The 46,221-nt window shown below is 52.7% G+C and carries 52 protein-coding genes and 2 pseudogenes (1 of these 54 only partly in view); 27 read left to right on the top strand and 27 right to left on the bottom strand.

The window, feature by feature from the left end:
- Nucleotides 1-1,392: 1,392 nt before the first annotated feature.
- Nucleotides 1,393-2,802, bottom strand: a complete 1,410-nt coding sequence (gene glnA, locus FLS37_RS08055; protein ID WP_157669355.1) for a type I glutamate--ammonia ligase — start codon at nt 2,800-2,802, stop codon at nt 1,393-1,395.
- Between the two features lie 386 nt (nt 2,803-3,188).
- Between glnA and FLS37_RS08050 the strand changes: the two genes are divergently transcribed.
- The 9 genes from FLS37_RS08050 (at nt 3,189) to FLS37_RS08010 (ending at nt 14,249) form a co-directional block, all read left to right on the top strand.
- A complete protein-coding gene (locus FLS37_RS08050; RefSeq protein ID WP_157669353.1) occupies nt 3,189-3,641 on the top strand; it encodes a rhodanese-like domain-containing protein in 453 nt (150 codons plus the stop codon).
- A gap of 80 nt (nt 3,642-3,721) precedes the next feature.
- Nucleotides 3,722-4,558, top strand: coding sequence for a shikimate dehydrogenase (gene aroE / locus FLS37_RS08045; RefSeq protein ID WP_157669351.1), 837 nt, complete (start codon nt 3,722-3,724; stop codon nt 4,556-4,558).
- A 77-nt stretch (nt 4,559-4,635) separates the two neighbouring features.
- On the top strand, nt 4,636-5,337 hold the full coding sequence (gene mtgA, locus FLS37_RS08040; protein WP_374756835.1) for a monofunctional biosynthetic peptidoglycan transglycosylase: 702 nt from the start codon (nt 4,636-4,638) through the stop codon (nt 5,335-5,337).
- A 74-nt stretch (nt 5,338-5,411) separates the two neighbouring features.
- The gene (locus FLS37_RS08035; RefSeq protein ID WP_198314538.1) at nt 5,412-7,940 is read left to right on the top strand and encodes a CHASE2 domain-containing serine/threonine-protein kinase; all 2,529 of its coding nucleotides are present in this window, start codon (nt 5,412-5,414) and stop codon (nt 7,938-7,940) included.
- A complete protein-coding gene (locus tag FLS37_RS08030; RefSeq protein WP_157669347.1) occupies nt 7,915-8,751 on the top strand; it encodes a Stp1/IreP family PP2C-type Ser/Thr phosphatase in 837 nt (278 codons plus the stop codon). Before FLS37_RS08035 ends, FLS37_RS08030 begins: the two co-directional genes overlap by 26 nt.
- 115 nt (nt 8,752-8,866) lie before the next feature.
- Entirely contained in the window at nt 8,867-9,535 is a 669-nt protein-coding gene (locus tag FLS37_RS08025) for an FHA domain-containing protein (protein ID WP_157669345.1), read from the top strand.
- A 3-nt stretch (nt 9,536-9,538) separates the two neighbouring features.
- Nucleotides 9,539-10,309, top strand: coding sequence for an MBL fold metallo-hydrolase (locus tag FLS37_RS08020; RefSeq protein ID WP_157669344.1), 771 nt, complete (start codon nt 9,539-9,541; stop codon nt 10,307-10,309).
- 2 nt (nt 10,310-10,311) lie between these two features.
- Nucleotides 10,312-12,648, top strand: coding sequence for a GspE/PulE family protein (locus FLS37_RS08015; protein ID WP_157669343.1), 2,337 nt, complete (start codon nt 10,312-10,314; stop codon nt 12,646-12,648).
- Nucleotides 12,649-12,665: 17 nt separating this feature from the next.
- Complete coding sequence (locus FLS37_RS08010) at nt 12,666-14,249, top strand: HD domain-containing phosphohydrolase (RefSeq protein WP_157669341.1); 1,584 nt, start codon at nt 12,666-12,668, stop codon at nt 14,247-14,249.
- A 32-nt stretch (nt 14,250-14,281) separates the two neighbouring features.
- Here the strand turns inward: FLS37_RS08010 and FLS37_RS08005 are convergent, their stop codons facing one another.
- From FLS37_RS08005 to hrcA, 3 genes and pseudogenes are all read right to left on the bottom strand, one after another.
- Nucleotides 14,282-14,617 carry a hypothetical protein gene (locus tag FLS37_RS08005; RefSeq protein ID WP_157669339.1) on the bottom strand — a complete coding sequence of 112 codons (336 nt, stop codon included), beginning with the start codon at nt 14,615-14,617 and terminating at the stop codon, nt 14,282-14,284.
- A 172-nt stretch (nt 14,618-14,789) separates the two neighbouring features.
- The gene (mltB, locus tag FLS37_RS08000) at nt 14,790-15,839 is read right to left on the bottom strand and encodes a lytic murein transglycosylase B (RefSeq protein ID WP_157669338.1); all 1,050 of its coding nucleotides are present in this window, start codon (nt 15,837-15,839) and stop codon (nt 14,790-14,792) included.
- A 95-nt stretch (nt 15,840-15,934) separates the two neighbouring features.
- Nucleotides 15,935-16,941: pseudogene (gene hrcA, locus FLS37_RS07995) on the bottom strand (heat-inducible transcriptional repressor HrcA).
- A 217-nt stretch (nt 16,942-17,158) separates the two neighbouring features.
- Between hrcA and FLS37_RS07990 the strand changes: the two are divergent.
- The 4 genes from FLS37_RS07990 (at nt 17,159) to FLS37_RS07975 (ending at nt 22,091) form a co-directional block, all read left to right on the top strand.
- The gene (locus FLS37_RS07990) at nt 17,159-18,034 is read left to right on the top strand and encodes an NAD kinase (RefSeq protein ID WP_157669373.1); all 876 of its coding nucleotides are present in this window, start codon (nt 17,159-17,161) and stop codon (nt 18,032-18,034) included.
- 269 nt (nt 18,035-18,303) lie between these two features.
- Complete coding sequence (gene recN / locus FLS37_RS07985; protein ID WP_157669337.1) at nt 18,304-19,956, top strand: DNA repair protein RecN; 1,653 nt, start codon at nt 18,304-18,306, stop codon at nt 19,954-19,956.
- A 50-nt stretch (nt 19,957-20,006) separates the two neighbouring features.
- Nucleotides 20,007-21,254 carry a tRNA adenosine(34) deaminase TadA gene (gene tadA, locus FLS37_RS07980; RefSeq protein ID WP_157669336.1) on the top strand — a complete coding sequence of 416 codons (1,248 nt, stop codon included), beginning with the start codon at nt 20,007-20,009 and terminating at the stop codon, nt 21,252-21,254.
- A 96-nt stretch (nt 21,255-21,350) separates the two neighbouring features.
- On the top strand, nt 21,351-22,091 hold the full coding sequence (locus FLS37_RS07975) for a hypothetical protein (protein WP_157669335.1): 741 nt from the start codon (nt 21,351-21,353) through the stop codon (nt 22,089-22,091).
- A 31-nt stretch (nt 22,092-22,122) separates the two neighbouring features.
- On the opposite strand, the gene FLS37_RS07970 is transcribed toward FLS37_RS07975, so the two are convergent.
- The 16 genes from FLS37_RS07970 to FLS37_RS07895 form a co-directional block, all read right to left on the bottom strand.
- The gene (locus FLS37_RS07970; protein WP_157669334.1) at nt 22,123-23,421 is read right to left on the bottom strand and encodes an EAL and HDOD domain-containing protein; all 1,299 of its coding nucleotides are present in this window, start codon (nt 23,419-23,421) and stop codon (nt 22,123-22,125) included.
- A gap of 139 nt (nt 23,422-23,560) precedes the next feature.
- Nucleotides 23,561-24,364 carry an indole-3-glycerol phosphate synthase TrpC gene (gene trpC, locus FLS37_RS07965; RefSeq protein ID WP_157669333.1) on the bottom strand — a complete coding sequence of 268 codons (804 nt, stop codon included), beginning with the start codon at nt 24,362-24,364 and terminating at the stop codon, nt 23,561-23,563.
- Nucleotides 24,365-24,374: 10 nt separating this feature from the next.
- Nucleotides 24,375-25,088 (bottom strand): PIN domain-containing protein, encoded by a 714-nt coding sequence (locus FLS37_RS07960; RefSeq protein WP_157669332.1) that lies wholly within the window; start codon nt 25,086-25,088, stop codon nt 24,375-24,377.
- 21 nt (nt 25,089-25,109) lie between these two features.
- Nucleotides 25,110-25,472 (bottom strand): GFA family protein, encoded by a 363-nt coding sequence (locus tag FLS37_RS07955; protein WP_157669331.1) that lies wholly within the window; start codon nt 25,470-25,472, stop codon nt 25,110-25,112.
- Nucleotides 25,472-26,503 (bottom strand): anthranilate phosphoribosyltransferase, encoded by a 1,032-nt coding sequence (trpD, locus tag FLS37_RS07950; RefSeq protein ID WP_157669330.1) that lies wholly within the window; start codon nt 26,501-26,503, stop codon nt 25,472-25,474. The genes FLS37_RS07955 and trpD overlap by 1 nt, the downstream gene beginning before the upstream one ends.
- 175 nt (nt 26,504-26,678) lie before the next feature.
- On the bottom strand, nt 26,679-27,248 hold the full coding sequence (locus tag FLS37_RS07945; protein WP_157669329.1) for an aminodeoxychorismate/anthranilate synthase component II: 570 nt from the start codon (nt 27,246-27,248) through the stop codon (nt 26,679-26,681).
- 193 nt (nt 27,249-27,441) lie between these two features.
- A complete protein-coding gene (locus FLS37_RS07940; RefSeq protein WP_157669328.1) occupies nt 27,442-27,621 on the bottom strand; it encodes an AlpA family transcriptional regulator in 180 nt (59 codons plus the stop codon).
- Between the two features lie 122 nt (nt 27,622-27,743).
- A complete protein-coding gene (locus tag FLS37_RS07935; protein WP_157669327.1) occupies nt 27,744-28,004 on the bottom strand; it encodes a hypothetical protein in 261 nt (86 codons plus the stop codon).
- The gene (locus FLS37_RS07930) at nt 28,001-28,777 is read right to left on the bottom strand and encodes a hypothetical protein (protein WP_157669326.1); all 777 of its coding nucleotides are present in this window, start codon (nt 28,775-28,777) and stop codon (nt 28,001-28,003) included. Before FLS37_RS07930 ends, FLS37_RS07935 begins: the two co-directional genes overlap by 4 nt.
- Nucleotides 28,778-28,780: 3 nt before the next feature.
- Nucleotides 28,781-29,479 carry a hypothetical protein gene (locus FLS37_RS07925; RefSeq protein ID WP_157669325.1) on the bottom strand — a complete coding sequence of 233 codons (699 nt, stop codon included), beginning with the start codon at nt 29,477-29,479 and terminating at the stop codon, nt 28,781-28,783.
- Entirely contained in the window at nt 29,476-29,745 is a 270-nt protein-coding gene (locus tag FLS37_RS07920) for a hypothetical protein (RefSeq protein WP_157669324.1), read from the bottom strand. The genes FLS37_RS07925 and FLS37_RS07920 overlap by 4 nt, the downstream gene beginning before the upstream one ends.
- Before the next feature lie 170 nt (nt 29,746-29,915).
- Nucleotides 29,916-30,572: a hypothetical protein gene (locus FLS37_RS07915; RefSeq protein ID WP_157669323.1), complete on the bottom strand. Its 657-nt coding sequence runs from the start codon at nt 30,570-30,572 to the stop codon at nt 29,916-29,918.
- 4 nt (nt 30,573-30,576) lie between these two features.
- On the bottom strand, nt 30,577-30,864 hold the full coding sequence (locus FLS37_RS07910; RefSeq protein ID WP_157669322.1) for a hypothetical protein: 288 nt from the start codon (nt 30,862-30,864) through the stop codon (nt 30,577-30,579).
- Nucleotides 30,865-30,964: 100 nt separating this feature from the next.
- Nucleotides 30,965-31,108, bottom strand: coding sequence for a hypothetical protein (locus FLS37_RS07905; RefSeq protein WP_157669321.1), 144 nt, complete (start codon nt 31,106-31,108; stop codon nt 30,965-30,967).
- Between the two features lie 68 nt (nt 31,109-31,176).
- Nucleotides 31,177-32,073, bottom strand: a complete 897-nt coding sequence (locus FLS37_RS07900) for a DUF2303 family protein (protein WP_157669320.1) — start codon at nt 32,071-32,073, stop codon at nt 31,177-31,179.
- Between the two features lie 9 nt (nt 32,074-32,082).
- The gene (locus FLS37_RS07895; RefSeq protein WP_157669319.1) at nt 32,083-32,451 is read right to left on the bottom strand and encodes a hypothetical protein; all 369 of its coding nucleotides are present in this window, start codon (nt 32,449-32,451) and stop codon (nt 32,083-32,085) included.
- A gap of 107 nt (nt 32,452-32,558) precedes the next feature.
- On the opposite strand from FLS37_RS07895, the gene FLS37_RS07890 reads away from it, so the two are divergent.
- Nucleotides 32,559-32,783, top strand: a complete 225-nt coding sequence (locus FLS37_RS07890; RefSeq protein ID WP_157669318.1) for a hypothetical protein — start codon at nt 32,559-32,561, stop codon at nt 32,781-32,783.
- Between the two features lie 398 nt (nt 32,784-33,181).
- Here the strand turns inward: FLS37_RS07890 and FLS37_RS07885 are convergent, their stop codons facing one another.
- The 7 genes and pseudogenes from FLS37_RS07885 to FLS37_RS17150 form a co-directional block, all read right to left on the bottom strand.
- Nucleotides 33,182-34,339, bottom strand: coding sequence for a type I restriction endonuclease (locus FLS37_RS07885; protein WP_157669317.1), 1,158 nt, complete (start codon nt 34,337-34,339; stop codon nt 33,182-33,184).
- A 404-nt stretch (nt 34,340-34,743) separates the two neighbouring features.
- Nucleotides 34,744-35,250, bottom strand: coding sequence for an ImmA/IrrE family metallo-endopeptidase (locus FLS37_RS07880; protein WP_157669316.1), 507 nt, complete (start codon nt 35,248-35,250; stop codon nt 34,744-34,746).
- Nucleotides 35,251-35,255: 5 nt separating this feature from the next.
- On the bottom strand, nt 35,256-35,615 hold the full coding sequence (locus tag FLS37_RS07875) for an XRE family transcriptional regulator (RefSeq protein WP_157669315.1): 360 nt from the start codon (nt 35,613-35,615) through the stop codon (nt 35,256-35,258).
- Between the two features lie 154 nt (nt 35,616-35,769).
- Nucleotides 35,770-36,561 carry a hypothetical protein gene (locus FLS37_RS07870; RefSeq protein ID WP_157669314.1) on the bottom strand — a complete coding sequence of 264 codons (792 nt, stop codon included), beginning with the start codon at nt 36,559-36,561 and terminating at the stop codon, nt 35,770-35,772.
- Between the two features lie 106 nt (nt 36,562-36,667).
- Complete coding sequence (locus FLS37_RS07865; RefSeq protein ID WP_157669313.1) at nt 36,668-37,513, bottom strand: hypothetical protein; 846 nt, start codon at nt 37,511-37,513, stop codon at nt 36,668-36,670.
- Between the two features lie 335 nt (nt 37,514-37,848).
- Nucleotides 37,849-38,322 carry a S24 family peptidase gene (locus tag FLS37_RS07860; protein WP_232522540.1) on the bottom strand — a complete coding sequence of 158 codons (474 nt, stop codon included), beginning with the start codon at nt 38,320-38,322 and terminating at the stop codon, nt 37,849-37,851.
- A 12-nt stretch (nt 38,323-38,334) separates the two neighbouring features.
- Nucleotides 38,335-38,529, bottom strand: a pseudogene (locus FLS37_RS17150) (helix-turn-helix domain-containing protein); the annotation flags it as partial.
- Between the two features lie 31 nt (nt 38,530-38,560).
- Between FLS37_RS17150 and FLS37_RS17145 the strand changes: the two are divergent.
- The 13 genes from FLS37_RS17145 to FLS37_RS07795 form a co-directional block, all read left to right on the top strand.
- Entirely contained in the window at nt 38,561-38,818 is a 258-nt protein-coding gene (locus FLS37_RS17145; protein ID WP_198314535.1) for a Cro/CI family transcriptional regulator, read from the top strand.
- 128 nt (nt 38,819-38,946) lie between these two features.
- Complete coding sequence (locus FLS37_RS07850) at nt 38,947-39,405, top strand: phage regulatory CII family protein (RefSeq protein ID WP_157669310.1); 459 nt, start codon at nt 38,947-38,949, stop codon at nt 39,403-39,405.
- A complete protein-coding gene (locus tag FLS37_RS07845; RefSeq protein ID WP_157669309.1) occupies nt 39,405-39,578 on the top strand; it encodes a hypothetical protein in 174 nt (57 codons plus the stop codon). Before FLS37_RS07850 ends, FLS37_RS07845 begins: the two co-directional genes overlap by 1 nt.
- A complete protein-coding gene (locus FLS37_RS07840; RefSeq protein ID WP_157669308.1) occupies nt 39,568-39,771 on the top strand; it encodes a hypothetical protein in 204 nt (67 codons plus the stop codon). The genes FLS37_RS07845 and FLS37_RS07840 overlap by 11 nt, the downstream gene beginning before the upstream one ends.
- Entirely contained in the window at nt 39,768-39,959 is a 192-nt protein-coding gene (locus FLS37_RS07835; protein WP_157669307.1) for a hypothetical protein, read from the top strand. Before FLS37_RS07840 ends, FLS37_RS07835 begins: the two co-directional genes overlap by 4 nt.
- 247 nt (nt 39,960-40,206) lie before the next feature.
- Complete coding sequence (locus FLS37_RS07830; RefSeq protein ID WP_157669306.1) at nt 40,207-40,491, top strand: hypothetical protein; 285 nt, start codon at nt 40,207-40,209, stop codon at nt 40,489-40,491.
- Nucleotides 40,491-42,755: a VapE domain-containing protein gene (locus FLS37_RS07825; protein ID WP_157669305.1), complete on the top strand. Its 2,265-nt coding sequence runs from the start codon at nt 40,491-40,493 to the stop codon at nt 42,753-42,755. Before FLS37_RS07830 ends, FLS37_RS07825 begins: the two co-directional genes overlap by 1 nt.
- Nucleotides 42,756-43,013: 258 nt before the next feature.
- The gene (locus FLS37_RS07820; protein ID WP_157669304.1) at nt 43,014-43,211 is read left to right on the top strand and encodes a hypothetical protein; all 198 of its coding nucleotides are present in this window, start codon (nt 43,014-43,016) and stop codon (nt 43,209-43,211) included.
- 138 nt (nt 43,212-43,349) lie between these two features.
- Nucleotides 43,350-43,823, top strand: coding sequence for a hypothetical protein (locus FLS37_RS07815; RefSeq protein WP_157669303.1), 474 nt, complete (start codon nt 43,350-43,352; stop codon nt 43,821-43,823).
- 156 nt (nt 43,824-43,979) lie between these two features.
- A complete protein-coding gene (locus FLS37_RS07810) occupies nt 43,980-44,153 on the top strand; it encodes a hypothetical protein (protein WP_157669302.1) in 174 nt (57 codons plus the stop codon).
- Nucleotides 44,154-44,224: 71 nt separating this feature from the next.
- A complete protein-coding gene (locus tag FLS37_RS07805) occupies nt 44,225-44,695 on the top strand; it encodes a hypothetical protein (RefSeq protein WP_157669301.1) in 471 nt (156 codons plus the stop codon).
- A gap of 250 nt (nt 44,696-44,945) precedes the next feature.
- Nucleotides 44,946-45,722, top strand: coding sequence for a hypothetical protein (locus FLS37_RS07800; RefSeq protein ID WP_157669300.1), 777 nt, complete (start codon nt 44,946-44,948; stop codon nt 45,720-45,722).
- A gap of 172 nt (nt 45,723-45,894) precedes the next feature.
- A protein-coding gene (locus tag FLS37_RS07795) for a hypothetical protein (RefSeq protein WP_157669299.1) crosses the window boundary here: on the top strand, nt 45,895-46,221 show its 5' portion. The gene runs 252 nt beyond the window's last position; 327 of the gene's 579 nt are visible here — the first part of the coding sequence; it begins with the start codon at nt 45,895-45,897; its stop codon lies beyond the right edge, outside the window.

Genomic DNA, 46,221 nt, shown 5'->3' with positions numbered 1-46,221 from the left:
ACCATTTGTTCGCTCATGCGTAATATTTTGCTCACGGTCTTGGGCGACTCTCCTTCGTGCAAAGCCAATAAACCCAAGGCGCGTGGGCGAAAATTGGCGTGATGATGCTGTTGCGCCATGCTCTCTAACATGACGATTTCATCGGGCGTGAGTGGTTGACCTAAAAGATTACGTTTCAAGCTTGGCTCCTATGAAGAGCCTATTTTGAAGCAAAATTCATTCCAATTAGTTGCAAGGAACTACTTACTTGTATCTGACATATTTTGCTGGAAGTTGGATGCGGCCACTAACCAAAACATATCAAGTGATGCTTGGCGAGTACTTCTTGCTGGCAATTATGTGGAGTCTGACTTTCAAAATTTGATTTCCAGATTAGTCGAGAAGTATGAGACGCGGCTATTAGTTTTTATCGAATCCTCATATGGAGGCTCTGTTGCGATGATTTGTAGGAATATTGTCTTTGGCGAAACTAGAAACAGCCCGCTTAGCGCAGCGTAATTGGATTTTCATGGGTATTGCCTTGTAGATATTTGTAACGCGGTAAGTTGGGCATTTCGTAGACTGGGCTAAGCTTGCGCAGCCCAGTGTTTACCGTGTGTCAGCGGTGCAAGCAAATCTAAGCCTTGGTATTGCTCTATATGACTTTATTCAAAAGTCCTGCAGCGCAATACCCTTCTTTAAATATCTTTGCTCACAAACTCAGATCTATCCCGACCGAATGAAAAAACCATTCCCCCTTCTCCGTCACCTTGGCGCTTTGCTGATGGCCGTGGCCATTGCTGGTGGATCTACGCGGGTGGGTGTATTGCTGTCAAAGTCGATGTGCATAGCCTTATAAGGCCAGTCGAGGTTCGCGCTGATTGATGTGAAGTCACCTGCTGATTGGCGGGTTACGCCTTCGGCTAAGCATGCCCTACGCAACAGAATGGTTCAGCGCAGCGGTTCCGCTGAAGCCTTCTATGCCCACGATCCAGCTAGCAATCGCCAGCGGCTCCGTGAGCCCAAAAGGATGTGGCGAATTTGGGTGTATGCAGCAGCTCCGGCTTCAATCAGGTCTGTTGTGGTATAGCTTGCAGTTTTGCCATTTCTCTATCCACGATTGAGCATCTTTCATGTTGCAATCTATGGGTATGTTTCTATAGCTGTTTTTAATCAATGGCTTCAGCCATATACCCATGATTGGTGTGTCAGCTGCCCGGCCATTTCAATGTTCGCAGCAATCCCGAAGTCTTGTGGGAGTTCTGGTTTGGGTTTGCCAGTCATGCCCGTGGGTGTGATCCGCGTTCATTGTTGCGGACTGGCTAAAAAGCCGGGCATTAAAAAACCCGCACCAGCTAGGCTGGATGCGGGTTTGTGTATCAATCGGCCTGCGCAAGCGCAGGCTGAGATTGATTACAGAGAGTAGTACATATCGAATTCAACTGGGTGCACGTTCATGCGTGAACGAGTTACGTCGTTCATTTTCAGTTCGATGTACGCATCGATCCACTCATCAGTGAATACGCCGCCACGAGTCAAGAACTCACGGTCTGCATCCAAAGCTGCCAATGCTTCGTCCAGAGACGCGCATACGGTAGGGATCAATTTGTCTTCTTCTGGTGGCAAGTCGTACAGGTTCTTGTCAGCTGGATCGCCTGGGTGGATCTTGTTCTGGATACCATCCAAACCGGCCATCAGCAACGCTGCGAAACACAGGTATGGGTTAGCCAACGGATCCGGGAAACGCGCTTCGATACGACGACCTTTGTCGCTAGAAACGTGAGGAATACGGATAGACGCTGAACGGTTCTTCGCAGAGTAAGCCAATTTAACTGGCGCTTCGAAGTGAGGAACCAAACGACGGTACGAGTTAGTACCTGGGTTAGTGATCGCGTTCAGTGCTTTAGCGTGCTTGATGATACCGCCGATGTAGAACAGGGCAGTTTCAGACAGGCCAGCGTAGCCGTTACCTGCGAACAAGTTTTTGCCGTCTTTCCAGATTGACTGGTGAACGTGCATACCTGAGCCATTGTCGCCAACGACTGGTTTTGGCATGAACGTTGCAGTTTTGCCGTATTGGTGAGCCACGTTATGAACAACGTATTTCAGGATCTGAGTCCAGTCAGCACGTTGAGTCAAAGTCGAGAATTTAGTACCGATCTCGTTCTGACCAGCATTGGCCACTTCGTGGTGGAATACTTCAACAGGCACGCCCAATTCTTCCAGCACGATAACCATCGTTGCGCGGATGTCTTGGTGGCTGTCAACTGGAGGAACTGGGAAGTAGCCGCCTTTAACGCGTGGACGGTGACCCAAGTTGCCGCCTGCTGGTTCGTCAGCAGTAGCCCAAGCGCCTTCGTCAGAGCCGATCTTAACGAAAGTACCTGACAAGTCAGTGTTCCAACGGATGTTGTCGAAAATGAAGAATTCTGGCTCTGGACCGAAGAATGCAGTGTCACCAATGCCTGAAGTTTTCAGGTAGGCTTCAGCGCGTTTAGCCAAAGAGCGTGGGTCACGATCGTAACCTTTACCAGTAGCTGGCTCGAGAACGTCACAAGTGATGAACACGGTTGGTTCGTCAAAGAACGGGTCGATTTTAGCAGTTGATGCATCTGGCATCAGCAACATGTCTGAAGCTTGAATACCTTTCCAGCCGGCGATTGATGAGCCATCAAAAGCGTGGCCAGTTTCGAACCATTCTTCATCAACGACGTGTGAAGGAACAGTTACGTGTTGCTCTTTACCGATGGTGTCGGTGAAGCGCAGATCAACGAAACGGATGTCGTTATCTTTAATAAGCTTGAGAACGTCGGCTACAGCCATGTTGTCGCTCCTAGTTGGGACAAGTGAAAACAGGAAATGGGATACTGCATGTGCGCTGTTGCGCGTCATTTTGCTGCGTGTGCGCTGTTGCGCACTGGACGGCGTTACTACAAGCACAAACCGTGCCAAGCGGTAAAACAGCTACCAGCTATTGTGCCACAAGTATTTGCGTTCGCGCATGCTTCTTGTTGGTGATAAGTCGTGGTGCATTGGGGTGGAAAGTGCACTGTTATGGTGCGCTTGGTGTGCGTTGTGCTCGTGCCCTCCCTTGTTGGCGCATTTGTTCTAGTAAGGCAGTGTCGATTGCTTGGCGCATCGACTGCTCGCGCCATAGAATGGAGGCCGATCAAGCCCCGCTTGCGAGTCAATTCATAAAAAGGTGATGTATGAGTCAAGCCAATGAAATTCTCCAAACCGCCCGTGCCCGCGCCGCCAGCGCCGGGTTGCCCTATGCCGGTGCCGTTACGCCCGCCGAGGCATGGGCTTTAGTGCAGTCTTTGCCCGCTGTGCACATTGTGGATGTGCGTACGCACGCGGAATGGCAATGGGTGGGCGTGGTGCCGCAGGCCGAACTGATTGAGTGGAAATCGTACCCGGGCATGGCTAGCAACCCCAATTTCCTGACGCAGCTTAAAACCAAGGTTGACCCGGAAGCGGTGGTGATGTTTTTGTGCCGCTCCGGTGCGCGCTCGCACGACGCCGCCATTCTGGCTACGCAGCATGGCTATGCCGCGGCAATGAATATTCTGGAAGGCTTTGAGGGTGACAAGGACGAAAACGAGCAGCGCGGCCACAAAAACGGCTGGCAAGCCGCCGGTTTGCCGTGGAAACAAGGCTAATTTGTGACGGCAAAGGTGTAAGGCGTGAGGCGTGCAGTGTAAACTACGCCTCACTTTTTATTTGCGCCGCGATCTAATCCATGACCCAAGCCACTTATGTTGTGATCGGCAACCCGATTGCCCATTCCAAATCGCCACTGATTCATGCTGCGTTTGCTGCGCAGTTTGCTGGCCATCCGGCGGTAGCAGGATTTCTGTACGATAAATTGCTCGCGCCGATGGATGGCTTTGTCGCGTGCGTTGCGCAATTTGCGGCGGCTGGCGGGCGTGGTGCGAATGTGACGGTGCCGTTTAAAGAAGAGGCCTTTCGTCTGACCGAGACTTTGAGCGAACGAGCCCAGGCTGCAGGGGCGGTCAACACCTTGCAACTGCAAAGCGATGGTAGCTGGCTGGGTGACAATACCGATGGCGCAGGTTTGGTTGCCGATGTACTACGACATATTGATATACAGGGTAAACGTATCTTGCTGCTGGGCGCAGGTGGCGCGGCGCGCGGCGTGATACTCCCCTTGTTGGCGCAAGAGCCGGCGAGCTTGACACTGGCCAATCGCACATTTGGCAAGGCGCAAGCGCTGATTGCGCATTTTCAGCCCAATACGCCGATTCCTCTGCAAGCCTGCGAATTCGCGGCAGTTGCGGGTCAGTTTGATCTGATCATCAATGCCACCTCCGCCAGCCTCGGCGGCGAGCGCTTGCCGATTGCCGATTCAGTCTTTGCGCCTGTTGCCCTCGCTTACGACATGATGTATGGCAAGGCTGAAACGCCGTTTCTGGCGCAGGCCCGCGAGGCGGGCGTGACGCAGCGCGTTGATGGATTGGGCATGCTGGTGGGGCAGGCGGCCGAGGCGTTTCATTTGTGGACCGGCTTGCGCCCGGATGTAGCGCCGGTGCTGGACTGGATGCGTGCCCAGCTGTAACGCCAATATCACCATGGGTGTTGCCCTCTAGGTTTTGTATTAATTGATTTGTGGGGCAATACCCCCGTTGGTTTAAGATGAAAAATATCAGTATGGCTGGCTGGATAGGGCGTGGCGTTTTGCTGCTGCTGGCGCTGTTTCTGGCCTGGAATCTGTGGATGTTGCTGCATATTATTGCGTGGCGCTGGATTAATCCGAGCGACACCGCATTTATGAGCACCCAGCTTGAACGCTTGCAGGAAATCAATCCCGACGCGCAATTGAAATTCGAGTGGGTCGATTACGACCAAATTTCGCCCAATCTGAAACGCGCGCTGGTCGCCTCTGAAGACGCCAAATTTCTCGATCACGAAGGTTTTGACTGGGAAGGCATGCAAACGGCGTGGGAAAAAAACATCAAGAAAGGGCGAATTGTCGCCGGTGGCTCGACGATCAGTCAGCAATTGGCCAAAAATCTGTTCCTATCCGGCAGTCGCAACCCCTTGCGCAAAATGGAAGAGGCGATTCTCACCGTGATGATCGAGGCTGCATGGGATAAGCGCCGGATTTTTGAAGTGTATTTAAACGTCATCGAATGGGGTGACGGCGTTTTTGGTGCAGAAGCTGCGGCGCGTCACTACTATAAAACCAGCGCCCAGCGGCTTGGCCGTGCGCAAGCGGCCAAAATGGCGGCCATGGTGACCAATCCGCGTTATTACGATACGCACCGCAATGATCGCCGCCTGCTGCGAAAAAGCGCCATCATTCAGCGCCGGATGGCTTACGCCGATATACCGTGATTGATCCGCACCGCAATGATTGGCCTGCTGAAACTGGCTTGCCGCAGACGCCACACAAGAAAACGAGGATGAGCATGACTTTGAAAGGTTGGCGCAGTGACTGGGCGGTGGGTCTGATTGTCGTCGTACTGTTTGCCTTGCTGTGGCAAACCACGCCGCTGATCCGTGATCTGGAAAGCAAGGCCTATGATCAGAGCATGCGCTGGATTAGCCGCGCACCGTCGACGCGCATCGCCATCATCGGCATTGATCAGACCAGCCTTGATAATCTGGGGCGCTGGCCGTGGTCGCGCGATATTCATGCTCGGCTGATTGATCAGCTGCACGCCGCTGGCGCGTCGCAAATTTTATCCACGGTGTTTTTTACCGAGCCGCAGCGTGATCGTGGCCTCGATTATCTGCAGCAGTTGGCCGCTAAAGTAGCCGCCCAGCCCGACTATTATCCCCCCGAGTTGCCCACCGAGCTGGCGCAAAATATTGAAAAACTGAATGTCGATCAGCAGTTGGCCGCCAGCATTGGCAAGGCCGGCAATGTCATGCTGCCGATGTTGTATTCGCTGGGCGCGCAAAGCGGTAATCCGGATGCCGAGCTGCCCGATTTTATTTTGCGCCAGGAAATCGATGCCGAGGGCGACCCCGCTCGCGGCCAGCCGCGCTCGGTGATTATGCCGGTGGTGCCGGTGCCGGAAATCGGCGAAGTCGCCAAAGCGGTGGCGCCGCTGGTGTTTGATCAGGATGCCGATGGTGTTGTGCGCGCCTTGCCGCTGGCGCTGGTGTATTACGACGCGCTGTTTCCCAGCTTTTTTACGCAAGCGAGCGCCCAGGCGCTGAATGTGCCGCAGCGGCAAATCCGGCTCGATTTCGGCCGAGGCCTGCAGCTGGGCTCGCTGCGCTGGCCAACCACGCCCGAAGCACAGGTTTTCCCGCATTTTTATGCCGATCAGCAGGGCCAGCCGGTGTTTGTGGTGGATTCGTTTTACGATGTGCTGGCGGGCAAAATTGCGGCCAGCAAATATCGTGACAAGATTGTACTGATCGGCGTTACCGCGCCTGGCCTGGGTGATACTTTGAGCACGCCAGTGGAGGCCAGCAGTAGCCCGGTGGTGATGACGGCGCAAGCGATTTCGGCCCTGCTCGAACAGCAGGTGTATCGCACCCCGGCGTGGGTGGTCTGGTTTTCTGTGACGCTGGTCTTGCTGGTGGCCTTGTATCTGGTGATGGTCTTGCCGCGACTGCGTGCGCAAGCCGGGGCAGTATCGACCGCTGGCGCTTTACTGGCCTTGCTTGCAGGGCAATACCTGATGATGTATTCAGCCATGCTCTGGCTGCCGATGATGGCACCGGCCTGCCTGCTGCTGATCGGGCATCTGGCGCTGACAACCAAGCATTTTCTGCTCACCGAAGCGCGCGAGGAAAAATCGTCGGCCGAATCGGCCGAATCAAACCGCATGCTGGGTCTGGCGCTGCAAAATCAGGGGCAGCTCGATATGGCGTTTGACAAGCTGCGCCGGGTGCCGCTGGACGAGGGCATGATGGAAGTCATGTACAATCTGGCGCTCGATTTTGAGCGCAAGCGCCAGTTTAACAAGGCTGAGTCGGTTTACCGCCTGATGCATGCGCATGATCCGCAGTATCGTGATCTGGTAGAAAAAATGAAAACCGCCAGGCAGATGTCCGAAACAGTCATTCTGGGTGCAGGCGCACAAGGCGGGACACAGATTTTGCTCGATGGCGATGTGGTCAAGCCGATGCTGGGACGCTATCAGCTGGAAAAAGAGCTGGGCAAAGGCGCGATGGGAACGGTTTATCTGGGGAAAGACCCCAAAATTTCCCGCAGCGTTGCGATCAAGACCATGGCCTTGTCGCAGGAGTTTGAAGCCGATTTACTCGCCGAAGCGCGCGAGCGTTTTTTCCGCGAAGCCGAAACCGCAGGGCGCTTGAATCATCCGAATATCGTCACGATTTTTGACGCTGGCGAAGAGCATGATCTGGCGTATATCGCGATGGAGTTTCTGGCCGGTGAAGACCTGACCCCGTATACCAAGCCTGGCCAGTTATTGCCTTTGCTGGAGGCCGTCACCATTGTGCGGCAGATCGCTCAAGCGCTGGATTATGCGCATCAAGCTGGCGTAGTGCATCGTGACATCAAGCCTGCCAATGTGATGTATGACCGGAAAACCCGGACGGTCAAGGTCACCGACTTTGGTATTGCCCGTATCACCGACTCGTCCAAAACCAAAACCGGCATGGTGCTGGGCACACCATCATTCATGTCGCCTGAGCAGTTGGCTGGCAAACACATCGACGGACGTTCGGATCTGTTTTCGCTGGGCGTTATGCTGTATCAGCTGCTGACGGGCTACCTGCCGTTTGTCGGGGAGTCGATGGCCGAGTTGATGTTCCGGATTACCCAGCAGCCGCCAACCGACCCTCGCAATTACAATCCGAAAATTCCGGCGGTCGTGATTAAAATCATCATGAAAGCCTTGGAAAAAAATGCCGACGCACGCTTTCAGACAGGGGCCAATATGGCGAGTGTATTACTCAAACTAGAAGAAGCAATCAAAGGAGCCGCGAATGCGAAATCTGTCGAGCGCCCTTGAGATTGCGGGTCGCACCGATACGGGCAGGGTGCGCGAGCACAATGAAGACGCCATTTTCTTTGATCCCGACTTGGGCCTGGTTGTGCTGGCCGATGGTATGGGAGGCTATAACGCGGGCGAAGTGGCCAGCGGCATTACCATTGAAGTGATTGCCGAGCTGATGCGTGCGCAAATCTCCGCCACGCCGCCGCATATCAAGACTGCCGGCAGCTTGTTGCCTGTGGCGCATGAAATGCTCTTGCTGGCGATAGACAGAGCCAACAGCCTGATTTACCAGACCGCGCACGAACATCCCCAGTGCGCCGGGATGGGAACAACGGTGGTGGCAGGCCTGTTTTATAATAACCACTTGGCACTGGCCCACGTGGGTGACTCGCGTGCTTACCGCTGGCGCAACGCGCAATTGGTGCAGCTGAGCAAGGATCATTCTTTTTTGCAAGAGCAGATCGATGCCGGTCTGCTTAGTCTGGAAGAAGCCCGGCACGCCCCGTATAAAAACCTGGTCACCCGGGCGGTGGGCGTGAATGAAGTGGTGCAAACCGAGTTGCGCGAATACGAGGTTGAAGTCGGTGATGTGTATCTCTTTTGCTCCGATGGCTTAAGCGATATGCTCGAAGACGACTCAATAGCGCAATTGATCGGCGTATTTAAAGACCAGTTACCCCAAGCCAGCAATGTCCTGATCGAGCACGCCAACGCAGAGGGCGGGCGTGACAATATCTCGGTTATCCTGATCAAAATCGTTCGCGATTTTCAGGTGGAAAGCAAAATCTGGAACAAGGTCACTGGCTGGTTTGGCGGAAATGCCTAGCCGGGAATTGAATGGATCAAATTCCGCCGGGACTGCGTATTGAAGTGCTAGCAAGTGCTGCAATCAATACTCAAGCGATCCCGGTGACTAACAGCATGAAATGGAATCGTCGCTAATGGCAAAATTGGTATTAAGTCTGGATGGGCAGATTATTCAGGAGTTCCGCCTGACCCGCCCACGCACCACGATAGGGCGCAGGCCGAATAATGATATCCAGATTGATAATCTGGCTATTTCCGGCCTGCATGCCGTGGTGGAAGTGGTGGGGCAGCTCTATTTTGTCGAAGACATGCAAAGCACCAATGGCGTTGTACTCAATGGCGAAAAAATCAGTCGCCATCCGCTAAAAAGCGGTGATGAACTGGTGCTGGGCAAGTACACGATTGCCTTCTTCCGTGATCCGGTGGCCGCCGCGCGCCAGGAAGAATTTGAAAAAACCATGGTCATGTCAGCGCCAGTTGCAGGCGTTGCGCCTGTTCAGAAAGCCAAACCTGCCAGAGCGCCAGAGCCAGCGCGTGCAGGCCAGCAAGCGGTGATCAGGGTACTGACCGGAGCCAACGCCGGGCGCGAGTTAATCCTGAGCAAGGAAGTCACTTCTTTGGGCAAGGCCGGATTGCAGGTGGTGGCTTTGAGCAAACGCGGTAATGATTACTATATTACGCATATCGAAGGCGATCACCGCCCCTTGGTCAATTCACGCGAAATTTCGGAAAAGCCGCAATTACTCGCTGAAGAGGATCTCATCGAAGTGATGGGAATCAGGATGGCATTTTTCTTTAGGTAAACCATGAGCTGTCAATTACGCGTTCTCGGTTGCAGTGGTGGTATCGGTGGCGACAACCGCACCACCGCGTTTCTGCTCAATCAGCATGTGCTGATCGATGCAGGCACCGGCGTGGGCGATCTGCAACACGCTGAGCTATTGGCGATTGACCATGTTTTCCTGACTCATGCTCATCTTGACCATATTGCCTGCCTGCCTTTGCTGCTCGATTCGGTGGTTGGCTCGCGTACTGAGCCGATTTATGTCCATGCCAGCGAGCAAACGATCGAATTGTTGCGCAAGCACGTTTTTAACTGGCTGATCTGGCCTGATTTTTCCGCTATCCCCAGCGTTGAGCAGCCCAGCCTGATTTTTGTCGAACATGAATTAGGTCAGCCTTGTCAGGTGGGTGAGTTGTGCATTACGCCTTTGCCCGCAATTCATACCATCCCGGCCGTCGCGTTTTTGCTGAGCTCCGATTCTGCGTCTATTGTATTTAGTGGCGATACGATTGCAGGCGATGAATTCTGGCGCGCCGTAAATCAAGTCGACAATTTGCAGGCTCTGATTATTGAAACTGCATTTGCCGATAAAGAGCACGCGATTGCCGATGCCGCCAAACACCTTTGCTCCAGCACGCTGGCCGAGCAGTTGCAGCAATGGCGAGGCGGTGCGGAAGTACTGATCACTCATTTAAAGCCCGCAGACAGCGAGCTGACAATCCGTGAAGTGCTGCAACTGGATCATCTCCACCCCATTCGTCGTTTGCTGCAGGGCGAAATTATCGAGTTCTGACTATGACCACCTCACCTTCCGCGTTGACGCTCGACTTTATGCAAGCGTTGCAAAGTTTGACCACCAAAATACATGCAACGAGCCATCTGGACGAAATTCTGATCGAGATCAGCGCACCGATGTGTCAGGTGTTCTCGTGTGAGCGAATTACGCTGTACACCGTGAGCGATGACGGCAAGGATTTGCTGGCCAAGGTGAAAACGGGTCTGGAAGGCGTCAAGGAGCTGCGCATCCCGATTAATGATCGCAGCATTGCCGGTTTTGTCGCCAATCATAAGCAGCAGCTTAATATCGCCAATGTGTATGACGAGGCCGAGCTGCAATCCTATTCCGGCAGTCTGCAATTTTTACAGCTGGTCGATCAGAAAACCGGTTTTCATACCCGGGAAATGCTGGTCGCCCCGATTCTGAATGACGGTGATGGCGTGCTGCTGGGGGTGGTTCAGCTGATCAATAACCGCTCTCAGCAGCCATTTGTTGAGCCCATGCTGCAAGGGATTGGCTTGCTGGCCAAGACACTGGCGGTGGCTTTCAGGCAGCGGCAGAGTACGGCTTATCCTTTTGTTCCGCAGCATAAATATCAGCAGCTGGTCGTTTCGGGAGCGCTATCCCCCGCGGCCTGGCAGGTAGCTTTGCGCGAGGCGCAAAAAAAACAGCAGGACATCGAAAAAGTGCTGCTGGAGGGTTACAGCGTCAGTAACGCCCAGATTGGCGCTTCGCTAGCCCTGTTTTTTGGTCAGCCTTACGAGCCATTCCGGCGCGAGCGCATCAAGCCGCTGGATATTCTGAAAAATCTCAAGCGCGAATACCTGGCCGAGCAGCAATGGATACCGATTGATGAGTCGGCTGAGGGCGTGGTGGTGATGACGACCGATCCGGAGCGCGTGCGCGGTGGTGCCTTGCAGTTCTTTGGTACGCGCAAATTGCAGATTCGCGTCACAACCCGGCAGGAGTTTTTGCAAACGCTGGAGCAGTTTTTTGGTGTACTCGATGTCAGCACAATCGATACGCTGCTCGATGACATGAATGCCGAGGACGAGGCAGCCCCGCTGACGGTCGATGAAGTCAGCGCCGCACAGGATAATGAAGTGGTTCGTCTGGTGAACCAGATTATTGTAGACGCACACAAGCAGGGCGCATCGGATATTCATATCGAGCCCTATCCTGGCGCTGCCAAAACGCAAATCCGCTTCCGGCGTGACGGGCAACTGGTGCATTATCGTGAGGTGCCATCGGCTTACCGCAATCCGCTGGTCACTCGCATCAAAATCATGTGCGATCTGGATATTAGCGAGCGGCGCAAACCGCAAGATGGCAAAATCAAGCTCAAAAAATACGTCCCTACGCTGGATATCGAGCTGCGCGTTGCAACAGTGCCAACGGCTGGTGGCCTTGAAGACGTGGTGATGCGTATTCTGGCTGCCGGTGAGCCATTGCCTTTGGAAAAGCTGGCTTTATCCGAGCGCAATCTGCAGCGCCTCAAATCAGTTGTTGACAAGCCATACGGCCTCTTTTTTGTCTGCGGCCCAACTGGTTCGGGTAAAACCACCACACTGCATTCGGTGCTGAAATACCTCAATACGCCAGAGACAAAAATCTGGACTGCAGAAGACCCGGTGGAAATTACCCAGCAAGGACTGCGGCAAGTGCAGGTCAATAGCAAGGCCGGTTTGAGTTTTGCTTCCATCATGCGCTCTTTTTTGCGCGCCGACCCTGATGTCATCATGGTGGGCGAGATGCGCGACGCCGAAACCACCAGTGTGGGTATTGAGGCATCGTTGACCGGGCATTTGGTGCTGGCCACACTGCATACCAATAGCGCTCCCGAATCGATTATCCGCCTGCTGGATATGGGGATGGATCCTTTTAATTTTGCCGATGCCCTGCTGGGTATTCTGGCGCAAAGGCTGGCGCGGCGTTTGTGCCCGCATTGCAAAACGGCTTATGAGCCGGACGCAAAGGAAATCGAGCAAATGCTGGCTGAATATAGCAGCGATTTGCTCGGTACACCGCAGTGGCAGGCCGACCCTGAGACGGCTAGTCAAAATTTGAAGGCCGAATGGCAGCAAGCCTATGCACCCAAAGGCCGGTATCAGCTTTATAAAGCCAAAGGTTGTGACGAATGTGGTGGCACGGGCTATAAAGGGCGTGTCGGTTTGCACGAGTTGATGGTGGGCACGGATGCGGCCAAAAAGCTGATTCAGGAGCACGCCCGTGTGGCCGAGCTGCTGTCCTGCGCGCTGGACGAAGGCATGCGCACCTTGAAACAGGATGGCATTGAAAAAGTCATGCAGGGTATGACCGACATGGCCCAGATCAGGAAGGTCTGCATCAAGTGACCCCATGGGGGTATCAAATGAATGAACAAGAATTACAGCAGCGCCTGAACAAACTCAATGCGATTGGTGTGGCCTTATCGGGTGAAACGCAGATCAAGCGTCTGGTCGAGAGCATTCTGGTTGCTGCTACCGATCTGGTGCGTGCTGATGCGGGCACCTTGTATCTGCTTAAAGACAATGCGTTGCACTTTGAGATTTTGCTCAATACCACGCTGGGGCTGGCGCAAGGCGGCACCAGCGGTATACCCGTCACGCTGCCGCCCGTCCCGCTGACGTTGGCAGATGGTCGCCCCAATCTGGCTAATGTGGTGGCGTGCGCCGTCAATCAAAATTGCACGATCAATATTGTAGATGCCTATACCAGTGCGGATTATGATTTTTCAGGCACTCGCCGTTTTGACCAGCACTCGGGCTATCATTCCAAATCGTTTTTGTCGGTGCCGATGCGCGACCATGAGGGGCGCATTATTGGCGTGCTGCAGCTGATCAATGCCTTGAATGATCTGCATGAAATTGAGGCATTTACCCTCAATGATCAGCATCTGGTCGAGTCGCTGGCGTCGCAAGCGGCGATTGCGCTCACCAATCGGCGGCTGATTCTATCGTTGCAGAAACTGTTTGAAGGGTTTATCAATCTGATCAATCTGGCGATTGACGATAAATCACCCTACACCGGCGGCCACTGTCAGCGTGTGCCTGAGCTGACCATGATGCTCGCTGATGCAGTCAACCGCTGTACAACGGGCGAGCTGGCGTCATTTTCAATGACCGAGCGCGATCGTTATGAATTGAAAATCGCAGGATTGCTCCACGACTGCGGCAAAATCACCACGCCGGTGCATGTGGTCGATAAAGCTACCAAACTGCAAACCATTTTTGACCGGATCGAGCTGATTGATACGCGCTTTGAAGTACTGTTGCGCGATCTGGAAATCGCCTTGCTACGCGGGGTGATCACTGCCGAGCGCTACGAACAGGAGCGTCAGGATCTGCTCGCTGATCGCGATTTTATCCGCGCGGTGAATAAGGGCGGTGAAATGCTGCCCGATGTAGATATTGCGCGCATTGCGGCGATTGCCACCCGGAGCTGGCAACCTGTTGCTGCTAGCACGGCACAACACTTTTTATCGGCCAATGAGCAGGAAAATCTGTCGATCCGCAAAGGCACGCTGACTGCTGCGGAGCGCGACATTATCAACCGGCATATTGAAATCACCATCCAGATGCTTGAGGCACTTCCTTGGCCTGCGCACCTGAAAAATGTTCCCGAATATGCAGGCGGGCATCATGAGCGCATGGATGGTAAGGGCTATCCACGCGGTCTGAAGCGCGAGCAAATGAGTGTTCAGGCGCGGATTATGGGGATTGCCGATGTGTTTGAAGCCCTGACCGCGCGCGATCGGCCTTATAAGGACGGGATGAAGCTCTCGGTGGCGCTAAAAATACTGACGCGCATGGCGTGCGAGCAGCATGTCGACAAGGAGCTGCTCAAAATTTTCCTGCGTGAGCGGGTCTGGTTTGACTATGCCACGCGCTTTTTGAATCAAAGTCAGTTTGATGAGGTGGATATTGCCGCGCTGCTGGCTCAGCTGGAGGTCTGAATTTCGGGTCTCTGGTCTACGAAATGTGTAATTTAGCGTGGCATAAATAAAAACGCCGCGCAAAAAGCGACGCAGCACAACATGGCAAACAGGCCGAGTGATTGCGTGGCCACAAAGAAATAGCGCCACACACGGCTCTCTATCCTTTTCCAGTCACCGGTTCTTTGCGCATACCAGATCCCGGCCATAAAGCCGCCCATGGCTTCGTAATCATTGAGAAAAACGTCAATGCGTGGCGGCAGGGCGTCGCTGTAATTATCTTTGAGGTAGCTATACATCATCGACGCGAAGAGGGCATACAGCCCGCCGCCGAGCAGCGCACCCAGAATCAGAAACGGCAATCCAAAGCTGAAAAACCAGGCATTCATCGATTTGTCCTTATTGCTGCGTGGAGTGAATGCTGCTTACTTTGGTTTTATTTGCGCTGCTTGTCAATTTGCTTTCAGTGCTTTGGGTTTTCCTGCGCCAGGCTGAGTTGGCTTTAATGGGTATATTCCTGAAGCGCTTATTCATCATGCGCTGCAAGCATATACCTATGGTTTATTTTTTGCTCTTGTCCGCTTGCTTGGCGTCTTTTTTGGCAACTGCCGGTTTGGGCAAATCGTCGCCATTGACATAGGCTTTTTTGATTTCATCGGCCAGCTGCAGCACCGCCGTCGCATACAGCGTGCTCTTGTTGTAGCGGGTAATCACGTAGAAATTGTTAAAGCCCAAAAAGTGCTGGATAAAGCCCGGCTCGGTTTCCAGCGTGTAGAGCACCGCTTGCTGCTTGGTGTTGATTTCATTAATCGGCATCACGCCTTTGGCGATTAGCTCGTCTACGGTGTATTGCAGCTTGAATTTGTCGGCGACTAATTGGCTTGGGTCGCCATTGAAATTGACCGCGGTGTAGGTGTCGCCGCCGTCTTGCCAACCGTGCTGATTCAGGTAGTAGGCCACCGAGGCCATCGCGTCACCGGGGTTGTTCCAGATGTCGTGGTAGCCGTCCTTATCCCAGTCTTGCGCCCATTTGCGAAACGAGGTGGGCATAAATTGCGGCCAGCCCATCGCGCCGGCGTAGCTGCCTTTAAAGCTCAGCGGGTCTTTTTTCTCTTCGCGGGCGAGCAGGAATAATTGGGTGAGCTCGCCTTGGAAATACGCGGCGCGGCGCGGGTAATTAAATGCAATGGTCGAAAGCGCATCGACAATACGGAAAGAGCCGGTGTATCGGCCGTAATTCGTTTCTGCACCTAGGATTGCGAGCAATACCTCGGGGGCAACCTGGTATTTGCGTGTGATGTCACCAATCAAGATCGCATTTTCGCGCCAGAATTTAGCACCATTGTTGATGCGGGTTTTGTTGACGAAATTAGCTTCAAATTCATGCCACGGGCGGCTGGTGGAGGGTTTGTCCAGAATATTGATGATATTGCCTTTGAATTCGGCCTGCTGCAGCCAGCCAGCGATTTCTTCGGGCGCAAAGCCGTGATCCATCGCAGTTTTGTTGATGTATTGCTGCACTTCAGGGCGGCTGATTAATTCATCGTCGGCCATGATGGCGGTGCTGCTGAGGGTGAGGAGAATGGCTGCGGCTAAGGTTTTGAAATTCATTGTTCGCTCAATTTTGGGGTCATGTTCAGCGCGCTGACGCTGAATTGGGCACAGGCCGTTGCTTCACCTGCGCCGGATTAATTGGGTTAATTCGTTTAATTAGACAGGGCCGAGCTCAGCAACTTGGCGGTAATGTCGACAATCGGTATAACACGCTCGTAGGCCATTCGCGTCGGTCCAATCACGCCCAGCGTGCCAACGACTTCGCCATTGACTTGATACGGTGCGGTAATCACCGAGCATTCATCGAGCGGGGCCAGGCCCGACTCGCCACCAATATAAATCTGCACGCCTTCGGCGTGGTGGCCTTGCTCAAGTAACTGCAATAGGGCGGTTTTTGTTCAAAAAGTTCAAATAGCTGGCGCATGCGCTGCATATCGCTAGAAAAATCGTGCAGACCCAGCAATTGGTGCTCGCCCGCAATCACCATATGTTCGCTATTGAGATTGCTGCTGACTGCCACGGTGGCATTCATCAGGCTGGTCAGGTCTTGCTTGACGCGAATCACATCGCTTTGCAGCCAGCCCAGTAGATTGCTTAGTGTTTTGCCAGCGCAATGTTCATTTAAAAAATTGGCGGCGTTGATCAATTCATTGGGCGCAAAGTGGCGTTCGGTTTGTACGATGCGGTTTTGCACATCACCATCGTTCGTCACCAAAATCAGCAATACGCGCTTATCGCCCAGTGGCAAAAATTCGATCTGTTTTAAATGCAATTCGCTGCGCTTGGGCGTCATTACCACGCCGGCAAATTGCGTTAACTGTGACAATAATTGCGAGGCCGCCACAATGCTGTGTTGCGGATTATCATTGGGTAGCGTGTGCGTGCTGGTAATCTGGATTTGCTCCAGCGGCTGCACCGCCAGCAAAGTATCGACAAACAGTCGATAGCCTTGCGCGGTGGGAATCCGCCCCGCCGAAGTATGCGGGCTGGCGACCAGCCCCAGCTGCTCCAGATCGGCCATCACATTGCGGATGGTGGCACTACTGACGTCCAGCCCCGAAAATTGCGACAGCGCTTTCGAGCCCACGGGCTGGCCGTCGGCGATATAGCGCTCAACCAGAGTTTTGAGCAGGATTTGAGATCGGTCGTTCAGATGCATGGCTTACCTAGGGTCTACGAGGACGATCAACAAGGAACGAAAAAACGACTATGTCAGCTCGAAAATAGCGAAAAACCAGAGTTTACTCAAATCAAGCAAGCCATTGCGCCGTTTTAAACATCGCAATAGCGGCTGGGCCGCTGATTTTCGCGAGATTTTACCTGTTCTTTGGTATATTAATGCGGCTGCGACTCTATTAATTCAAGCCTCCGACGCCATGCACAGCCTATTCAAAACCATCGCCCTTGTGGGCCGCCTCAATACCCCATCCTTGGGCGACCCGATTCGCCGCTTGGCGGCTTTGCTTGAGTCTTGCGATGTCAAAGTCCTGATTGAAGGCAAAATCGCGCAAGAGCACGAGATTAGCGCCTACCAATGCGTTGATCGTGACCACATCGGCAAACTGGCTGATTTAGTGATTGTGCTGGGCGGGGACGGTACCATGCTGTCTGTCGCACGGTTATTGGCCCCGTATCGTATACCTCTGATGGGTATCAATCAGGGGCGGCTGGGTTTTATGACTGATATTCCATTGCACGAAATGGAAAAGTCAGTACCCAATATTCTGGCGGGGCAGTTTGTGCCTGAAGAGCGCATTTTGCTTGAGGCCAGCATTTTGCGCGAAGGCAAAACGATAAATACCTCGCTGGCTTTCAACGATGTGGTATTCAGCCGTGGCTCGATTGGCTCGATGATTGAGTTCGAGATTTTCGTCGATAGCCAGTTTGTTTACAGTCAGCGCTCGGACGGTCTGGTCGTATCAACGCCAACCGGCTCAACCGCCTACGCGCTCGCCTCCGGCGGCCCGATTTTGCACCCGTCGCTGCCGGCGATTACCTTGGTGCCGATCTGCCCACAATCACTATCGAACCGCCCGATTGTGGTATCCGAAAACGCCCAAGTTGAATTCCTACTGACCCGCGGCCAAGACGCGCGGGTGTATTTCGATAATCAATCTGATTTTGAATTGCAGGAAATGGATAAAGTCCTGATCCGCCGCTATACCAATTCGCTGCGCATCCTGCATCCGCATGGGTATAGCTATTACGATATGCTTCGCGCCAAGCTGCGCTGGGGCGAGAAGTTGTTATGACCACAGCTGGAAACTACTGCGAAGCTTGCAATCTGCCTTATAAAAATGGCTCAAAGCCCTCATTTACAAATGTAAACTTCGGGATTTCGCCATTTTTATGCCTTGTACTCAAGCTTCTCGCTACGTTTCCAGCTCGCTTTTTATTCTTGTCTAGTAGGCCGAAAAAACTGATTTTGCAGTTAATCGCCCACATCCTGTTTTTCCCTCTTGTCCAAAATCCAAACTTCCCCTAAAGTGAACGTTCGTTCTTATTGAGGCGTGCCGCTACCATGCTGTCTGCTCTGCATTTACGCGATTTTGTCATTGTTCGTGAACTTGATCTGGATTTTGCCAATGGCTTAACGGTGTTGACTGGTGAAACTGGCGCGGGTAAATCAATCATTATCGATGCGCTGGGTTTACTGCTCGGCGAGCGTGCTGATGCGGGAGTTGTGCGTCATGGCTGCGAGCGCGCTGAATTGTCGGCTGAGTTTGCAACTAGCAATCTTCCACAAGTGGCGGCGTGGCTTAGTGAGCAGGGATTTAGCGATGAGGGCGATCAGCTGCTGATTCGCCGCATTATTGACGCCAGTGGTAAATCGCGTTCATTCATTAACGGCAGTCCGGCCACCTTAAACCAGCTTAAAGCCGTCGGCGAATGGCTGGTCGATATTCATGGTCAGCATGCGCATCAATCACTATTGCGCCACGATGCGCAGCGCGAATTGGTTGATGCGTATGCGGGCGCGACCAATTTGGCGCGTGATGTGGCTAAGCGTTATCAACATTGGCACAGCCTAGCGAACGAGCTGCAATCGGCTGAGCAAAACGCCGACCGTTTTGAGGCCGAGCGCGAGCGGCTGCAGTGGCAAATTGATGAAATTGGCGGCTTGGCGATTGCGGCGGATGAATGGCCGGAATTGCAGGCCGAGCACAAGCGCTTGCACCACGCCGCCAGCCTGATCGAAGGCGTACAAAGCGGTTTGGACGCGCTTTCGGACGGCGATGACAATTGCCAGAGCTGGCTGGCCACCGTCGCGCATCGCTTGAGCCAGTTGGCGCAGTACGATCCGGCGATTAATGAAACGCTGGAACTGCTCGCTGGTGCTGAAGCGCAATTGTCTGAGTCGGTATCCAGCCTGCGCCACTACGCCGATAAGCTCGAACTTGACCCCGATCGTTTGGCCGACGTTGAGGCGCGTATGGATGCGCTATACCGCACAGGGCGTAAATACCGCGTTGATCCGTCAATGTTGGTCGAGCAGCTCGCTGAGTGGCAGGCACGTTTGGCTGAATTGGGCGGCGAAGAGGGCCTCGATGCTTTGCGCAAACAAGTGGTCGATGCAGAAGCGGCGTTCCGCCAGCAAGCCGAAACACTATCGAAAAAACGCGCGAAAGCGGCCAAAACTTTATCCAAACTCGTCACCGAGCAAATGCAAACGCTGGCGCTGTCGGGTAGCCGCTGTGAAGTGGTGTTAATCGAGCAAACGCAGCCGGCGGCGTTTGGCCTAGAGCAAATCGAATTACAAACCGCTAATCACCCTGCATCGCCATTGCGGCCAATGGCGAAAGTGGCCTCGGGTGGCGAATTGTCGCGCATTAGCTTGGCGCTGCAAGTGGTCACCAGCCAAGTGGCGAACGTGCCGACGCTGATTTTTGACGAGGTCGACGTCGGTATCGGCGGGCGCGTGGCCGAGATTGTTGGCCGTTTATTGTCTGAATTGGGCGCGAGCCGGCAAGTCTTATGCATTACGCATTTGCCGCAAGTGGCGGCCTGTGGCGCGCAGCATTTGCAAGTGGCGAAAGCGCAGGCCAAAGATGGCGTACACAGTAGCATTGCGCAGCTTAGCCATGAGCAGCGCATCGAAGAAATCGCGCGCATGCTCGGAGGGCTGGAAATCACCGACACCACACGACAGCACGCGGCCGAGATGTTGGCTTAGGTCGATCGCTTGGCGGTATCATAGGCAGCTTGAAAAGGCGTTGGATACCGATGAGTGATCTTGAATTTATGCAGGCAGCGCTCGCTGAAGCGCAAAAAGCCGCCCATTTAGGCGAAGTGCCCGTTGGCGCCGTGGTGGTTCATCAAGGTCAAATCATCGCGCGTGCGCACAATCAGCCAATTGCGACGCATGACCCGAGCGCGCACGCCGAAATGCTGGCGATTCGCGCCGCGGCCCAAGCTTTGGGTAATTACCGCCTGAGCGATTGCGAGCTGTATGTCACGCTCGAGCCTTGCATCATGTGTGCTGGCGCGATTTTGCATTCGCGCCTCAAGCGTGTGGTGTACGCCACGGACGACACCAAAACCGGCGCGGCAGGCAGTGTAATTAACCCATTTGCCGAGCCCAAACTCAATCACCAAACGCAGATCGAATCTGGCTTGTGCCAGCATGAAGCCAGCGTGCTGCTGAGTGATTTTTTTGCTCAGCGGCGGCAAACGCAGAAAAAAGCCAGCCGCGATATTCAAATTGCGGGTTTGAATAATCTGCGCGATCTGGGCGGGCTCAAGACCGCCGATGGTCGTACGGTAAAAATGGGGATGGTGTTTCGCTCCGAGCAATGGTTTGGTTTGCCCGAAACTAGCCTGCAAGCCGCGCAGGTATTGCAGCTGCGCAGCGTGTGGGATTTTCGCTCCTACGGCGAGCAAGTGCGCCATCCCGACCCGCACCTGCCGGGCGCGGAAAACTACTGGCTGGATGCGCTAGCCGATACCGAGCAAACCCTGGCTTTCGACGTGGCGCAAATGCTAGAGCGCCCTGATTTGCTGCAACAGCATCTGGGCAATGGCGCTGCTGAGCAAATGATGCTGGCGCTGTATCGTGATCTGGTGACTAGCCCAACGGCGCAGCAGGTATATGCCCATTGGCTAGGTACAATATGCTCTACAGAGCAATACCCCTTGCTGATTCACTGCACGGCAGGCAAAGACCGTACCGGCTGGGCGAGCGTCCTGTTGCTCAGCATCCTGGGCGTGCCCCACGAGGCCATTTTGCGCGATTATCTGGCCAGCCACGACAAGGTGATTGCCAAATACCAGCCGCTGATCGAGCGCTGTGTGGCGGCTGGTGGCGACATCCACATTCTTCACGCCATTTTTGGCGTGCAGGCGCACTACTTGAAAGCCGCCATGCACGAAGTGAAAAAGCAGGCCGGTTCGATGCCGCGCTATCTTGCCCATGTCTTGGGGCTGACTGCTGATCAGCAGGCCGCACTGAAAGAGCGCTTGCTCTCGGAGTAATTAATTCCATTGGTCAGCAGGGAGCAGCTTTAAAGCATGTATTTCGTCGGCGACAAACATAGCTTGAATCAGCATGTTTGAAAGGAGATGCGCATCATGCGCAACATATTGCTGATTTCTGTCGCCTTGCTGTGTACGACGACTGCGCTGGCCGATGCGCTCGACGACAGCGCACAACGTACCAATACCATTGCGGCCAAGCAAAATAGCCAGCAAGTGGGCGAGCGTCTGGCGGCCAATTACTCGCAGTTGGCAGGCTCGACACACAATGCCACTGCGCTGGTGAGCGGGCTGCGCTCGGGGCAAAATATCACGCTGACCAGCAATACCGGCACCACAAGCACGATCACCGGGGCAGGCAAAGGCATGGGCTGGGGCGAAGTGAATATTGCTTTATCGTTGGCGCAAACCAGCTTGCAAAAGAGCAATATCAGCAACCCGACTTCAGCCGAGTTGGCACAGGCCATATCAAATATCACTTCTTTACGTGCATCGGGTATGGGCTGGGGGGCGATTGCCAATTCAATGGGGCTTAATCTGGGCAGTGTCGTCTCCAAAAGCCGGGCCAACGAGCGCGCTTTATCGCAGCAAAACCGCCGTAGCGAAGTGGTCAAAAACCAGTCTATGGATAAAAAATCCAGCCAGCATCAGGGCAGCAAAGACAAGGCGAACAGCGGGAAATCAACAGGGCCAGGCTCCGATAACGGAAAAGGTGGCGGGCAGGGTGGTGGACGCGGAAACGGCGGTGGAAATGGTGGCGGTAACAGCGGTGGGAATGGTGGTGGAAATGGTGGAGGAAATGGTGGAGGAAACGGCAACGGGGGTGGCCGCTCCTAACCCTGGGTTGTCCTGGTGTGTAAAAATGCCGCTAGCTTGCCAGTGCAGATAGTGCCCACAAACTGGCATCAATCTGGATCCGGTTAAATGCTGCGCTATCGAGCTGGCATTGAGCCAGCAAGTCTCCAAAAGGCCCGCCCAATTCGCTGCGCTCAGCCAGCTGCAGATAGGGGGTGAATGTAGTTGCTTTGTCTTGCAGTGTATCGCTGATGATGCCGGGTGGATTTAGTTCTGCCAGCAGCAGTGAGCGGGGTACACGCAGCAAAAAATCCAGCAGCGAAAACAGCCCGGTCAGAAACAATAATTCGCAGTCACTCGCACTAAACCGCGTGGCCGCAGCCAGCTCCATCAGTCGTGCACGCGTCAGTGCCGTTTCCAGTAGCGTCTGGTCCAGCTCCTGATCGCCTTTGCAGGAAAACAGCAGCAAAGACAACCAGCGGTATAGGCGCTGATTGCCAACCACGAAGATCGCCTGATCCAGATTGCTGATGGGCTGTGCCAAACCCAGCGCTGCAGAACTAACATAGCGCAGCAGGCGCGCATTGAGAGCCGGATCGCTTTTCAGCTCGGCAGCAATAATTTTTGCATCGGTGTTTTGACGCACCAGATTGAGCACCTGATTCAGGCGCAAAAAGCTGTCGGGAAAGCTCAATTGCTGGGCCTGCGGCCAATTGAAAACGGATCCGCTAACGTAGTCGGCACCCAGCTGGAAGCAGGCCTCCGCCGCTTCACGGCTGTCGATGTCGTTAACCCAGAGTTGGGCATTCGGCGCAATTTTCCGGCACTCGTGAATCTGCTGGCTTAGCACGGCAAAATCAGGCGATTGCACATTGAGTTCAATCAGGGCAAGGCGTTCACCAAGCTGGGGCTGGCTAAGGTGCCAGCGTTTGGCAGTGGCACCGATGCTGTACTTGGCTTGCAAATCATCCAGTACGGTATTGATGTCGATTGCGCGCCAGTCGGGTTCGCCGTGCGCAATAATCGTGATCGCCGTGCTGTCATTAAAATGATGCTGGCTAATTAGTGGCAGATTTTTCCAGTGCACGCCCAGCCAGATGCCACTGCTCATTGCTTGCGTTTCCAGTAGGCGCTCTATTTCGCACAGCAGCACTTCATCATGGCTGTATTCCTCGCCCTGATTTTCGTGGTGAGAGAGCTCGCGCAAGGTGAAGCTGTAGGCGGCAATTTGCCAGCGGGTGTTGTAAACCGCCCGCCGGCGCAGCAGTCCCGGTAGTGACGGCTCCACAGACACGCGGGGAGTGGCTGGCGTGCCAACGGGTGCCGGGGTGGGCGGCTCAGGCAGGATTTTGTTTAATAGCCAATTGAGCATGCTGATGCCCTCACCGGAATGAATGGTTCAGCATAGTGAGCATTATGCAGTGCTACCAGTGCCACCCGACGCCTGCCTTGCTCTTGGTTTGCGCCATTGTGCTGCAATGGTAACTCAGGGGAGTACCCCGAGTCATCTCTTAGCCGTAGACGGGCTGAAACAGATCGCGCAAGCCTTGCCCTGGTGATGGCTGGCGCATAAAAGCCTCGCCAACCAGATAGGTGTGCACATTGTGATCCTTCATCAATTGCACATCGGCAGTGGTGTGAATGCCGCTTTCGCACACCGCAATGCGGCCATCGGCAACGATGCGGGGTAGCAAATCGATGGTCGTTTGCAGGCTGACTTCAAAGGTGCGCAAATTACGGTTGTTCACGCCCAAGAGCGGTGTTTTCAGGTGCAGCGCCGCGTCCAGCTCTTCGGCATTGTGCACTTCAACCAGCACGCCCATGCCCAGGCCATGCGCAATCGCTTCAAAATCCTGCATTTGCTTCACATCGAGTTCTGCGGCGATCAGCAAAATGCAATCGGCACCCCAGGCGCGCGCTTCATAAAACTGGTATTCATCAACCATAAAGTCTTTGCGCAGGGCTGGAATACTGCACGCCGCACGCGCCGCTTTCAGGTAATCGGCATGGCCTTGGAAATACTGCACATCAGTCAGTACCGACAAGCACGCTGCGCCATTGGCTTCGTAATCAGGCGCAATCTCGGCCGGAATAAATGGATCGCGCATCACGCCTTTGGATGGGCTGGCTTTTTTGATTTCAGAAATCACCGCCGCTTTACCCGCCGCATGCTTAGCACGAATCGCCGCGACGAAATCACGGTGATCCTTATTCGCCTCAGCCTGCGCGCGGATTTCCGTAAGCGGGATTAGTTTTTTGGCCGCTGCCACTTCTTCAAACTTAGTGGCCCAGATTTTTTTTAGGATGTCGGACATGGGGTTCTTCTTAAAATTGATATGAAATGCGTTTTTGATTCAACGTGATTTTTTTGAATTTTCTAAGTAAGTTGAATATTTCTTCCGGTTTTAGGTCGGGTTTCTTTTTTAAATATCTTGAATTTATGAAGTTAATTAAGGTGGTTTCAGTCCTTGGCCTTTTTAACTTATCTACAGTGGCTAGCATCTCGAGTAAATGAACTAGAACTTCATTATTGGAGAGGGCTTTGCTCGATACAGTTGGAGATGGCGCTATACTTGTAACCATTGGGGTTACTTTAGTTTCAATAGCTATTGGGTCTGGATTTTGATTCGAGATTTTGATTGATGTTGAGACGGGCTCTTGTAAGTTTTTAGTTAGATTCGGAATGCTTTTCACTCTCTCACAGTAATGACCCTGACTCAAAATGTGTTTAATCAGCACATCATAATCGCTATCTCCTGACGCAATAAATATCTTGCATTCTGTCGATGTGCTTTCTTTGGATGCAATAAAATAGCCAAGATAGTAAGCAATGTGGAAATCGAGTGAATTTCTGCCTGAACCTCCCATTTGAATCCACTCAACAGCTTTTCCAAGTTTTTGTGTTTTCTTTACAATGTCAAAACTAATTTTTGTTTGAGCATGTCCTACAAAAATAACAACCATGTCGTTATTAGGATCAATCTCTTCGTACGCGAGGTCTTGAAGGTTTTCAAAATCAACAAAATATAGTTTGTTCATTGAATTGGGCCGCTTTGGGTTTTAAAGGCTTTTGCCATCAAAAACATTTACAGGAATAACAAGGGAGTCTACATCTTCTAGACAACCAATATTCGCGCGGTAATATCCCGGTTTGCGTAGCGTTTGATGAAATGGATAAATCCCGCACACCTTGCAGAAATAATGCTTGGCCACGCCGCTACCAAATTGATAGGCGCTCAATTGATCCGCACCCGATTCAATCACCAATTCTTCCGGTGAATAAATATGTGGTGTCATTAGCGCACCTTTGCGCAGGCAGAGGGAGCAGTTGCAACGCACGCCCGAGGTGATTTCGGGCGAGCTGATGCGAAATTTGACTGAGCCACAGTGGCAGCTGCCGCGGTAGGTGCGTGGCGTGTCCATTACTTGGCGAGGCCCTGCGTGAAAGCAACTAGCGCGTCGAGTTTGGCTTTGGCGGCTCCGCTGGCCAGTGCTTCGTGCGCGGCGTTGATGCCGTCTTCCAGCGTCACGGCCAGATTCGCGGCGTAAATCGCTGCGCCGGCATTCAGCAGTACGATATCGCGGCATGGGCCAGTCAGCGAGCCGTTCAAGATGCCTTCAATAATCGCTTTGGATTCGGCCGCATTGCTGGCTTGTAGCGTTTTGATGTCGGCCAGCTCAAAGCCTAATTCGCGCGGATCGAATTCGTATTCAACAATCTCGCCGTCTTTCAATTCGGCAATCATCGTTGGTGTGCTGATCGAGATTTCGTCCATGCCGTCTTTGCCATGTACGATGAGTATGTGCTTGGAGCCCAATTGCTTCAAGACTCGCGCCTGTATACCCACCAGATCGGGGTGGAATACGCCCATCACTTGATTATCAGCGCCGGCCGGATTGGTCAGCGGCCCAAGGATATTGAAAATCGTACGCACGCCCAGCTCTTTACGCACCGGCGCGACGTATTTCATTGCGCTGTGATGGTTGGGCGCAAACATAAAACCCAGACCCACTTCGTCGATACACTGGCCGACTTGTTCGGCAGATAGATTGAGATTGACGCCAAAAGCTTCGAGCACATCGGCCGAGCCTGAGCTAGACGACACTGAACGGCCGCCATGTTTGGCCACTTTCGCGCCCGCCGCGGCGGCAACAAAAGCCGAGCACGTTGAAATATTAAACGTATGCGCGCCATCGCCGCCGGTGCCACAGGTGTCCACCAAATGGCAGCGATCTTGCACGGCGACTTTGGTCGAAAATTCGCGCATCACCGTGGCGGCGGCGGCAATTTCCGACACGCTTTCCACCTTGGTGCGCAGCCCGATCAATAGCGCGGCGGTTTGCGCCTGCGTCATTTCACCCGACATAATCTGGCGCATCAGGTGCAGCATTTCGTCGTAAAACAGCTCGTTATTGTCGATGAGGCGGTTCAGTGCGGCTTGGACGGTAATCATTGCTTATCCCAGTTTTATTTTTGACGGTAAGTAACTGGACAAAAGTTTCCACGCAAGGCACAAAGCCGAAGATCAGTACAAGTCGTACGGCGAGGCGAAGTAACGAAGCGTGAGAATTTTTGGTTTATTACTTACGTAAAGAAGATGCCTACCCAAGGTTGGCTGGCAGCTGGCTTTACGCCCATTCCTTCAGGAAATTATCGAGCATTTTGTGGCCGTGTTCGGTCAGGATGGATTCGGGGTGAAACTGTACGCCCTCGATCGCCAGTGTCTTGTGGCGCACGCCCATGATTTCACCGTCCTCGGTCCATGCGGTGACTTCAAGGCAATCAGGTAGCGACTCACGCTCGATGGCCAGCGAGTGATAGCGCGTTACGGTAACCGGGGAGGGTATGTCCTTGAACATGCCGGTATTGTTATGGATGACGGGCGATACTTTGCCGTGCATCAGGGTTTTGGCGTGCAATACCGTGCCGCCAAAAGCTTCACCAATCGACTGATGCCCCAGGCAAACGCCCATGATCGGCAGTTTGCCTGCAAAATGCTTGATGGCTGGAACAGAAATACCGGCTTCCAGTGGCGAGCAAGGGCCCGGGGAAATAACCAGATATTTCGGCTTGAGCGCTTCGATCTGCTCAAGTGTGATTTCATCGTTGCGGTGGACATGAACGTCCTGACCCAGCTCACCAAAATATTGCACCAGATTGTAGGTGAACGAGTCGTAGTTATCGATCATCAAGAGCATTTATAGTCTCCAGCCCTTGATTTTGTTGGGCTTGCCTTTGTTGTTTGGTAAATGTTACACGGTTTGTTACACGGTTTTCCGTTCGCTGGCGTATAGTGCGGCGCAGTGCGAACAAGGTTTTTTTAAGCATCCTACCAAGTTTGGGGGCAAAAAAAAACCCAGCCATGTGGCTGGGGTTTTGGGGTGTGGGTTTTCATTGATTTGGTGGTGAAAGTTTGGCGAGCGCTTGATTTACAGTCTCTGCGTTCCAGCGTGAGGTTTTGCCGATTTTGGTCGGGGCTGGAAATTTGCCATCTCTGATCCATTGATAGAGGGCTGATTTGCTGACTTGCAGCGCGCTAAGGATGTCGTGTAGGGTTAAAAATGTCGGCATTTTGGGGCTCCTGCACCGTGTAACGTTGCACGGTTGATTCTAAATAATCGGTTGTTCATTCTGCAGCGTTGGTTTAGCTACTTGGCTGGATTGCTAACCATTCCGAGGTGTTGCTCGGTGCATCACGCAACATGGCCGTTTCCCTGTTCTGGCTGTTGTTTCGGTGCTCCGTTTGATTTGTACTCACGGCCGATGCGCTTACCCTCTGCTACTAGCCACTTCCCAAGTTCGCGTAATTCCTTTGGCGTAATACGATCCATTGAATCGAATTCAACCGATACAAAACGCCAAGGCTCGCGGGTTTCTTCTTTGGTCTTTTCACTAACCATCAGCCTAACTTGCAAAGTTTCGTGATATTTTTCTTCTCGGACATAAGCCATCATTCTTTCCCCTGCGCTGGCTGCGGTGCTGCTGCGAGCATGGCTTTCCATTCGGCGTCAGGTCTTACACCGTAGCCGTCGTCTGTTTGCTCAAAGGCGTCATTGAACGCAGCTACCATCTCGTCATTTACTTTCTTCGGCACAAGTTGCCACCCATCCGGCACTGCTGGCTTGAGTGCGGCGCGGGTGTATTTGATAACGTGCGGCACAGGTTTGTCATCGCTCCAGCTAACTTCTTCTAATGTTTTGAAGTCAGCATTAAGAACGTCATCGTCATCGTCTTCGCCAAGACATAGGAAAATATCTTTTGGCGCTGTGCGAACAACATTTGGCAGATCGCGCTCGTCTACTGGCGCTTGCTGTGCCATCAAATCACGCGCTGCGTTAGCATCGTCACGGCCTTTTGCGTAGGCATTATTCAGGAGCTTTTGCAGTTCTTCACCCGTTGGCGCTTGCTGTGGGGCGGTGTAGAGCTTGTAATGCCTGTTGGGGACTGAATCAAAATCATGGTTGATGTAAACAAACTCGCCGTTAAACAAAGTGCCGACCGGATTGCTGGCTGGCTGCGCTCCGGTAAGTAGCGAAAGTTGATCGTGAGCAATTTCCAGTTCGCGGTTTGTCCGAGAAACCTGCGCGCGTAGTGATATGTTTTCTTCATCAAGGCGGCGCAGTTCTTTTGCGGCATCAATGGCCCATACTTCATGATTTGTTTCGAGCCACGTTTTGATTACATCGTGCTTTTCTGCTAATTGAATCGCTTTTGTTTTATCGCTCATTTCTCAATATCTCCCCTTGGCCTGGTGCACTCGGCGGTTTTCGGTGTTGCTTTGGCGCATGTACGGTTGGTAGCCGCCGATGTCTTCGATTTTGCGCATGATCTCGATGCGACTGGGGCCGTAGCTTTCGAAGTGGTCGAGCTGGTGGCGGTCGCGGGCTGGCTCGATGCTGTGGTTGAATTTCGGTTTTAATACGCTGCCGTCGCCTTGCTGCTTGGCGGCTTTGCGGCGCGACGCGCTGCGCTCAGTGCGCCCTACGGTGGCGGCTTTTTCGGTTTTGGCTTTTTCGGTTTTGGCTTTTTCGGTTTTGGCTTTGACCATTTTGTTGGCATCAGCAATATGGTTTTCGGCTTCGGGTTTGCGGCCGCGTTTTTTGGGTGCGGCCTTGACGATAGTGGGTTTTGCTTGGGTGATGCGCACGGGTGGTGGGTTGGTTGTGAAGTCGAATTCGGGCAGGGTGTGCGTCTTGCGTAGACGAATCACCATGCCTTTGCCGATGCCGGTTTGCTCGATCAGTTCTACCATGCCGTAGTCGATGGCGACATCGCGAAAACGGGTGAAGTTGCTGTAGTGTTCGCCCACCGTGGCGCGATGCGTGTGGCTGTGGATCTCGTCGGCAATGATGGCGTTGAGTACGTTTTGCACGCGTGCGACGCTAGCGAGGCATTTTTTGGCGAGGTTGGCTGGGCGAGTGAGTTTCATGGCTTGGCCTCCGCATTGGCGATGGCGGCTTTAATCTGTCGCATCACGGCGCCCTCAAATGGCACGGCAGTCTCAATTAGTTCTTTGGCCTGAATCAGCGCAGCTAGCAGCTCATCACGTTGGCGCTGCAATTCGACACGCGAAGCAAAAACATTGCCACTAAATGGCGACCAGCCATTTTCTACGCAGTATTCGATGTCATCGATATTGCATTCGGCTAGCGCATTGACGCATGCCACGATGCGGCGGGCATTGGCTTTAAACATTTCGTGGTACTTGGCGCTACCCTTTTTGCCTTCGTAGTGAACCGAAGCAATGGCCTGCCTCCCCGAAAAGCATGGTTTTCCATCGATGGTGAAATTTGAGTAAATACCTAGGAATGGGCCGTGCGGTCTTTCGGATAGGAGCCATGGCTCTTTTGTGTGTTGCCCGCTCATCACGCCGCCCTCCGTGCCTTGTAGCCGAATGTCGCTTTATTTAGCGCGTCGCCTACGTGCTCATACAGATCGTTGATGCTGCCGATGTTGATGATGTCCACGTCGATCCAGTTGAGGGCGATACCGGCCTCGGTTTTGTCCGCTTGAACGGCTGCGAGGTTAGGGCGCTGGATGCGCCAGAGGTGGGCTTTGTAGTCCACGCTGAGCTGCTCGGCTTCTTTATCAAGACGCACATCGCTGATCACCACATGGCTGTCGAGCTCGGCGATTTTGTTGGCCATTTCGATCAGGAAATAATCTTCACCGAATACGCTGCGGCGGTAGTCGCCCCATTGCTGCATGATCCAGCGCGGGCTGCGTGGGGTGGCGGATTCGAGGTACCAAGCGGCTTCGTTACCATCGCTGAGTTTGTCCAGGATGTAGCGCACAAAGCGGCTATCTTGGCAGCGGCTAATCTCTAGCGGTACTTGGGGTATTTCTTTCTGTGCCCGATTAATCAAGAGTTCTGGCTTGATACCCCAAGCGTGGGCGATTTCTTCGCGCAGCTTGTCGGCGTAGGCGATTTTGACGAAATTGTGGTTGGCTACCAAAAAATCAGCGACGGTGTCTTTGCCCGCGCCAGCCTGGCCGTGTAGGCCGATGATCAGTTGTGTCATGTTGTTAGCACCAGATAATGATGGATTGTTGGCTGGCAGATAGCTCGGCTTGTAACCAGCAAGCTGTTGTCATGGCGGTAAAAAAATCGCTCTCGATGGCGCGTTTTACTGGGTTGCATTTGGGCAGTTTTTCGCGCAAAAACTCGCAATCCATCAGGCGTTCTTCGTTGTGCCGCTTGAATTTAATTGCTGAGTGTGCGTACTCGGCCTGCTCTAATTCGCTGCGGAAATGTCGGCGCCGCAAGGGGTGAATGTCAGTGCTTGGCCGCACCAGTTCTAGGCGTGTATTCATTTAGTCAATGCCTGTTCAATGATTAAAAAAGCGATCCCGCCTAGCGTCCACAGCACGCCGCCGAGCATGTATTTGGCGAAGTCGATCAAGATGGCGCGGTTCATGCCGGCACCAGCACGGTTTTGCTGGCGAGGTATTCATCGCCGCGAATTGAGGTAATGCGCCAGCCTTTGGCGTGCCAGATATTCAAAATGCTGAAATCGTCCGTGGTGTCGATCACGGTGGTTTGAATGGTGTGAAGCATGTCGGCCTCCTTGATTGAGCTCACTTCGCATAGCGTCCTGCGGGCAGGGCGCTATACGCTGGGAGCTGTTAGAACGCTTTACCGGCTAGGATCGGGAAGCCGCTGCCGGTTTTGATTTCGCCTACGATGTCTTCGCTGGCTTTTTTCAGCACTTTGTCGGTGCGCACCAGCTCATACCAGAAGGTCAATTTGCCATCGCGAATGCGGTACTTAATACGGGCATCGATGCGGTAGGCCACGATCTGGTCTGACTCGGTCAGTGGCTGGGCAAAGACTGGAATTCCGATGGCAAAGCGCTCGAAGATGCTCATTTTCTGGCGCGTGGCATCGTCTTCTTGATCGACAAACTCGAATTGGATGCCGCCCGATTGCAAGCGACTATGGCTCTTGAAGCGTTTTTCGCTGGTGGCTTCAAAATTCAGCGCCATTTCCATGAGCTGGCTGGCGGTTGGTAGGCCTTCGAGCTCGGCGATTTCGGTCAGATTGTCTTCAAGGAAGCTGGCAAAGTCGTTTTGCGACATGGCTTGCTTGTTGTTGCCCACCCAGCGATTCCACTCCACTGATTTTTTCGGGCTGAATTTGGCGATGTGGTCGCGCCATGCCGGGCTGTCGATGTCGGCTTGGTGGTCGTTCAGCAGAGCGGTGAATTCGACCTTGCCCGCTTCGTAGTCGGCTTCGAGGTAGATGCGGGTGCGGTGCGCTTCGCCGTGTTCTTTCAGGTACCAGTTAAAGCTCTCGGTATCGGCCAGCGTAACCGTGCCGGTTTTGCGTAGCGGCGCGGCTAGTTTGCTTTCAAAGTCGGGGTATTCTGCTTTGTAGCCAGTTGGCACAAAGACTACAGGGCGATACCCCTGCCCGTAGCTATCGAGCTCGATGTTTTCTTGGAAGGGTTTTTGCGCTGCTTTCAGTAGCTGTTCAACGCTGCAGGGCTGATTGATCAAAGCGGCTTCGATGTGTTCTGACATGGTGTGTCCTTAGGCTTGTTTCAGTTGGGTAACTTGGATGGGTAGATCACGCACGGTGGTTGGGCTGGTGTCCACCTGGCGCAGATCCAGCTGGCGTTGCGTTGGGTCGGTGGCCAGCATGTCGCCTTCGGGCGTACCAAACATGATCGACTCGCGGCGTGGCAGGCTTGGCTTGCTGGTTTTGATGTCGTAGCCCACATTCAGCGCGCCGGATTGGCGGCCTGCCGGTTTGACGGTGAGCTTGAGGGTAATGCTGCCGCCTTTTTTGCTGTCGATCAGGCTGATGGCGGTATTGAGCTCGCGAATGGCTTCGCCAAGGTCTTCGACCAATTCGCCGCCCGCGATGTCGCGTAGGGTGTCTGTTGCTGAACGTGCCATTTCTGGCCTCCTTGGGTTGGTGTTTCTAGGTTTGGGTGGCGATTGCCCTGCTAAACTGTTGAAGTCTTTACCGAGACTTTCATTCAACTGATTAACAAGGAATCGCCGTGGAAAAAGTGTTTATTGGTAGTGCGTTGCAAGATTTTCTGGATCAGGCGCAGCAGCAGGGGCGTGAATCGAGGCCGTGGGGTGGTGTTCTAGCGATGTTTCCCCGTGAGCTGTCGGATCAAGCGCTAATGCAGCAACTAAATCAGCATGCTTCGCAAAGCGGCCTGAAAGTTCGGGTTTACGATGCCGAGGGGCGAACGTGGGTTGAGCTGACCCGAATGTGAGCCATACTTCTTCTCCCTGGCGCAATAGCAGCTCGATCACCAGCATGATTTGCAGTTCGTCGGATAGGCCAAAGCGGCTCGCCAAGCTAAACATTTGTTGGCAAGCGTGCAGCATCTGCTCGGGCGTTGATTCGCTGCTGATGGCTAAAAAAGGCTGATTGCTATCCATTTCCCGCATCCCACCCGCCAAGGCGGGTTTTTTATTGGGCGCAGCGGTTGGGTTTGCTTTGGAGAGTGGCCGTCACCCGTTACGGCACCGCTGCGCGTTGGGGTGATGGGGTTAATATAGCCACGTCTATCTTTTTGGTCAATAGAAAAATATAGGTATGGTTATTTTATTTTGATTGGGCGTAAAAAAACCGCCCGAAGGCGGTTGGGGTGATCGTGGTCGTAAGGACTTATGCGGTCTGGCGCTTGAAGTTTTCATCGTTGCAGGCGTGTTCTAAGGCATCACGCAACAGGCCGCTGATACGGTGTAGGTGTTCAGGCTTGTCCAAATTGATGTGCCCGTTGCTGGCTAGATTAAGCCCGGCGCGGTTGATTTCGTTTTTCTGGCTTTCCGATATGTCAAAAGGCAGGCTGATGGTGGGTTGCTTTTTGTCTCCGTAATAGCGCAGCAGCCAGCGGTTGGTTTTACCTTGATAGAGCAGGGTGAAATAGCTCTCAGTGTCTTTGGCCTGAACGTCATGCTCGTCACCTAAGATTTCTTGCGCGATGTTGTGCAGGCGGCGTTCAGCTGCGGTGGTGATGATGCGCGAATTGTCTGGATGAACCCAGTCGCCATCTTCACTCTTGGCGTTGGTGGGTGGCTCGGCGGCAATCGGTGCTTGGCTGATTTCGGCGCTGGGGCTGGATAATCCTGTGAGCACCATTTCGCTCACAGCTCTCTCGACGGCTTGGCGAACCAGTGGGGTGATTGAATCAATGAAGCGCTGATTGAATTGACGTTGGATATTGGCTTTGGTGGCGATGTAGCGCACGAATTCGGCGTCTACTTCGCGTAGGCTGCTGCTGATGGCGGCTTTGAATGCGGTTAGGTAAATGCTTTCTTCCGCGAGGGTGCGCAGCGCATCGGGCTGGAATTGGTCGTGGCGAAAGCGAGCCAGCTGCTGGGTTTCTTCAATCTCACCCGATGAAAAATCAACGGTCAGAAAGGGTTTTTCATCCATCACGTTTTTGTTGTTCAGGTCGGTAAAGAAGCGCCATTCTTGCCCGTTGGTGAGTGCGGCTACAGCAACTTCGGGGGTGGCGTTGAAATAACGCGCCAGCTGGGGGGCGTGATTGCTGAGTTTTTCGGTAAAGGCTTTGGCCTCAATAAACATGACGGGTACACCTTGGCAAAACAAAGCGTAATCAACGCGCTCATTGTTTTTTGCACCCGGGAAATCTGCAGCGTATTCTGCTTTGACCTTGGTAGGGTCGTAGGGGCTAAAGCCCAGGATGTCGAGCAGGGGTAGGATCAATGCTTGTTTGGTGGTTTCTTCGCTATTGCAGTGTGATCCGACATTATTGACGTGCTGGATGTGCGTTTTGATGCGCTGGGTAAAGTTTTCCATGCTTTTACTCTCCAAAGTAAGCCTTTAGAAATTTACACGCATGGCAGGGAAAAGCAAAATTGAAGGGGTGGAGTGTGGCGGGTGTATATGCAAGAAAAAACCCGCCGTGGCGGGTTAGTTTGTTTAGCCGCGTGGAAGGCTACGCCAATGGGTGCATACTTGCTCCCATTGACCATAGCGATAACGCGAGTAAGTGCGAACATGAACCAATTTTGGACCCATGGTGGCAACTCCTTTTATCAAAGGTTGCCGACACTATTACTCTGGACATTCTGTCCTAATTGGTATACTTTAGTAGTTCTCTACGTTACTAAGGTTTTCCAATTTTCCAGATGTTGCTGGAGGTCGGAGATCCAACACTAGGAATAAATTCCTAGCCATAAAGAACCGATAAGTCTGCAAACTTATCGGTTCTTTTTCTTTTGCCTGATCATGGCTGAACTTAGGCTAATTCCGCATTTTGCTGCAATTTCAGCGGCTGTTTTCATTTTGGCAATGATATGATCTGGTGCAAGTAGCTGACCCGCAAATTCATCGGCTTGCCACTCGCTATTTTCATAAATCTTCATTACTAAATTTGAATTGGAGCGCGCTAATCCAATATTTTTATGAAGAACTAGATGACCAAGCTCATGAGCCAAAGTGAATCGGGCTCTTGGGTCGCCATCAACTGCCTTTTCGTAGACGTCCTCTCTGATGCAAACTACCCCTGAGTCAGGGTAGGTTAAGCCTTCATTTTCCCCCATTTCATCTATGGGCAAAACTTGAAAGCCTTCTGCGACCAAAAGCTCTAGGGCTTCTACGATTGGAAATTTGATTACACCATTTACTTTGCATCCAGTACGAAGCGCTTCAACAATTGACGCTATGCTGTCACAGCTTTGTGCTGGCACCTTAATGCCGTGGTGCATATTTCTTACTCTCCTTTCTTAAGTAATTCCAAAAGTTTTCTAAACGCTTCATCGTCCAGGCTTGCTGCTTTGCGAGCAAATACCGCAACAGTTTCTCTAGCAATGTCGCTGGCTTCTTTTGGGACTTGAACTTTAAACTCTGGTTTGGACATTTCAGCTAGATTTTTTAGTTTTTTTTGTTCGCTATCGTCAAGCTGGTATTCGGCTGCGATTTCGCCAATCCAGCTGTCTGGTACTGCTTTTTTACCCATTTCCACAGCGCTTAGATAAGAGGACGTAACTTTCAAACTATCGGCCATACTTTTTAGTAGCTTCCCATGGTCGATGCGTAATTTACGCAAGTATTTTCCAAACGGGGTAAGCATAATGTGACTCCTTGTCGTAAAAACAGTGAAAAGTAAACTTCCCACGCTTGCAATCTTAACAATTACAAAAATATAAGTCAACCATATTTGGTTGATTATTGTTCGTTAAAAAAACCCACCGAGGCGGGTTGGTGTTTGGGCTAAGGCAGGATGATTATTGGGGTCTAAGGATGTCCCCAGTGATCATGTTAAAGTAAATGGTATCAGTCCATTCCACATGTGCGTGGCCAGTAGCCCAGAAGATGTGCGTTGGATCGCTTATGGTTGGCGTGCCTTCTTCATTGTGGATCGTAAAATAAGGGCTGCTTAGGCGGCCGATCCGCAGTGCACGGACAAATTGCATTTTTTTGGCCTGCTCTGGCGGCATTGATATTTGTACGGGCTCAGTGCCGCACGGTCGATAAGTTTCATTTTCAGCCAGTATTTTTTCGGTGGCGTAGATGGTTTTGATTTTCTTCTTTACCCCAAAGCTGTTTTGCCCGGTGTAGGTTTTGCCATTTTTCTCGCTGTAGCCGTTGGGAAGAGTGATCCCACAGCCGGTGCCTCTGGCTTTGTCCTGCTCAATGCTGAGCGTAAGTAGCTCGCGGTCTGCATCGTAGGATTGCTCAGCATAGTAGGCGATGGCGAATTGATTGCCCACAGTGAGGTCGCCACATATCTTTATCTTCCCTAGTTTTTCGTTATAGGCTTCAAGACGGGATTCAAAATCGGCTGTTTTTTCGTACTCATCTTTTTGCAGTGGTGTGGCTTTTGAAAGTGCTTGTGCCGCGCCATAAATGCAGCTGGGGTCGTTGCCGGCTGTTTGCGCTGAGGTTAATTTGGTGGTGTCTGGCTGGATGTTTATGACGCCTTGAAAAAAAGTGGCGCGGGTCTTTTTCGGTTTGGCGGCGAGGGCGCTGGCCGCGACACAGCAAAGGATAGGGATCAGGATGATTTTTTTGAACATGGTGTTACTCTCCAAAGTAAGCAAGGAGAAATTTACACCCGGTAAAGAAATAAGGGAATTTTGCTGGGCTGGGTCGGGATAATGGGCGACACTGATGTGTAGACGCTTATCCTGTCTTTTTCTTTTGTTCGCGCTGGTGTTTGGCGTAGGCCATTTCAGCTTGGAGTTTCATCTGGCTCTCGCGGCGCAGCTGAATGCGCAGCTTAACTTTGGGCCATTCAATTTCTGCAAATTGGGGTGATATTTTTTCGTGCTGGGTAACTGCCTCCAGAACGTCAATGCGGTATTGCTGAAAGCAATACAGCCCATATTTGGAGTTGGCAAGGTCGCGTAAATAATGAGCGTCATGGTGCGCGTCAGAAGGTGACATGGCTAGGCGCTGGGTAAAGTATTTTTTTGCTACCTCAAGTGCCATTCTTGCTTGCTCTACGCCGTTGGAGTCCCGCTTGCTTGGGATCTGCGCAAGATTGGCAATGCGGCTGGTCAGGCAGTCGAGCGGGTGCATGATCCAGATGGTGCCCAGCTCCGGAAAGTCGCAGGGGATAGATCGGGCGCGCAATTTTTTGATGTCGAGGCCGCAGACGGTCTTTAGAAAATCAAGGCGCAGCTTGCCGCCATTCACCGAATCAAAAACCGATGTTGCGCAGCAAGGATCGGGATTGCTTAGTCCAGCTTCGGTGAGCGTGACGTTTAGTCGCCGGGTTAATGCTCTGGCATCTTCCAGATTGCTTAAAAAATCGACGTCATGGGTCAGTAAATAGGGGTTTTTTGATGCTGATCCATCAATGCCGTAATAAAACATCCAAATGACCAACGACTGGCCGCCCACCAGCACCTGCTTGGTTTTATTATCAACATCGGCGGGGGTATATGCGTCAAATAGCCGCTTTAAATCATCTTTGGTGAATGTAGCGTATTGATCTTCTGGGGTGTTTATCGGGTTTTCGGCCACGCCAAAACCTTCATGTGTTGCACCGCTTCAAACGAAAATAGGCAGGCGCGCTCAATTGAAGCTGCAACAGAGGGGTTGTTTTTTGTTTGAGCAACAGAAACCGGCGCTAACTTTTGATGTGCGCCTTGAGCCACGACGGGGTGGTAAGCGTTTCTCATGTCAGTGCTCCTCAAGATTTCTGTGCAAACTAGTAGGCGTAAAAAAATGCGAGAAATGCTCGCGTTACTGCCTTGCTTTATTAGATCGACTAAATGAACCAAAACTTTATGTTCAAGTTATCACTAATTATACACAGAACTATCAACAGAAAGTAAGCAGTATGTTGCGGTAATTGCTTACAGCCCACCTCCGCGCCACACTACGCGGCCGATGATTTGCAGCTCATGCTGGGGTGGTACTGTGATGTCGGGGTAGGCGGCTTTGTTGGCGTTGTCGCTGCGCAGCAAGAGCAGGCCGAATTCTTTGGATAGCCGTTTGATGATGACTTCATCATCCATCATGATGGCGTAGACCTCGCCGGTGCGGGCGGGGTGCGGAGCCTGGTCGATCAACACTACGTCGCCATCGTGGATCGTTGGGCTCATGCTGTCGCCTGTGGCATAAATGACGCAGGCCTGATGTTCGTTGATGCCCAGCCGATCCAGCCAGCTGCGTTTGAAGGTGAGCCCGCCCACCACTTCAACGTGATCATTGTAATGGCCGTTGCCGCACGCGCCCTTGGTGCTGTACTGGGGTATCAGTGCGTAATCTTCTTTGGATGGGGCGCGCGGATACATACCCTCACTTTCTTGGTTTTCTTGAGGGCGCATTTCGCCCTGTCCAGTTGCTAGCCATTCTGGATTTACCTCGAGCGCCTTGGCCGCTCTTAGGAGATTCGCGCCTTCAATTCGCTTGGTTTTCCCGCTTAGCCACGCCGCGACGGATGGCTGCTTAATACCAATTCGATTTGCTAGGTCTTTTTGAGTAATCCCTGTCTTGCTGAGAAGAAGGGAGATTCGTTCTTGTAGTGTGCTCATATAGGCAAGGCTATCGCATTGAAAGATAGATATGGCTTGCGCGTTTATAATAGACACGGCTATACTCCCCTTCATGAAAAAAGAGACCGTAATTGCTCATTTTGGTGGGCAGCGAAAAACAGCTGAGGCGCTTGGCGTAAAACAGCCAACTGTTTGTGCTTGGCCTGATTTGTTGCCGTACTCAGTGCTTGGTCGTATTGCGGTGCATCAGCCTATCGCATGGCGCTTGCTGTGTGCAGGTGTTGATTGGGCTTACCTGCGCGGCACCGCTAAGAATTCCACCGAGTAGCCCTCCCACAGGCCGCTCTTTCACCCGTCTGAACACGGGTGCTTTTTACAACGTTTGCAGGCCGTACTTTAGCGGCTGGGCATTTTTAAACAATGAGCAATTTTGCTTTCAACGTTCAAGGTGTGGTGATGACGACTTTAGCGATGGCGATGTATCAGTTGGTGCATCAATTCCCCGGTGGTAGCGAGGCGCTGAGCGCGGCAATGGGTAAGGCTGGGGTTGATTGTGGGGCGTCTACGCTGCGCAATAAGGTGAACCCGAATCAGGCCACGCACAAATTGAATGTGATTGAGCTCGATACCCTGATGGCGATTACCGGTGATTACGGGGTGATCCATGCGCTGTGCGCGAATCATGGCTTTGTGGCGGCGGCGGTGGATCGCGATGCGCCGGCGTGTGATCTGGCGGTGTTGGAGCTGGTGACGCGGGTGTGGCGGGCGAATGGTGATGTGGGCAAGGCGGTGGACGATACGCTGGCCGATGGGGTGGTGCAGCACTGCGAGGTGCAGAAGGTGCGCAGCGAGGTGTACCGCATGCAGGCCGCGCTGAATACCTTGCTGATTCGCCTTGAAGGCATGGCGCAGTAATGAGCCGCGCCAAGCCGAGGCCGATGTTTGCGCCGCACATGAGCTTTGTGCAGGTGCAGCTGAATAAATCGGCGTGGCTGGTGGGCAAGGTGAAGCCGAGTGAGAAAAAGCAGCAAGCCAAAAAAGTATGCGCGCTGCTGCTGATGAATTTGAAGGCGATGAATGATGCCTAGTTCCGTTTACAAAGACCCCACGTTTGATCAGGCCTACGCCAATCTGGAACGCGAAAAGCGCGTGACCCTGGCGATGAGCGCCAAGCTGATCCGTGATGCCCAAAAGAAAGCTGACCCGGAGCATATCCGCATGATGCAGCGCAAGCGGGATCGGCAGCTGATGATGGCGATGAAGCGGGCGGGTAAGCGGTGAAATTTGAGCCAGTGACCCCGTATTACGCTGCAAGCGAACAAGGGTATCGGCTGGTGAAGCATTTTAGCGATGGTGTGCCGACGTATGCGGCATGGCATCCGGTAGATAAGTGGCTGGCGTTTAATTTGGCGACAGCAAAAGAGGCGGCGATGGTGTGCCGTGAGCATTGGGAGAAGGGGCGTGATTGAAGGTTTGATTTCCACAATAAAACGGCGCTATACTGCTGGCACGGTGCTCGAAACACCAATACCAAGCAGTATCCGCGCCCTTGTCTGCAAAGCGCGGCTTTCTTTTGCCCGTCAAAGATCAATGGGCGAGGAGGGGCGTTCCGTGAGGGCGTCCGCACGGCTTGGTACGTGTTTCGAACTCTCTCGCCCACCCCTATTCCGTCGAAAGAATGTGGGTGGCTCTAAGTCTCGCCAAGGAGCGCCCATCATGCTGAACACAGCCCAAAATCCGTCTGATTTATTTTGTACCCCCGAGCAGTATTTCGTTCCAAACCCCGCTGTATCTCGTATTGAAGTTGATGCCCTCTATTGTGCTTTGCTGCGCGCTGAGGCGATTGTGGTGATGTTGCAGGGCCAGTTTAATGGCTCGGGTGATGTTCAGTACAACAACGAAATCATCGCCAATGCCCTGTGGGCGGTGGAAGGCTGCATCGAGCAGGCCAAAGCCATCACCCTGCAGCCCAGCGTGGTGCGTCAAGGGGGTGCGGCGTGATGGGTGATCCAGTTCGATCTTCTACGTCTTTTCCCGCTGAATTGACCGACCGTAAGCAGTGGTTGGTTTGGCGATTTGAGGATGGTGAGGCGGGTAAAAAACCGCGCAAAATGCCGTATTACGCCAATGGTCGCCGTCGTGCGGGTACGCAGGGTGATGACGGTGATCGTGCTGCGCTGGTGACATATGCTGAGGCGCAATCAGCGGTGGCTGCTGGCCGATTTAGCGGCCTTGGTTTTGCGTTTTTGCCTGGTGATGGCCTGATCGGTATTGATATTGATGCCGCATTTGGTGAGGAGGGTGAGCGCAAGGATCGTGCCGAGGGGATTATCAAGGCGTGCGGCTCGTATACCGAATGGAGCCCGAGCGGCACGGGCGTGCATATTATTGTTGAGGGTGAGACCAAGACCTTTAAAGATAATGGCGTGGGTGTTGAGGTTTTCTGCGGGCGTCAATTTTTTACGATGACGGGTAATTCCTACCATCCAGACCCGCTGCCAGTCATGCCGATCCGTGCAGAGGTGTTGCAGCGTTTGTACGATGTGGTCAAGGGCAAGGTTAATCCCCCTTCAAATTTGCCCAAAGTTCAACCCGTTGCGGTAGCCCATGGTGGGGTACAAGCAGTGAATGACGAGCTTGACCCGCAGCGACTTGAGGGGGCTTTGTCGCATGTTGATTGCGAGGACTATCACCTGTGGGTGGATGTGGGCATGGCGTTGAAAGCAGGGCTGGGTGAGTCTGGCTTTGCTTTGTGGGATCGCTGGTCGGCTAAGTCGGCGAAGTATGGCGGCTCTGATTCTTTGTATCGTAAGTGGCAGTCGTTTACCAATTTGAGCAGTATCGGTGTGGGGAAGATTTACCGTGCCGCGACTGATGCAGGCTGGCGGCCTGCTCGACGTGAGCCGGGTTATCAAAAAAGCATTTCTACGCAACACTGGGCTTGCGCAGAGCCGGTGCAAGAGCCGCTGCCTGCGCAAGCCGAAGGTAGGGTAGAAGAGGGTATGCCGGTCGAGCAGGATGATTGGCTAGATGAATTGGTGGTGAATCCAAAGACCGGGACATATAAGGCTGTGCTTTACAATGTGCATTTGATTTTGATGCACGATTTGGCGTGGCGCGGGGTGATTGCCTACAACCGATTTGCAAAACGAATTGAGAAGTTAAAATCGCCGCCGTATTTTGGTGGCGAAGTGGGGGCGTGGTCTGATGTCGATACGACCAAGACGCTGATGTGGTTGCAAAAGCGGTACGACTTAGATTTGAAAGATTCGAGTGTGGTTGATCGTGCTGTGTTGGCTGTGGGGCAGGATTGCTCGTTTCACCCTGTGCGGGAGTATTTGGATTCGCTGCGCTGGGATGGTGTTTCTCGCTTGGCACATATTTTTAATGATGTGTTTGGGTCGCTGGAGTCGTATGCGGGGGAGGCGGGTCAGAATTTTATGGTGGCGGCGGTGGCGCGGATTTATCAGCCTGGGTGCAAGGTAGATGAAATGATCGTGCTTGAAGGGCCGCAAGGCGCGCAAAAATCGACGGCGATTCGTGGTTTGTTTTCGCCCAGATTTTATCTTGAGCAGTCAGAGGATCCGTCTGGAAAAGATTTTTATTTGTGCTTGCAGGGTAAGTGGGGGATTGAAATTGGTGAAATGAATTCATTCCGCCGTGCGCAGGATTGGACTGCGGTGAAGTTGGCGATCTCGCGGCGTACCGATAAATTCCGCGCGCCGTATGATCGGCACCCAATGGAGCAGGATCGCGAGTGCGTATTTTTGGGAACAACGAATGATGATGAATGGTTGAATGACCCAACTGGCGGGCGGCGGTTTATTCCAATTAAGGCTATGCAGATTGGTGATTTGCCATTGATTGAGGCTAATCGGGATCAGTATTGGGCTGAGGCGGTGGCGCTTTATCGTGCAAAGCATAAGTGGTGGGTTTACTCCGAAGGGGTAATGGAGGAGCTTGAGTTCGAGCGTGATGCGCGGCAGTTGTCGGATTCGTGGATTGAGCCGATTACGCGCTGGCTGGATGGTCGCGGGAAGTCGAATGACTATGAGGGTATGACAGGCCCGATCAATAAAGCGACCACCAATCAGATATTGATAGGTGCAATTGGCTTTTCGCAAGACAAGATCATGGAGCGGCACGAGCAGCGGGTGGGGAAAATAATGAAGCGCTTGAAATGGCATAAGCGGCGGGGTTCTGCTGTTGCAGGCAGTAATTATCGTCCGTGGGTATTTATCCGCCCAGAAAGCGATTGTGTCTAGGGTTTGTCTATGGTTGTCTACCGTGACAAATTCAAGCAAAGCCTTGCGTTTGTTGGGTTTGTCTAGGTTGTCTACCGTGTCTATGGTTGTTTTGCGTCCCCGTACGCGCACACGCGGGTGTGTAATATATATTATTACCTTGGACAAGGTAGACAAGGTAGACAAAGCTAGTGTTTACGCGGGTTTAGATGCTTTTGGCCTTGGACAAACCCCAGACAAACAGTGGACAGATAAATTGAATCACCTTTGGAGACTAAAATGACAGGCGAGCAGGCAATGAAACAGGCAACAGAGACCGCGCATTATTATTTGGTGAGTGCGGTTCGGATGATTGATTGCGAGTTTGGCGAGGGTTATGCCAAGAATAATCCGGCTGTTCTGGCTGCATTCATTCAGGTTTGTGCTCAGGACTATCACACAGCAGCAAGCTCTGGGGTGATAAGTGGTTTAGGGTAGTCCCATTTTAAACGCGACTACTTACCCAGCGCCCTTCGGGGTGTTTTGTTTTTGGGGTAGAATAGTCGTAAATACAAAGCACTAGGGCAAAGACCTTAGTAGCGTGGTGGCCTCCGTGGGGTATTGACGGGAGGCAATATGCAGTTATTAGTAAACTTTGATGCGCAGTTGAAAGCTTTGGCTCGTTTGAAGGAGTTGGAGTTTGAAAGCTCGGGTGGTTTTGCTCAGGCTAAGTATGGTGAGTCGCTGGGTGGTGGTGCTTGTCTTGATATGTTGCCCAGTGGGTTTGTGTACCAGGTGCGGATTACCGGGATTGATGATCGGTCGTATGTGTTTCAACGTGCCGATCTTGAGGCGACTGATCGGTTGATTCGCAAGTTGCCGAATTCATCTGACCGCGAGGTCTTGGCGCTGGTGTACCTGACTTATGGTGATATGGTTGATAAGGCAGCGTATTTGGGTTTGAGCAAGCAGACGTTGAATTATCGGCGTAATGCGGCGGTGCATCGCTTTGCACATCACTGGCAACAGATGAAGCAAGGTGCGGTGAAGTTGCCGCTGGGCGCTGGGGTTCGTGGGCGTTTTGTGGTGCAGGAGGCGGCAAATATTTAAAAAAAGGTGTTGACGCCAATTTTTACCGTGTTGTACGATTCAGCTATCGTGAACAAAGTTGCGTTCAGATGAATAACCCGCCCAGTGAGGCGGGTTTTTTATTGCCTAAAATTTGATGCTAGCGGCGGCGGGCCGTAACTAAACGATGAGGTGTGCATGGCTTTTCAGTTGAAGGACCCAGTGAAATTGGCTTTGTCAGGTGAGCGCGGCTGCGTGGTTGGGGTTGCTCAGTACGTTGATAGTGGTGATTTTATTCAGGTTTCATATTTGGCTGCGACAGGTGAGCAGAAGAAGGATTGGTTTACTGTTTCAGAGTTGGTTGCTGAATAAATAATTGATTGTTTAGTGAGAGAAGCCCTGCATCGGTGACGGTGCGGGGCTTTTGCGTTTAAGGGGTTTGTATGCAACGAGCGAGGTTTGAATCGATTTATCGTGGGTTATCAAATATTGCTCGCAAGGTTTATGACGCAGTGCCTATTGGTGATGCATGGTCAAAAGCGCTTATTACTCAAGAAATTCGCAGGGTGACGAAGACCTCGACTGATGCTCGTGTGATTGACGGTTGTCTTTCTTCTCTGGTGGAGAATGGGTTGGTGCGAGAGCCGACACGTGGCGCATTTGTTCGGGTGAAGGTTGTAGGTGGGCTGGGCAGTTTAAAAGTTTCTTCAAGTCCTGAGGTTGAGAATATGGCGGTGAAGTCTGAGAAGGTTGAAAAGTTATCTTTGCGTCTTGCTGGCTTGGTCACGACATTGACCTCCGTGGCTGAAGAGATTGAGTCAATTTCGATTGAGGTTGATGCTCAGTTGTCGGCGGTTGGTGATGAGTTGGGTAAGTTGCGACAATTAAAATCTTTGCTTAAAGATCTTGGTTAATCACATTTGAAATGTGGAAATTAATGAGCCCTGCTGCAGCAATGTGGTGGGGCTTTTGCGTTTGTATTGATGGCCGCCGCTGTGTGGCTCTGAACAGCTTTGCCTTCCTCCCAATCTCAAGGCAACGCACGCAGGGCGGCTTTCAATGCAGATGCTTGCAATCGTTTCGCTGGCTGGCCTGACCCGTGGGTCGATAATCGCTTGAGTGCGCAGCCGCTGGCTCCTGTTTCAAACCCTTTGAGGTGCTGTGATGATTACGATCAAGATTGATCAGCAGCAGATAAAACAGTTGGGGGCTCAGCTTGAGAGGAAGGTGTTGCGGTGCACGGCGATTGCGATGACCAAGACGGCCTACCACGCCAAAGCTGAGGCGCAAGCGGAGATGCGGCGCGTCTTTGATCGGCCAACCCGGTTTACTTTGAACTCGATGCGGGTGCGTGGCGCTACTTATCAAGGTGGTCCGCAGACCCGCAGCGATGCGAGTGGCAATTCTTATCAGATCAAGTCTGGTCGAACGAATCTGTCGGCGTCGGTTGAGTTTCAGGATGCGGGTGCTGCTGGGCATTGGATTGCGGTTCAGGCGACTGGTGGGCTGCGGCACATGAAGCGTTTTGAATTGGCTTTGCAAGCTAGGGGGGCTTTGCCTTCTGGGTATCAAGTTGTTCCCGCTAGAGGCGCACCCTTGGATGCGTACGGCAACATTAGCCGGGGCTTTATCATGAAGGTGATTAGCCAGCTTGGCACGGAGCTGATGCCTGGCTATTCGAACACCAGTAAAAAAGAGAAGGTGATTGCGGCTAACAAGCGCCGCAATGGAACGTTCTTTGTGATGTTGCCGGGCAACAAACAGAGACTTCCTCCTGGGATTTATCAGGGTATTCAAGGGGGGCTTGGATGGAAAACCCGCATGGTGCTTGCCTTTGTTCGTCCTGCTGTCTATCAGCGCCGACTGGATATTGATGGTGTTGGTCAAAGAGCCGTTGATCGACATTTCGAACACGAATTCTCAAGGGCGTTCGGCTCGTGATGGGGCAGTCTGACGGCATTGCCCCATCCTTAGTCGATTTTGTAAGGCTCACGGGTCCTTCCTAGCCCTCCGTGGCACGGGTAATTCGAACCCCGATCTCGCGCTAGGCGCTGGGGTTGAAAGTTACTGAAATTCAGTCTTACTTAAGTCACTGAAATGATAGGTTTTTACTATGACTACGCTAGCCAAAAAGGGCGAATTTGCTGCCCTGATGGGCTGGTCGCCAAGTTATGTGACTGAGCTGGGTAAGAAGGGTCGGCTGGTTTTTGCCCCTTGCGGCAAGCTGATTGATGTTGATGCTACGCTTTTGCAGCTGGAAAAGACCGCCGACCCAAGCAAGCAGGGCGTGAAAGAGCGTTGGGCCGATCAGCGAGGGGATTTGCCCGACCCTCCAAAGTATCAGGAAGGCGATGCAATCATGCCGCCTGATCTGGTGCTTGAGTATGACTACCAAGTTGCCCGTGCCAAGCGCGAAACCCACTTGGCGAATATTGCTGAG

Source organism: Chitinibacter sp. GC72, assembly GCF_009760905.1.
Taxonomy (GTDB): domain Bacteria; phylum Pseudomonadota; class Gammaproteobacteria; order Burkholderiales; family Chitinibacteraceae; genus Chitinibacter.
The sequence above is the reverse complement of the archived record's forward strand: the minus strand, read 5'-3'. Positions and strand labels throughout refer to the sequence as shown.

What these genes read in the sequence shown, in the direction of transcription:
- FLS37_RS07860 (WP_232522540.1), bottom strand. Translation starts at nt 38,322, where the DNA reads ATGCGCCCTCAAGAAAACCAAGAAAGTGAGGGTATGTATCCGCGCGCC.
- FLS37_RS07830 (WP_157669306.1), top strand. Translation starts at nt 40,207, where the DNA reads ATGCTGAACACAGCCCAAAATCCGTCTGATTTATTTTGTACCCCCGAG.
- FLS37_RS07845 (WP_157669309.1), top strand. Translation starts at nt 39,405, where the DNA reads ATGAGCCGCGCCAAGCCGAGGCCGATGTTTGCGCCGCACATGAGCTTT.
- FLS37_RS08005 (WP_157669339.1), bottom strand. Translation starts at nt 14,617, where the DNA reads ATGAATGCCTGGTTTTTCAGCTTTGGATTGCCGTTTCTGATTCTGGGT.
- recN (WP_157669337.1), top strand. Translation starts at nt 18,304, where the DNA reads ATGCTGTCTGCTCTGCATTTACGCGATTTTGTCATTGTTCGTGAACTT.
- FLS37_RS07945 (WP_157669329.1), bottom strand. Translation starts at nt 27,248, where the DNA reads ATGCTCTTGATGATCGATAACTACGACTCGTTCACCTACAATCTGGTG.
- FLS37_RS07825 (WP_157669305.1), top strand. Translation starts at nt 40,491, where the DNA reads ATGGGTGATCCAGTTCGATCTTCTACGTCTTTTCCCGCTGAATTGACC.
- FLS37_RS07875 (WP_157669315.1), bottom strand. Translation starts at nt 35,615, where the DNA reads ATGCTTACCCCGTTTGGAAAATACTTGCGTAAATTACGCATCGACCAT.
- tadA (WP_157669336.1), top strand. Translation starts at nt 20,007, where the DNA reads ATGAGTGATCTTGAATTTATGCAGGCAGCGCTCGCTGAAGCGCAAAAA.
- FLS37_RS08015 (WP_157669343.1), top strand. Translation starts at nt 10,312, where the DNA reads ATGACCACCTCACCTTCCGCGTTGACGCTCGACTTTATGCAAGCGTTG.
- FLS37_RS07955 (WP_157669331.1), bottom strand. Translation starts at nt 25,472, where the DNA reads ATGGACACGCCACGCACCTACCGCGGCAGCTGCCACTGTGGCTCAGTC.
- FLS37_RS08010 (WP_157669341.1), top strand. Translation starts at nt 12,666, where the DNA reads ATGAATGAACAAGAATTACAGCAGCGCCTGAACAAACTCAATGCGATT.
- glnA (WP_157669355.1), bottom strand. Translation starts at nt 2,802, where the DNA reads ATGGCTGTAGCCGACGTTCTCAAGCTTATTAAAGATAACGACATCCGT.
- FLS37_RS07840 (WP_157669308.1), top strand. Translation starts at nt 39,568, where the DNA reads ATGATGCCTAGTTCCGTTTACAAAGACCCCACGTTTGATCAGGCCTAC.
- mtgA (WP_374756835.1), top strand. Translation starts at nt 4,636, where the DNA reads ATGAAAAATATCAGTATGGCTGGCTGGATAGGGCGTGGCGTTTTGCTG.
- FLS37_RS07920 (WP_157669324.1), bottom strand. Translation starts at nt 29,745, where the DNA reads ATGTTTAAAGCCAATGCCCGCCGCATCGTGGCATGCGTCAATGCGCTA.
- FLS37_RS07800 (WP_157669300.1), top strand. Translation starts at nt 44,946, where the DNA reads ATGATTACGATCAAGATTGATCAGCAGCAGATAAAACAGTTGGGGGCT.
- trpD (WP_157669330.1), bottom strand. Translation starts at nt 26,503, where the DNA reads ATGATTACCGTCCAAGCCGCACTGAACCGCCTCATCGACAATAACGAG.
- FLS37_RS07820 (WP_157669304.1), top strand. Translation starts at nt 43,014, where the DNA reads ATGACAGGCGAGCAGGCAATGAAACAGGCAACAGAGACCGCGCATTAT.
- mltB (WP_157669338.1), bottom strand. Translation starts at nt 15,839, where the DNA reads ATGAATTTCAAAACCTTAGCCGCAGCCATTCTCCTCACCCTCAGCAGC.
- FLS37_RS07880 (WP_157669316.1), bottom strand. Translation starts at nt 35,250, where the DNA reads ATGCACCACGGCATTAAGGTGCCAGCACAAAGCTGTGACAGCATAGCG.
- FLS37_RS07900 (WP_157669320.1), bottom strand. Translation starts at nt 32,073, where the DNA reads ATGTCAGAACACATCGAAGCCGCTTTGATCAATCAGCCCTGCAGCGTT.
- FLS37_RS07870 (WP_157669314.1), bottom strand. Translation starts at nt 36,561, where the DNA reads ATGTTCAAAAAAATCATCCTGATCCCTATCCTTTGCTGTGTCGCGGCC.
- FLS37_RS07960 (WP_157669332.1), bottom strand. Translation starts at nt 25,088, where the DNA reads ATGAACAAACTATATTTTGTTGATTTTGAAAACCTTCAAGACCTCGCG.
- FLS37_RS07805 (WP_157669301.1), top strand. Translation starts at nt 44,225, where the DNA reads ATGCAACGAGCGAGGTTTGAATCGATTTATCGTGGGTTATCAAATATT.
- FLS37_RS07905 (WP_157669321.1), bottom strand. Translation starts at nt 31,108, where the DNA reads ATGCTTCACACCATTCAAACCACCGTGATCGACACCACGGACGATTTC.
- FLS37_RS08030 (WP_157669347.1), top strand. Translation starts at nt 7,915, where the DNA reads ATGCGAAATCTGTCGAGCGCCCTTGAGATTGCGGGTCGCACCGATACG.
- trpC (WP_157669333.1), bottom strand. Translation starts at nt 24,364, where the DNA reads ATGTCCGACATCCTAAAAAAAATCTGGGCCACTAAGTTTGAAGAAGTG.
- FLS37_RS08020 (WP_157669344.1), top strand. Translation starts at nt 9,539, where the DNA reads ATGAGCTGTCAATTACGCGTTCTCGGTTGCAGTGGTGGTATCGGTGGC.
- aroE (WP_157669351.1), top strand. Translation starts at nt 3,722, where the DNA reads ATGACCCAAGCCACTTATGTTGTGATCGGCAACCCGATTGCCCATTCC.
- FLS37_RS07810 (WP_157669302.1), top strand. Translation starts at nt 43,980, where the DNA reads ATGGCTTTTCAGTTGAAGGACCCAGTGAAATTGGCTTTGTCAGGTGAG.
- FLS37_RS07930 (WP_157669326.1), bottom strand. Translation starts at nt 28,777, where the DNA reads ATGAGCGATAAAACAAAAGCGATTCAATTAGCAGAAAAGCACGATGTA.
- FLS37_RS07895 (WP_157669319.1), bottom strand. Translation starts at nt 32,451, where the DNA reads ATGGCACGTTCAGCAACAGACACCCTACGCGACATCGCGGGCGGCGAA.
- FLS37_RS07975 (WP_157669335.1), top strand. Translation starts at nt 21,351, where the DNA reads ATGCGCAACATATTGCTGATTTCTGTCGCCTTGCTGTGTACGACGACT.
- FLS37_RS17145 (WP_198314535.1), top strand. Translation starts at nt 38,561, where the DNA reads ATGGCTTGCGCGTTTATAATAGACACGGCTATACTCCCCTTCATGAAA.
- FLS37_RS08050 (WP_157669353.1), top strand. Translation starts at nt 3,189, where the DNA reads ATGAGTCAAGCCAATGAAATTCTCCAAACCGCCCGTGCCCGCGCCGCC.
- FLS37_RS07885 (WP_157669317.1), bottom strand. Translation starts at nt 34,339, where the DNA reads ATGGAAAACTTTACCCAGCGCATCAAAACGCACATCCAGCACGTCAAT.
- FLS37_RS08035 (WP_198314538.1), top strand. Translation starts at nt 5,412, where the DNA reads ATGACTTTGAAAGGTTGGCGCAGTGACTGGGCGGTGGGTCTGATTGTC.
- FLS37_RS07970 (WP_157669334.1), bottom strand. Translation starts at nt 23,421, where the DNA reads ATGCTCAATTGGCTATTAAACAAAATCCTGCCTGAGCCGCCCACCCCG.
- FLS37_RS07910 (WP_157669322.1), bottom strand. Translation starts at nt 30,864, where the DNA reads ATGAATACACGCCTAGAACTGGTGCGGCCAAGCACTGACATTCACCCC.
- FLS37_RS07940 (WP_157669328.1), bottom strand. Translation starts at nt 27,621, where the DNA reads ATGCCGACATTTTTAACCCTACACGACATCCTTAGCGCGCTGCAAGTC.
- FLS37_RS07815 (WP_157669303.1), top strand. Translation starts at nt 43,350, where the DNA reads ATGCAGTTATTAGTAAACTTTGATGCGCAGTTGAAAGCTTTGGCTCGT.
- FLS37_RS07850 (WP_157669310.1), top strand. Translation starts at nt 38,947, where the DNA reads ATGACGACTTTAGCGATGGCGATGTATCAGTTGGTGCATCAATTCCCC.
- FLS37_RS08025 (WP_157669345.1), top strand. Translation starts at nt 8,867, where the DNA reads ATGGCAAAATTGGTATTAAGTCTGGATGGGCAGATTATTCAGGAGTTC.
- FLS37_RS07935 (WP_157669327.1), bottom strand. Translation starts at nt 28,004, where the DNA reads ATGATGGCTTATGTCCGAGAAGAAAAATATCACGAAACTTTGCAAGTT.
- FLS37_RS07990 (WP_157669373.1), top strand. Translation starts at nt 17,159, where the DNA reads ATGCACAGCCTATTCAAAACCATCGCCCTTGTGGGCCGCCTCAATACC.
- FLS37_RS07915 (WP_157669323.1), bottom strand. Translation starts at nt 30,572, where the DNA reads ATGACACAACTGATCATCGGCCTACACGGCCAGGCTGGCGCGGGCAAA.
- FLS37_RS07925 (WP_157669325.1), bottom strand. Translation starts at nt 29,479, where the DNA reads ATGAAACTCACTCGCCCAGCCAACCTCGCCAAAAAATGCCTCGCTAGC.